Annotated in this window: 38 protein-coding genes and 26 tRNA genes (1 of these 64 cut by a window edge); 12 read left to right on the top strand and 52 right to left on the bottom strand. The window is 68.8% G+C overall.

Features of this window, described 5'->3' with window-relative positions; all coding sequences use genetic code 11:
- Window positions 1-179 precede the first annotated feature (179 nt).
- From E8A74_RS33930 to mltG, 3 genes are all read right to left on the bottom strand, one after another.
- Window positions 180-1,502, bottom strand: coding sequence for a hypothetical protein (locus tag E8A74_RS33930; protein ID WP_136933251.1), 1,323 nt, complete (start codon window positions 1,500-1,502; stop codon window positions 180-182).
- Between the two features lie 87 nt (window positions 1,503-1,589).
- Complete coding sequence (locus E8A74_RS33925; protein ID WP_136933250.1) at window positions 1,590-2,228, bottom strand: hypothetical protein; 639 nt, start codon at window positions 2,226-2,228, stop codon at window positions 1,590-1,592.
- Window positions 2,225-3,484: an endolytic transglycosylase MltG gene (gene mltG, locus E8A74_RS33920; RefSeq protein WP_232379879.1), complete on the bottom strand. Its 1,260-nt coding sequence runs from the start codon at window positions 3,482-3,484 to the stop codon at window positions 2,225-2,227. The genes E8A74_RS33925 and mltG overlap by 4 nt, the downstream gene beginning before the upstream one ends.
- Window positions 3,485-3,591: 107 nt before the next feature.
- On the opposite strand from mltG, the gene E8A74_RS33915 reads away from it, so the two are divergent.
- Window positions 3,592-4,359, top strand: coding sequence for a hypothetical protein (locus E8A74_RS33915; RefSeq protein ID WP_136933249.1), 768 nt, complete (start codon window positions 3,592-3,594; stop codon window positions 4,357-4,359).
- A gap of 334 nt (window positions 4,360-4,693) precedes the next feature.
- Here the strand turns inward: E8A74_RS33915 and E8A74_RS55670 are convergent, their stop codons facing one another.
- From E8A74_RS55670 to E8A74_RS33890, 5 genes are read right to left on the bottom strand one after another with little or no spacing between them, the layout of a single operon-like run.
- Window positions 4,694-6,244: a vWA domain-containing protein gene (locus E8A74_RS55670; protein WP_136933248.1), complete on the bottom strand. Its 1,551-nt coding sequence runs from the start codon at window positions 6,242-6,244 to the stop codon at window positions 4,694-4,696.
- A 58-nt stretch (window positions 6,245-6,302) separates the two neighbouring features.
- Window positions 6,303-8,702: an NAD(P)-binding domain-containing protein gene (locus E8A74_RS33905; protein WP_136933247.1), complete on the bottom strand. Its 2,400-nt coding sequence runs from the start codon at window positions 8,700-8,702 to the stop codon at window positions 6,303-6,305.
- Window positions 8,703-8,719: 17 nt separating this feature from the next.
- On the bottom strand, window positions 8,720-11,080 hold the full coding sequence (locus E8A74_RS33900) for a cyclic nucleotide-binding domain-containing protein (protein ID WP_232379878.1): 2,361 nt from the start codon (window positions 11,078-11,080) through the stop codon (window positions 8,720-8,722).
- Window positions 11,077-14,166, bottom strand: coding sequence for a protein kinase (locus E8A74_RS33895; protein ID WP_136933246.1), 3,090 nt, complete (start codon window positions 14,164-14,166; stop codon window positions 11,077-11,079). The genes E8A74_RS33900 and E8A74_RS33895 overlap by 4 nt, the downstream gene beginning before the upstream one ends.
- Complete coding sequence (locus tag E8A74_RS33890; protein WP_136933245.1) at window positions 14,163-15,416, bottom strand: serine/threonine protein kinase; 1,254 nt, start codon at window positions 15,414-15,416, stop codon at window positions 14,163-14,165. The genes E8A74_RS33895 and E8A74_RS33890 overlap by 4 nt, the downstream gene beginning before the upstream one ends.
- A gap of 118 nt (window positions 15,417-15,534) precedes the next feature.
- On the opposite strand from E8A74_RS33890, the gene E8A74_RS33885 reads away from it, so the two are divergent.
- Window positions 15,535-16,116: a hypothetical protein gene (locus tag E8A74_RS33885; protein ID WP_136933244.1), complete on the top strand. Its 582-nt coding sequence runs from the start codon at window positions 15,535-15,537 to the stop codon at window positions 16,114-16,116.
- Between the two features lies 1 nt (window position 16,117).
- Here the strand turns inward: E8A74_RS33885 and E8A74_RS33880 are convergent, their stop codons facing one another.
- From E8A74_RS33880 to E8A74_RS33870, 3 genes are read right to left on the bottom strand one after another with little or no spacing between them, the layout of a single operon-like run.
- The gene (locus tag E8A74_RS33880; RefSeq protein ID WP_136933243.1) at window positions 16,118-17,320 is read right to left on the bottom strand and encodes a hypothetical protein; all 1,203 of its coding nucleotides are present in this window, start codon (window positions 17,318-17,320) and stop codon (window positions 16,118-16,120) included.
- 44 nt (window positions 17,321-17,364) lie between these two features.
- Window positions 17,365-17,694 (bottom strand): hypothetical protein, encoded by a 330-nt coding sequence (locus E8A74_RS33875; protein WP_136933242.1) that lies wholly within the window; start codon window positions 17,692-17,694, stop codon window positions 17,365-17,367.
- Between the two features lie 7 nt (window positions 17,695-17,701).
- Window positions 17,702-18,895, bottom strand: a complete 1,194-nt coding sequence (locus E8A74_RS33870; protein ID WP_232379877.1) for an acyl-CoA dehydrogenase family protein — start codon at window positions 18,893-18,895, stop codon at window positions 17,702-17,704.
- Window positions 18,896-18,968: 73 nt separating this feature from the next.
- On the opposite strand from E8A74_RS33870, the gene E8A74_RS33865 reads away from it, so the two are divergent.
- Window positions 18,969-19,733, top strand: coding sequence for a crotonase/enoyl-CoA hydratase family protein (locus E8A74_RS33865; protein WP_136933240.1), 765 nt, complete (start codon window positions 18,969-18,971; stop codon window positions 19,731-19,733).
- Between the two features lie 252 nt (window positions 19,734-19,985).
- Here the strand turns inward: E8A74_RS33865 and E8A74_RS33860 are convergent, their stop codons facing one another.
- The 6 genes from E8A74_RS33860 to E8A74_RS33835 all read right to left on the bottom strand — a co-directional run bounded on the left by E8A74_RS33860 (window position 19,986) and on the right by E8A74_RS33835 (window position 24,855).
- On the bottom strand, window positions 19,986-20,471 hold the full coding sequence (locus E8A74_RS33860) for an Hcp family type VI secretion system effector (protein ID WP_136933239.1): 486 nt from the start codon (window positions 20,469-20,471) through the stop codon (window positions 19,986-19,988).
- Window positions 20,472-20,594: 123 nt separating this feature from the next.
- Window positions 20,595-21,098 (bottom strand): type VI secretion system tube protein TssD, encoded by a 504-nt coding sequence (gene tssD / locus E8A74_RS33855; RefSeq protein WP_136933238.1) that lies wholly within the window; start codon window positions 21,096-21,098, stop codon window positions 20,595-20,597.
- 439 nt (window positions 21,099-21,537) lie between these two features.
- Window positions 21,538-22,452, bottom strand: a complete 915-nt coding sequence (locus E8A74_RS33850; protein WP_136933237.1) for an isoaspartyl peptidase/L-asparaginase — start codon at window positions 22,450-22,452, stop codon at window positions 21,538-21,540.
- Complete coding sequence (locus tag E8A74_RS33845) at window positions 22,449-23,171, bottom strand: hypothetical protein (RefSeq protein WP_136933236.1); 723 nt, start codon at window positions 23,169-23,171, stop codon at window positions 22,449-22,451. The genes E8A74_RS33850 and E8A74_RS33845 overlap by 4 nt, the downstream gene beginning before the upstream one ends.
- Window positions 23,171-23,719: a hypothetical protein gene (locus tag E8A74_RS33840; RefSeq protein ID WP_136933235.1), complete on the bottom strand. Its 549-nt coding sequence runs from the start codon at window positions 23,717-23,719 to the stop codon at window positions 23,171-23,173. The genes E8A74_RS33845 and E8A74_RS33840 overlap by 1 nt, the downstream gene beginning before the upstream one ends.
- 560 nt (window positions 23,720-24,279) lie before the next feature.
- Window positions 24,280-24,855 carry a hypothetical protein gene (locus tag E8A74_RS33835; RefSeq protein WP_136933234.1) on the bottom strand — a complete coding sequence of 192 codons (576 nt, stop codon included), beginning with the start codon at window positions 24,853-24,855 and terminating at the stop codon, window positions 24,280-24,282.
- Window positions 24,856-25,211: 356 nt separating this feature from the next.
- Between E8A74_RS33835 and E8A74_RS54190 the strand changes: the two genes are divergently transcribed.
- Window positions 25,212-27,152 carry a DUF2029 domain-containing protein gene (locus E8A74_RS54190; protein WP_211365506.1) on the top strand — a complete coding sequence of 647 codons (1,941 nt, stop codon included), beginning with the start codon at window positions 25,212-25,214 and terminating at the stop codon, window positions 27,150-27,152.
- A gap of 79 nt (window positions 27,153-27,231) precedes the next feature.
- Window positions 27,232-28,530, top strand: coding sequence for a pyridoxal phosphate-dependent aminotransferase (locus E8A74_RS33820; RefSeq protein ID WP_136933254.1), 1,299 nt, complete (start codon window positions 27,232-27,234; stop codon window positions 28,528-28,530).
- A gap of 78 nt (window positions 28,531-28,608) precedes the next feature.
- On the opposite strand, the gene E8A74_RS33815 is transcribed toward E8A74_RS33820, so the two are convergent.
- Entirely contained in the window at window positions 28,609-29,676 is a 1,068-nt protein-coding gene (locus tag E8A74_RS33815) for an alpha/beta hydrolase family protein (RefSeq protein ID WP_136933233.1), read from the bottom strand.
- Window positions 29,677-29,771: 95 nt separating this feature from the next.
- Here E8A74_RS33815 and E8A74_RS33810 point away from each other — a divergent pair, with 95 nt between their 5' ends.
- Window positions 29,772-30,767, top strand: a complete 996-nt coding sequence (locus E8A74_RS33810) for a hypothetical protein (protein ID WP_136933232.1) — start codon at window positions 29,772-29,774, stop codon at window positions 30,765-30,767.
- A 101-nt stretch (window positions 30,768-30,868) separates the two neighbouring features.
- On the opposite strand, the gene E8A74_RS53015 is transcribed toward E8A74_RS33810, so the two are convergent.
- The 31 genes from E8A74_RS53015 to E8A74_RS33695 form a co-directional block, all read right to left on the bottom strand.
- Window positions 30,869-30,951, bottom strand: a tRNA-Ser gene (locus E8A74_RS53015).
- A gap of 94 nt (window positions 30,952-31,045) precedes the next feature.
- Window positions 31,046-31,130 (bottom strand) — tRNA-Ser (locus tag E8A74_RS53010).
- Window positions 31,131-31,543: 413 nt separating this feature from the next.
- The gene (locus tag E8A74_RS33805; protein WP_136933231.1) at window positions 31,544-32,059 is read right to left on the bottom strand and encodes an HNH endonuclease; all 516 of its coding nucleotides are present in this window, start codon (window positions 32,057-32,059) and stop codon (window positions 31,544-31,546) included.
- 62 nt (window positions 32,060-32,121) lie between these two features.
- Window positions 32,122-32,194 (bottom strand) — tRNA-Leu (locus E8A74_RS33800).
- Between the two features lie 10 nt (window positions 32,195-32,204).
- Window positions 32,205-32,291, bottom strand: a tRNA-Leu gene (locus E8A74_RS33795).
- 1 nt (window position 32,292) lies between these two features.
- Window positions 32,293-32,370 (bottom strand) — tRNA-Pro (locus tag E8A74_RS33790).
- A gap of 15 nt (window positions 32,371-32,385) precedes the next feature.
- Window positions 32,386-32,459, bottom strand: a tRNA-Pro gene (locus E8A74_RS33785).
- Window positions 32,460-32,478: 19 nt separating this feature from the next.
- Window positions 32,479-32,560, bottom strand: a tRNA-Leu gene (locus E8A74_RS53005).
- Window positions 32,561-32,565: 5 nt separating this feature from the next.
- Window positions 32,566-32,640 (bottom strand) — tRNA-Leu (locus tag E8A74_RS33780).
- Between the two features lies 1 nt (window position 32,641).
- A tRNA-Pro gene (locus E8A74_RS33775) sits at window positions 32,642-32,718 on the bottom strand.
- Window positions 32,719-32,922: 204 nt separating this feature from the next.
- Window positions 32,923-32,996: transfer RNA gene (locus E8A74_RS33770), tRNA-Glu, on the bottom strand.
- Between the two features lie 5 nt (window positions 32,997-33,001).
- Window positions 33,002-33,072 (bottom strand) — tRNA-Gly (locus E8A74_RS33765).
- A gap of 6 nt (window positions 33,073-33,078) precedes the next feature.
- Window positions 33,079-33,152 (bottom strand) — tRNA-Ala (locus tag E8A74_RS33760).
- A 9-nt stretch (window positions 33,153-33,161) separates the two neighbouring features.
- Window positions 33,162-33,233, bottom strand: a tRNA-Asp gene (locus E8A74_RS33755).
- Window positions 33,234-33,242: 9 nt separating this feature from the next.
- Window positions 33,243-33,315: transfer RNA gene (locus E8A74_RS33750), tRNA-Ala, on the bottom strand.
- A 77-nt stretch (window positions 33,316-33,392) separates the two neighbouring features.
- Window positions 33,393-33,463, bottom strand: a tRNA-Ala gene (locus E8A74_RS33745).
- Between the two features lie 15 nt (window positions 33,464-33,478).
- Window positions 33,479-33,601: transfer RNA gene (locus E8A74_RS53000), tRNA-OTHER, on the bottom strand.
- A gap of 90 nt (window positions 33,602-33,691) precedes the next feature.
- Window positions 33,692-33,765 (bottom strand) — tRNA-Asp (locus E8A74_RS33740).
- Between the two features lie 57 nt (window positions 33,766-33,822).
- Entirely contained in the window at window positions 33,823-35,484 is a 1,662-nt protein-coding gene (locus tag E8A74_RS33735; RefSeq protein WP_136933230.1) for a TROVE domain-containing protein, read from the bottom strand.
- A 134-nt stretch (window positions 35,485-35,618) separates the two neighbouring features.
- A tRNA-His gene (locus tag E8A74_RS52995) sits at window positions 35,619-35,691 on the bottom strand.
- A gap of 5 nt (window positions 35,692-35,696) precedes the next feature.
- A tRNA-Glu gene (locus E8A74_RS33730) sits at window positions 35,697-35,772 on the bottom strand.
- 78 nt (window positions 35,773-35,850) lie between these two features.
- Window positions 35,851-35,922, bottom strand: a tRNA-Thr gene (locus E8A74_RS33725).
- Between the two features lie 9 nt (window positions 35,923-35,931).
- Window positions 35,932-36,005 (bottom strand) — tRNA-Asn (locus E8A74_RS33720).
- Between the two features lie 95 nt (window positions 36,006-36,100).
- A tRNA-Lys gene (locus tag E8A74_RS33715) sits at window positions 36,101-36,171 on the bottom strand.
- A 58-nt stretch (window positions 36,172-36,229) separates the two neighbouring features.
- Window positions 36,230-36,308 (bottom strand) — tRNA-Tyr (locus E8A74_RS52990).
- 229 nt (window positions 36,309-36,537) lie between these two features.
- Window positions 36,538-36,696 carry a hypothetical protein gene (locus tag E8A74_RS52985; protein WP_170229570.1) on the bottom strand — a complete coding sequence of 53 codons (159 nt, stop codon included), beginning with the start codon at window positions 36,694-36,696 and terminating at the stop codon, window positions 36,538-36,540.
- A 113-nt stretch (window positions 36,697-36,809) separates the two neighbouring features.
- Window positions 36,810-36,885: transfer RNA gene (locus tag E8A74_RS33710), tRNA-Gln, on the bottom strand.
- Between the two features lie 106 nt (window positions 36,886-36,991).
- On the bottom strand, window positions 36,992-37,162 hold the full coding sequence (locus E8A74_RS52980; RefSeq protein ID WP_170229569.1) for a hypothetical protein: 171 nt from the start codon (window positions 37,160-37,162) through the stop codon (window positions 36,992-36,994).
- A gap of 116 nt (window positions 37,163-37,278) precedes the next feature.
- Window positions 37,279-37,351: transfer RNA gene (locus tag E8A74_RS33705), tRNA-Gln, on the bottom strand.
- A 196-nt stretch (window positions 37,352-37,547) separates the two neighbouring features.
- Window positions 37,548-37,621, bottom strand: a tRNA-Lys gene (locus E8A74_RS33700).
- A 529-nt stretch (window positions 37,622-38,150) separates the two neighbouring features.
- A complete protein-coding gene (locus tag E8A74_RS33695) occupies window positions 38,151-38,462 on the bottom strand; it encodes a hypothetical protein (RefSeq protein ID WP_136933229.1) in 312 nt (103 codons plus the stop codon).
- A gap of 200 nt (window positions 38,463-38,662) precedes the next feature.
- Here E8A74_RS33695 and E8A74_RS33690 point away from each other — a divergent pair, with 200 nt between their 5' ends.
- From E8A74_RS33690 to E8A74_RS33675, 4 genes are all read left to right on the top strand, one after another.
- A complete protein-coding gene (locus E8A74_RS33690) occupies window positions 38,663-39,163 on the top strand; it encodes a DUF2505 domain-containing protein (RefSeq protein ID WP_136933228.1) in 501 nt (166 codons plus the stop codon).
- A gap of 222 nt (window positions 39,164-39,385) precedes the next feature.
- The gene (locus E8A74_RS33685; protein ID WP_420814224.1) at window positions 39,386-40,657 is read left to right on the top strand and encodes an NAD(P)/FAD-dependent oxidoreductase; all 1,272 of its coding nucleotides are present in this window, start codon (window positions 39,386-39,388) and stop codon (window positions 40,655-40,657) included.
- 163 nt (window positions 40,658-40,820) lie between these two features.
- Entirely contained in the window at window positions 40,821-41,573 is a 753-nt protein-coding gene (locus E8A74_RS33680) for a hypothetical protein (RefSeq protein WP_136933226.1), read from the top strand.
- Window positions 41,574-41,838: 265 nt separating this feature from the next.
- The gene (locus tag E8A74_RS33675) at window positions 41,839-42,315 is read left to right on the top strand and encodes a hypothetical protein (protein ID WP_136933225.1); all 477 of its coding nucleotides are present in this window, start codon (window positions 41,839-41,841) and stop codon (window positions 42,313-42,315) included.
- A 79-nt stretch (window positions 42,316-42,394) separates the two neighbouring features.
- Here E8A74_RS33675 and E8A74_RS33670 read toward each other — a convergent pair whose 3' ends face one another.
- The 3 genes from E8A74_RS33670 to E8A74_RS33660 all read right to left on the bottom strand — a co-directional run bounded on the left by E8A74_RS33670 (window position 42,395) and on the right by E8A74_RS33660 (window position 46,961).
- On the bottom strand, window positions 42,395-43,918 hold the full coding sequence (locus E8A74_RS33670) for a tetratricopeptide repeat protein (protein WP_136933224.1): 1,524 nt from the start codon (window positions 43,916-43,918) through the stop codon (window positions 42,395-42,397).
- Between the two features lie 64 nt (window positions 43,919-43,982).
- Window positions 43,983-46,286 (bottom strand): serine/threonine-protein kinase, encoded by a 2,304-nt coding sequence (locus E8A74_RS55665; protein ID WP_136933223.1) that lies wholly within the window; start codon window positions 46,284-46,286, stop codon window positions 43,983-43,985.
- A 15-nt stretch (window positions 46,287-46,301) separates the two neighbouring features.
- Window positions 46,302-46,961, bottom strand: a complete 660-nt coding sequence (locus tag E8A74_RS33660) for a hypothetical protein (protein WP_136933222.1) — start codon at window positions 46,959-46,961, stop codon at window positions 46,302-46,304.
- A gap of 131 nt (window positions 46,962-47,092) precedes the next feature.
- On the opposite strand from E8A74_RS33660, the gene E8A74_RS33655 reads away from it, so the two are divergent.
- Both E8A74_RS33655 and E8A74_RS33650 read left to right on the top strand, forming a co-directional pair.
- The gene (locus E8A74_RS33655; RefSeq protein ID WP_136933221.1) at window positions 47,093-48,223 is read left to right on the top strand and encodes an LNS2 domain-containing protein; all 1,131 of its coding nucleotides are present in this window, start codon (window positions 47,093-47,095) and stop codon (window positions 48,221-48,223) included.
- Between the two features lie 183 nt (window positions 48,224-48,406).
- A protein-coding gene (locus E8A74_RS33650; protein ID WP_136933220.1) for a translocation/assembly module TamB domain-containing protein crosses the window boundary here: on the top strand, window positions 48,407-48,993 show its start. The gene runs 4,237 nt beyond the window's last position; only the first 587 of its 4,824 coding nucleotides appear in the window; the start codon lies at window positions 48,407-48,409; the stop codon falls past the right edge of the window.

Genomic DNA, 48,993 nt, shown 5'->3' with positions numbered 1-48,993 from the left:
TTGTCTCCAAGGTCCGCATGCCCGAACTCCTCCTGTGCCCACGCTTCCGCCGACGAGGCCACCTCTGCATCCAACATCTCCCTCGCTAAATGTCGTCAGAGGGGGGGAATGTACCGATCGGAGATGGAACCAATGCTCAGCCCCGGGTGGGGTCTGGGGCGACGCCCCAGCTCCGCGCCTCAGGGCAGCGTGGCAATCGCGACCCGACCTGAGGCGCTGCCTGCGAAGGTGGGGGGGAGCCATGTGCCGTTGACGAGACGGGTCGCGTAGACGGTGTTCAGGTTGTCGGCGTAGATCATTTCGGCTTCGGCGCCTTTGCCGCCGCGTGTGAGGGCGGGGGGGGCGAGGAGGATCGGGTTCTTGTCGCCTGCGCCTTGTGTTGGGAGGGACCAGGTGGGCGTGTCGCCGGTGGAGAGCCGTGCCGTGTGGAGACGCTGATCGGTGCCGCGGTAGGCGAGCATCGCGCCGCCTTCCGGCAGGGGGGCGAGGATGGGCTGATCGAGGGAGGAGGCGCCTTCGATGGGCTGGGGGCTCGTCCACACGCCGTTCTGGCGCATGAGCCAGTGCAGGTTGCCGCCCTCGGCTGCGAAGACGGCGACGAGTTGCGGGCCGTCGTCGAGCGCGGCGAGGCCGGGCGTCACGGCCGCGGCCTTGCCGGCGATGGGGTGCGGCGTGGCGGCGGACCAGGCGCCGCCGCTCCTCGATTGATCGTAAAAGGTCCCGTCTGCGCCGACGAATGCGATCACGGGTGCGTTGCCGAGGGCTGCCACGGCGGGCGCGCTCGGGCCGGACGAGTGCGTGCCGCCTGCGGTGATCGCCTCCTTTTTGCTTACCCAGGCGTCGGCCTGACGGCGGCCGTAATAATAAAACCCGTCCGTGCCCTTGTAGACCAGGTGCGAAATGCCCGCGGCCCCCGCGAGCTGCGGCCCGCCCTGGCTCGCGAGGCCTGCCTCCAGCGCCGGCACGGGTTGGCCGGCTCCGGGGGTCCACGCTTCGCCCGAATACGTGGCCACGCGCAGCTCGCCTGTCGCGCTCGATCGGATCACGCAGAGGCCCATGCCCGTGCCGTCGGAGGCGAGGGCGATCGCGTCCAGCGTCTGGTCCTGCCAGGGCGTCGACTTCTTCGCTCCGGATGCGAGATCCGATTCGGATGCGAGGAGGGTGCTGCCCCCGCCGAACACGGTCACGATCTTCGTCGCGGAGCCGTTTTGCCCGCCGCCCATTCCCCCGCTGCCGCCGCCGCCGTTGCCGCCCGACCCGCCTGCGCCCCCGGATCCGGCAATCATCCCGCCTTCGCCGCCCGATCCGCCGGCCCCTCCGGTGCCCACCATCGTGCCGCCTGCGCCGCCGGACCCGCCTTGGGCGCCGTCGCCCCCCTCGCCTCCGGGGCTGGGCGTCTCGTTGCTCGCCGCGCAGGCAAGCGGGCCGAGAGCGGCCGACGAGACGAGGCCCCCGAAGAGGAGGGCCGAACGGAGAACCGCCGATCGTGAAAGCAAGCGCATGTCGAAGACCTCGCAGAAGAAGGGTGGAACGCGGCGGGGAGTATGCCGCGAAGGCGAGGCACGACAAGCGCGGGCGCGACCGCGCCGTCAGGGCGTGAAGCGAATCGAGTAGCTGACCATCGTTTTCTTGCCGCCCTTCGGCTTCAGAAATTCGATGGCTTCGAAGACGCCGACGACACAAGGCACGAACCCCTCCCCTTTGAGGGCGGTGCGGGGGTGCGAGACCTGGGCCTTGCCGCCCTTGCCGTCGACGAGGAGGTCGACGCCGAAATCGCCGCCCTTCTTTGGGTCCTCGACCTTGGCGAAGCAGCGGCGGAGCTCGTCGAAATGGGGCTCGACCGAGCGGTTGAAGGGCGCCTTCGTGGCGTCGTCGTTCGGGCCGCCGCCGATGTGCATTCCGATGTTCTTGACCTTCACGGCCGGGAGCGGCGTGGCCTCGGGCGGCGGCGCTTCCGGGGCCGCGGCGGAGGCGGAGGCGGACGCGGAGGCCGATGCGACAGGCTCGGGCGCGGCGGAAGCCGACGCAGGCGCGTCGGGCGCGGGCGCGGCGGCGGAGGCGGACGCGGACGCGGGCGCGGCGGCTGTCGTGGTCGTCGGGGCCGGCGCCGAGCCGTCGGGGGCGGTGGCGCCCGAGCAGGCCACGAGCAGCGGCGCGGCGACGAGACATGCGAGCCGCAGGGCGGTTTTCGAGACGAAGGTTTGGCGCTTTCGATCGGGGGGGTTCATTCGGGTCTCTCGGCGCTCGGCGAGGTCGCGCGGAGCTTGCGGACGGCCTCGTTGTGCTGGTCGAGCGCCTCGCTGAAGGTGTGACGGCCGCCTCCCTTGGCCACGAAATAGAGGTATTTCGTCGCCGCGGGCGCGAGCACGGCCTCGATGGACGGAGCGCCGGGGTTCGCGATGGGACCGGGCGGCAATCCGTCGTTCACGTACGTGCTGTATCGATTCTTCGCGTCCCGGTTGATGGCCGGGGTGATCTTGCCCGTGAAGCCGGCGCAGGCCGGGACGACGTCAGGCTCGGAGAAACAAGCGTACGACGCCGTGGGATCGGATTGCAGGCGTTTCGGCTTGAACGTGGGGTCGAGCAGGCGGTTCAAGAAGACGCTCGCGATGAGCGGGCGCTCGTCGGCCTGGACCGCCTCTTTCTCGACGATCGAGGCGAGGATCAGGATCTCGCGGCGGCCATACCCGAGCGTATTGCGGAGCGACGCGAAGCCCGCGGCGTGTTGCGTCGCGAGCGCGGCCCAGCGGCGATCGGCCTCCGTGACGAGGCGGCGGACGATCTCTTTGGGATCGGTGTCGAGCGGGAAATCGTAGGTCGCCGGGAAAAGATATCCCTCGGCGCTCTCGACCCCGAGCGCGCCCTTGCGCTCGATGCCGAGCTCGTCGAGCAGGAGCGGGTCGGCGCTCGCGCGGAGGAAGGCGTTTTTGCCCGCGACGCGGAGTTTTTCGAGGCGGGTCGCGATGTCGAAGCGGTGGTAGCCCTCGGGGATGGTGACGCGCGTGGTGGGGCGCTTCGACGAGCGTTCGAGGAGGTGACGCAGATCCCAGGGGTCGAGGCCCTGCGGCAGGAGGTGCGGGCCGGGGACGAACGCGCCCGTGCCGCCGGTCGTGCGCAGGAACATGGCCATGGCGCCCTCGTTGCGGACGAGGTCGTGCCGGGCGAGCAGGGCTGCGGCCTCGTCGCTGTCGAGGCCGGCCGGCCAGTCGAGCTCGACCGTCGTGCCCGCGTCCGGGGCGTGCAGGTGGCCGTAGCCGAGGACGAGGGCGAGGAGCGCGAGGCCCACCGTGCTGACGGCGCCCGCGATCGCGAAGAGGGCTGCGCGGCCGCGGGGCGAGAGGCGGCCGCGGGGGGTGCGGGGCGCGCGGGGCTTTTTGGGCGAGGGCGGCAGCGACGACGGGGACGAGGCGCCGGCCTCGGAGGGCGCTGGGGGCGAGGCGCGGCGGCGGCGACGCCCGGGGGAAGACGGGGCTCTCGTGGGCACGGCAGGACCCGTGCAAAGCATCAAACGCCGAAGGGCGTCAAGCCGAACGTTGCCACGGGGCGCCTCCGAGGGCCATGATGCCGCGGTCGAGGAGGTCCTTTCCCCGCATGGCATCCAAGGCCGTCACCGATCGGCAGAAGTCCGCGCGCGCCGTGACCGCGGCAGCGCACACGCACGCAAACGAGGTGGCGGGACGTGTCGCCGAGCTGCTCTCGCCGCACCTCCGGCCCGACGAGGACATGCCGGACGTGGGGCTCTTCCTGCGCCTCGTTGGCAGGCTCATCGCGACGGAGAACGAGGCGCTCGTGCGCGCCGATGCGGCCCACGAGCGGGAGCTCGCCGACGACGCGGCGCCTCGCAAGGCGCGGGACGAGGCGGTCGAGAAGGTGCGGCGGATCCTGGTGGATCTGCGCGCGGCGGTGGAGACGACGTGCGGGATGGCGGGGCTGCCGAGGCTGCACCTCCTGGAGGCGGTGCCGACGGATCCTTCGGTGCTCGCGAATATCGGGCGTTCGGTGCTGGATGCGCTGCGCGACGAGTCGGTGCGGCTGCCGGCGCCGCGGCGGCGGGGGCTCTCGCTCGATCGGGAGGCTTTTGCCGAAGAGCTCGAGCTCGAGCTACCGCCGCTGGAGAAGGCGCTCGCGGCGGTGGCGCGCGAGGCACGCGAGGCCGAGGCGACGTTGCGGCAGAAGCGGGCGGCGATGGAGGCGAACGATCGCGCGTTCAGCCGCGGGGCGGCGGTCCTTTCGTCGACGTTCGCGCTGGCGGATCTGGAGGAGCTGGCGGGGCGCGTGCGGCCCTCGCAGCGTCAGCCGGGCGAAACGAACGAGTTCGAGATGGCGGCGACGCGGGCGGAGACGGGCGCCGACGGCTGAGCCTACGGGCCATGCACGCCACGCCCGGGGCTCCGCCCCGGTCCCCGCGGGGGGCTGTCCGCCCCCTCGACCCCGGACCAGCGAGGCGCTGGACCCAGGGTTGAAAAACTGCGCTCCGCGCAGTTTTTCAAACAGGCCGACGAAGGAGCCGGGGTGCCAGCCGAACCAGCAGCGCGGCTGTCTTGGTTGGCAGGATCGTTGCTGGTCTTCACCGGGCCTGTTCGATGAACTGCGCGGAGCGCAGTTCATCGAGCTTGGGTCCAGCCCCTGGCTGGTCCGGGTCCAGGGGCGGACAGCCCCTGGTCGGGGTCCGGGGTGAAACCCCGGCGTCCCGTCAGAAGCCCATGTTCGTCGCGGCTTCCTGGTTCGAGCGGACGGCCTTGCGGCCCTGACGGGACTCGGTGGGGGCGATCGGGGCTGCTGCGGGAGGCGGCGTGGCGAAGGGGCCTGCGGGATCTGGGGCGGCGGCGACGGCCGGGGCCGCGGCGAAGCCGGATTGTGCTTGTTGCACGACGGCGAGCTGGCGGTCGAAGTCGGAGGCGACGTCGGCGGCGCGGGCGGCGGGGGCGTCGGTCTTGGCCTTCGCGGCGGAGTCGCGCAGGGCTTGCTCGCGGCTCTCGATGCGGCGGCGGGCTTCGGCGACCTTGCCTTGCTCGAACAGGCGGTTTGCCTCTTCGAGTGCGGAGGCGGTCTCGCTGCGGTTCACGCGGCCGGCGACGACGGCGTCGAGAGCACTCGCGTCCGTTTCGACCACCTCGACGCCGAGCTTGCCGCTGCAGCGGCCGTCCTCGTTCTTGACGAGATCCTTGTAGCGCATGTCGACGGACGCGACGGCGAGCTCGCCCTTCGCGTTCGAGGGGACGCGCAGCTTGATGAGCACGGTCTTCACGTCGCCGCCGCTGAAGGTGCCGAGCGGGACGGTGACGCGGTTGCCGCTGCGCCGGAAGGAGCGGTCGAAGACGCGATCGAGCTCCACGCCGGGGGCGAGATCGATGTCGACCTCGGCGCCGCTCGCGACGGCTTGCGTGAGGGCCTCGGCTTCGCCTTCGAAGACGCGGGCGAGCGCGGCGTCGTTTTCCACGAAATAGTGCCGGCCGTTGGATTCGACGGCGAGCGCGGAGAGGATTTTTTCGTTGTAATCGACGTCCACGCCGACCGTGGAGATGCCGATGGCGCGGTCGCGGGCGCGTTGCGCGAGGCTGCGGAAGCCGGGGACGTCTTTCAGGCCGTGGTTTGCGTCGCCGTCGCTGAGGACGATCATGCGGCTGATGCGGCCGTCGCTCGCGCGGTTCATCTCGGCCATCGCGGTCTCGATGCCGCAGGAGATGCAGGTGTCGCCGCCGAGCGTGATGCCGGAGATCGACGAGACGACCGAGCTGCGGGTCGAGGGGCCGATGACGACGGCGGGGACGACGACCTCGGTGCGCGTGTCGAACGTGACGACCGAGACCATGTCGCCGTCGTGGAGGCGCTCGACGGCGCCGATCGCGGCGTTGATGGCGTTGCGGAGGCGGGTGCCTTTCATCGAGCCGGAGCGGTCGATGACGATGGAGAGGTTCACCTGGGGCGCGGCTTGCGCGCGATCGCCCGCGTTTGCGCGGGCTTCGAGCATGAGGAACGTCTCGCCGCGGGCATTCTCGAGGATCTTCGGGTGACCCATGCGCCCGTCGATCATCACGGTCGAGCCTGCGGTGAAGTGGGCGATTTCGGCCTGGTTCGTCGCGTCGATGGCCTTCTCGGTCGTGGAATTTTCTTCGGTCACCTCGGCGCCGATGGTGGGCTCGGGCGAGGACGGCAGGCCGCCGGGGGGGGTGAACGAGTAGACGGAAAAGCTCGTGAGCAGCATGCCTGCGAAGGCGAGGACGGCGACGCGGGACGATTTCATGGCTCTCTCCGGGTATCGAGCATCGGCGCCTGCAACAACGGTGCTCGCGGGGACGAGCTTACGGTGCGGCGGTGGGTCCTTGGACGAAGATCGAGGGGGAACGATCTGGTCCGAGGTGCGCTTCGGCGGCCACCCGGACCCCGCAGGCCTTCAGGGTGTCCCAGGGGGGGATGGATCCGATGAGGACGAAGACGGCGTCGTAGGGGACGCGCTCGTCGTCCTTGCCGCGGGCGCGCAGGGTGGCGGCGTCCGGGTCGAGGGCCGCGATCTCGGTCTCGAAGCGCAGGCTCAGGCGGCCGGCGGCGTGCATGCGCTTGACCTCGTCGATGTTGCGCGACTTGCCGCGCGTGAAGGTGGGGCCGCGGTGGAGGACGGTGACCGTGGTGCCGGGCTGGCGGGCGAGGGCGACGGCGATCTCCATGGCGACGTCGCCGAGGCCGACGACGAGGATCCGTTTGCCTTCGAAGCTTCGGGCGTCGGCGAGGTGGTAAAACACGCGGGCCTCGACCTCGGGCGAGAGTTCGATGGGGAGCCGGCGGGGTGTGCCGCGCTGGCCGATGGCCAAGAGGACGCGGCGGGCGAGGATGTCCCGCGGCGGCCCGCCTTCGCGGGGGGTTTGGGGGGGAAGCTCCGCTCGCGGAGCGGACCCCCCAAGCGTTGACTCGGTGCTGACACGGAAGAGCTTGCCGTCGGCCTCGCGGGAGACGGCCGTCATGCGCGTGTCCTGCCGGATCGGGAGGTCTTCCTTGCGGATGATGCGCATCCAGTGCGAGAGGAGCTCTTCCTTGGTGGATTCCTTCAGCCAGAGCTTGCCCGTGAGGGGGAGGTCGAGGGGCTGATCGAAGACGAGCTTGCCGCGGGGGAAGCTGCGGATGCTCTGCGCGACCGAGCCTTGCTCGATGACCTCGAACGAGAGGCCGAGCTCCTTCGCGCGGAGGGCCGCGCTGATGCCCGCGGGGCCCGCGCCCACGATGACGAGGTCCTTCGGGCGCTCGCCTCCGCCCGTCCAGGCGCCTTCTGCTGCGAGGCCCGCGGCGATCTTCTCGACGGCGTGGGCGCCGTGGAGGATCGCGTTTTTGATGAGCGGCAGGCCCGTCACGTCGCCGGCGAGGAAGAGGCCGGGGGTGTCCAGGCTCTGGAGGGCGTCGTCGATGCGCGGGCGGTCGCCGATGGTGTCGCCGTCGGTGATGCGGAGCGAGCCGTTCGGGCAACGTTGCTCGCAGAGCGTGAGGCCGCAGCAGGCCTCGGGGCGCACGACGACGGCGACGTACTTCTGGACCTCGAGCACGTCGTAGGGGCAAGCGTCGACGCAGGCGTAGCAGCCGAGGCAGGTCTGGGTGTCGATCTGCGGGAGGCGGACGCGGGTCTGCGGCTTGAGGAGGGCCTCGGCGGCCTGGGGCTTGTCCTGGGCCTTGCGGCGGCGCGCGCGGAGGGCGCCCGAGCCGCGGACGAGGCCGAGCGTGAGGGCAAACGCGAGCGTGCCGGTGCCGAGCCAGAGCCACGCGAGCGCGCTCGTCGCGGGGCGATCGAGCTTGGGGACGGCGAGGGCGACATCCCGCGCGGCGTCCCAGGCGACGTGCCTGTCCTCGCCGTGCTGGGCGGCGCAGACACCGCCGGAACGAGGCCCACCGCCCGCGCGCGCGGGGGGCGCGGGGGGCGTGGGGGGCAGAGGAAGGACCGCATCGCGGTCCGACCGGAGCCCCCCACCGTAAAGAGGAAGGACCGCATCGCGGTCCGACCGGAGCCCCCCACCGTAAAAATGCTCGTCGAAGCAGAGGGACGGCTTGTCGGGGCCGAGTTTTTCCGTGCCGGGGGCGAAGCAGCGGGAGATGGGATCCCGCGGGGAGCGCGGGTCGTGGCAGCCCTTGCAGCTCGCGGCCGTGACGATGGGGACCGTGGCCTGGATGTGCGCGGGCGGCGCGTCGTCGAGGACACGCTCGACGCCGGGGGCGAAGCGGATCGGAGGCTCGCCGGGGACGAAGGCGACGCCCTGATCGGCCTGGTGGATGGGATGGCAGGTCGAGCAGCGCATGGCGCCGGATTTGAAGAGGCGCTCGTGGGGGCGGCGGCGCGGCGCGTGGGCGCCGTGGCAGGTGGCGCAGGCTTCGTTGGGGCGTTTTTCGGCCGCGGCGGTGCCGTGGCAGCTCGCGCAGGTGACGCTCTCGGCGCGCGCATGCGGGCGCGAGAGCGGTCCGGGCGAGGCGTGGCCGCCGGGGGGCGGGACGAGGAAGGCCGAGAGGCCCGCGGCGGCGGCGGCGACGACCGTGGCGGTGAGGACGCCGCGGAAGCGGGTGACGTCGGAGGTCTTTTCGGCCCGCTTGGCGGCGCGGCCTCGGGCGAGCTCGCGCGGGACGGCGGCACGATCCCGGGCGTCCCCGAGGGGCGACGCGTAGAGCGTGGGCAACGCGGCGGGAGGTTTGCCGGCGGATGGTTCGTCCCTGCGATCACGCTCGGCCATCGAAGGATCGCCTCCCCTCACCGCTTCATCACGGCCGCCACGTGCACCACGAGCAGCGCCATCGCCATGCCGAACGTCAGGATGTGGAGCGGGAGCCCCACGCGGAGCAGCCGAAGGAGGAGCCTCTGCGCCGGCAGCGCGCGGAGCTCCACGACGATCCGCACGAGCCCGTCGAGGCCCGCGAGCCGCTCCTTGCCGCGCCCTTCGAGGACCCGCTCGATCCGGGCCCGCAAGACCTCTTCCTCCTGCCGCAGCGTCCTGCCGGACACGAGCAGGAGGAGCGGCCCCACGGAGCTCATCGCGAAGGGCACGAGGATCTTGTCGAAGATCTTTTTCACGAGATCACTCTTGCCGCTCACCTCGCGATACAGCCTGTCGACGAGATCCCTGCGCGCGGCGGCGAAGTCCTCGGGCAGCGCGGCCGAGCGCTCGATGCGGGCCATGCGGCGCGGGAGGAAGGCGTACGCGAGCGCCGAGAAGCCGCCCACGAGCGCGCTCGCGAGGAAGACGAGCCGGAGCGCGCCGCCCGCCGTGGACGGGGCGATCGGGGACATCGGCGCGTGTGCGATGACGAGGCCCGTCGTGACGAGGCCAAGCGCGAGATGTATCGCGAGCTGCGGACGAACACGGGACGCGACGGGCGTGCGCGGCTCGGTCGCTTCGTCGCCCGCGCGCTTGCGCATCCACAGGCGCACGAGGCGCTTCGGCACGGCGTAGAGGACGAGCAGGACGAACCCCGCGGCCGCGAGGAGGCCCGCCGCGGCGCCGAGGCCCGCGTCCGCCCGCCAGAGCCCCCGCGCGTGCATGATCATGCCGACCACGCCGACGGCCGCGCCCGCGATCGCGCCGCCCGCGACGAGGCCGGCCGCGCTCGCGCCTTGTTTCTGCACCTCGGCGCGGGCCGTGGATCCGCCAAGCAGCGGGTTGACGCTCGGGGCTCCGGGTCGCCCTGCGGCGCCCTCCGCCCCGAACCCCATGTCACGCACGTCGGCGAGCTCCTCGCTCGGGTTCATGCGGAAGATCGAGCCGGTCGGACACACCTGCACACAGGCGGGGCCCTCGTAGCCGCGGCAGAGGTCGCATTTCACGGCGACGTCGGGGTAGGCGCCGCCCGCGGGGCGCGGCGTCGCGGCCGGGCGGGCGGCCATCTGGATGTTGTCCCAGGGGCAGGCCTTGGCGCACGCGCCGCAGCCCGTGCAGAGCGCCTCGCGGATGAAGACCTCGCCGTCGGGCTCGCGGCCGATCGCGCCCGTGGGGCAGTCGATCATGCAGCTCGGGTTCGCGCAGTGCTGGCACGAGTTCGGCAGGAGCAAGCTGCGCGGCGCCTCGGATCGCGCAAGGGCGCGCGCGACCATCTTGTCGCCGCGCCGCACGATCCGCGCCTCTCCGTGCATCTCCGCGCATCCCCACGCGCAATGCCCGCAACGCACGCAGGTCTCGAGGTCGATGACGAGCAGCGATCGCGCGACCTTGAGCCGGTAGAGATCACGGAAGGCGTGCTGCGTGGCGTTCTCCGCGGAGCGGCCGATCACGGCGCGCTGGGATGCCTGCTGATCGAGCGCGATGCGCCGGAGCGCGCCGAAGAGATCCGGATGGCGCGCCGTGATGCCGCGGAACGTGCGCGCGTCGACGGCGATGAGCAGCGACGGGCCGCTCGCGACGGCGCTGGAGAGGCGCGGCGTGCCGGCTTCGATCTCCGCGTCGCCGAAAAAATCGCCGCGGCCGAGGTAGGCGCGGACGCGCAGGCGCTCGCCGTCGTCGGTCTGGATCTGGATCATCCCGTCCGCGACGAGGAAGAGGTCCGTCGAGGGGTCCGCTTCGCGGTAGACAGGCTGCCCGCGCTCGAAGCGCTGGTAGCGGGCCGCGTCGAGCAGGACGTCGACGTCCTCGGGATCGAGCGCGCGGGCGAAGGCCATCGTGTGGAGCAAGTCGCGCGTGGCGGCGCGGCGCAGGATGCGCTCGAGCCGCTCGGCGACCTCGGCCTTGCCGCTGCGCGCCGCCGCGCGCTGGAAGACGTGCGCCGGCACCTCGCAGAGCCGCGATGATGCGCGCGTGGTGGCCGTCGCGCTGCGCGCCCCGAACGCCGTCGCCTCCTCGCCGAACGAGGCGCCCTTGCCCGCCACGCGCAGCTCGCTCTCGTGATCCTCGCCGCGACGCACGGCCGAGAGCGCGACGATGCCCTCGGCGACCACGTAAAACGCGGGCGCCGCCGCTCCTGCGCGGTAAACGACCTCGCCCTCGGCCACCGAGAGCATGCGCCCCGCGTCCTCGATCTCGCGGCGCGCGCGCGCGTCGAGGCCCCGAAACACCGGCGCCTCCCACACCGCCGCCGGCCACGCCGCGCGCTCCCCCGAGGTCGCGGGCGAACCCGAGGTCACGGAACCTCCACGTCGACACGCGCGAGCTCGACGATCTCCAGCCGGCGCAGCATGTCCTCGGTCACGTTCGGCCCGTTCGGGCGCAGGCCGCGCCGCGCTTGCTCGCGCTCGTACCCGGCGAAGGCCCGGATCAAGAAGGGCGGGAAGGCGCGGAAGAGCAGGCGCGCCTCGACGCGGAAGGGGCCCCGGCGCGCGCCGGCGTCGAGGTCGTACGTGAAGCGAATGGGCACGTTCGGCGGCAGCGATCGTGTGTCGACGATGGCGTCGGGCCCGCGCACCTGGCCCCGCGACGCGTCGAGCGCGCCGACGGGGAAGTACGTCTCGAAGAGCGCGTGATCGAGCGAGAGGTTCGAGCGGCACTCGCCCGTGTCGATGTCGTAGTCGCCGTCGTCGAAGCGATCGGCCCGGAGAAACCCTTGCCCCGGGCCGGGCTCGCAGCGCCCGTCGGGGCCGATCACGCCGATGCAGCGGACGCAGCGCAAAAAACCATTCTGGAAGTTGACGAGGCCCTTGCCGCGGAACGAGGTGCCGCCGCGCTCGGGCGGAGGAGACCAGCGCGGGACGTCGGGGCCGTCGCGCACGTCGGCGCCGAAGAGGCCGAGCGGGCGGCCGCGCTCGTCGAGCGACGAGGGGTTCGTGTTCACGCGGACGAAGGTTTTGTCGTGGAGATCCTCGTCGGGCCGGCCCACGCGGCCGACCTCGTAGACGACGCCGCCGTCGCGATCCCGCACGACGAGGTGCACCCAGAACTCGCGTTCCTGGCTGAAGCCGGCCGGGACGCGGTGCCCTGCGCCCACGTTCTCGACGACGATCGGGATCTCGATCCCCGCGCCGCCCCGGCGGGCGCCGTCGATCTCGAAGCGGAAGGTGTGACGCAGGAGGAGGTCGCGGCGGCGGCGCGCGCCGAGCGGGATGCCGTGGGCGTCGATCGTGGTCTCGTCGACGAGCGAATTGGGGAACTCGTCGGAGAGCGGGAGATCGACGCCGGAGAAGTAATGCGTGCTGACGTTCGTGGCCTTGGGCGAGTTGTCGGCCGATCGCCCCGTCGGGAACACGCCGGGCGCGCGCGCGACGAAATGGGAGCCGGGCGGGCATTCGGGCTCGGCCTCGCCGCTCGCAGGGGCGCCCGGCTCGCAGACGCCGGGGTACGTGCTCATGTGGCAGTCCTGGCAAGTCGCGGGCGTTTTCCCGCGCCGCTCCTCGTCGCGGGCCCAGGCGGCCCACTCGGAGTAGGCGTTGCGCAGGCGCTTGAAATGCTCGCCCTTTTGCACGCCGAGGACGTCGCTGCCGAAGAGGCGCACGTCGTGGCAGCTCCCGCAGAACTCGCTCGTGCGGAGGTAGGCGTCCGCGCGCTCGCTCGGGCGGCGGTGGACGAGGGGATCGATGCTGTCGGGCGCTCCGGCCGAGGCAGAGGCGATGGGGCGCGGCGCGCGCGAATTTTCGAGGAAAAGCTCTTCGTTCCGAAGATCGTAGCCGCTGTTCGCGATCCCGAACAGGCCACGGTTGTCCTCGGGTCTGGCCGGAAACACGGCGCCCGTGACGAACGAGGTCCAGGTGGGGTTTCCCTCGTAGCCGCCGCGTCCGCCGCCGCGCCCGCCGACGGGGCCGTGCACGGTGTGACAGAAGACGCAGGAAATGCCCTCGATGCCCTGCGCGCCGAGCAGATCACGCACGGGCTTGCGGGTCGTCGGATCACCGCCGGCGCGGCCGTCCCACGCTGGCAAGGGGCGCTCGATCTTCTCGGCGGGGCTGTGGCAATTGACGCACCAATGCTCGCCGCCCGAGCCGGTCACGGCCACACCACTCTGGCGATTGCGGCAGGCGGTCGAGGCATTGACGCGGCGGAGGATGCCGGCGCCGTTCGGGCAATCCTCGTCGCGGCCGACCTGCTCCTCGATGAGGCTCTCCAGGCCATTGAAGAGCGGGCTCTTCACCGAGTGCGCCATCACCGAGCGGCGCCACTCCGCAGCCTGGCGCGGATGGCACGAGGCGCAGGCCTCACTCGTGGTGCCGACGGAGGTGATGGGCGTGAGGGGCGCGATCTCCTGCTTGGGCGCTTCCGCAGGCGCAGGCGCGAGGCGCGAGAACGCGAACGCCGCGACGAGCAGGCCGGCGCCGATGGGCAGGCCCGCGGAGATCCACGCGCTCTTCGCGGGGCTCGGTTTTCCCGCGGCGGCAACACGTTGCGCCGGGGCCGGTCGTTCCGCGGGGACCCCCGGGGGGTCGTCCGCCGTTCGCGCGCGGGTCTCCGCGGGCTTGCGGTCGCGCGTGGGCCGCGGAGCCGCGGCGGAGGCGCTCTCGCCACGAAGGAAACGCCCGAGCTCCTGCGTGACGGTCACGGCGCGATCGGGTCGCCTCGCCGGCTCTGGATCGAGGAGCCGCAAGCAAAGGCTCTGCAGGCCCGTCGGGAGCGCGCGCGCCACGGCGTCCACGAACGGAGGCGCCTCGCGTTGCGCAGCCTCGTCGAGCGCGTGACGCAAGCCCGCGCCAGCAAACGGGTGTTCGCCCGCGAGCAGCCGGTAGAGCAAGAGCCCGAGCACGTACCGATTCGCAGCGCTGTCCCACACGGCCCCCGCGGCCTGCTCGGGCGGCGTCCAGCGCGGCGAGATCTCCGCTGTTCCACCGCGGGATCCGCCCTCCTGCGCGCCGAGGATCGCGCCCACGAGCCGCGGCGCCGCGACGACCACGGCGCCCTCGTCGTCCACGTACACGCCTTCGAGCGAGAGCGGCCCCGGAAAGAGGCTCGCCTTCTCGCACGCGGCGAGCCCCTCGGCGACCGCGAGCGTGATGCCGAGCGCCTCGCGCCACGGCCAGGGCCCCTTCCGCTCGCGCAGGAGCTCCGCGAGGCTCGTCCCGAGCTTCCGGCGCACGATCCACACGCCCTCGTCGTCCACGCCGCCGAGCGTGAAGCCCCCGATGGAAGCCTCGCCGAACCCGAGCAACCTTCGCGCTGCAGCCTCGTCCGAGCTGGGCAGCCGGAAGAGCTCGCGCCCGCCCTCGCAGGCGAAACGCGACGCGCGCCCGAGCGGCGGCAACGGCGCGCCGGCCGCGATCCCGCTCGCCTCGGGGCGCGCGCGTTTCATCATCGCCCCCGCACCTTCCCCGTCGCCGTGTTCTTCGTGGTGGCCGTGGCCGTGGCCGTCGCCGTGGGCGCGCCCGTGGAGGCCGGATCCTCCGCGGCTTGTGTCGATCGCACGAGGTACGCGCCGAGGCCCGCGAGCAGCGAGAGCCCCACGATGATCCCGACCGCGACCTTCATCGGCACCTCGCGCCCTTGATCCACCTGATCGACGAGCGCGATCGTATCCTTGCGCGCGCCCGCGCCCGCGTTCTCGCGCCGCGGGGCCTTCGCCTCGTCGCTTTGCCGATCCGATCGCGGATCACTCGATCGCGCCGCGGGTTTGCCCTCGTCGGAGGGCGCAGGCCCCTCGGGGATCGTGCGGGGCGTGGGGGATTTCTGGTGCGGCGTGGTCGCGCCGTGCGAGCTCATGCGGCCGGGGCTCGTGCGCGCGGGCGCGGGCGCCGCGACCTGGAAGGGTTCGAGCCTGTCGACCACGTCCTGCGCGAAATAAGGCCGGTCCTCCGGCGCTTTTTCGAGGAGCTGGAAGACGAGCTGCTCGACGCCCTTCGGCAAGCCGCTCCGCACGTCCGCTTCGAGCGGCGGCGGCTCGGCCGTACACTGGAGGTTCAAGAGCTGCCGCGGCGAGGCCGATGAGAACGGCGGTTTGCCCGCGAGCAGCTCGTAGAAGACGAGCCCGAGCGCGTAGAGGTCGGCGCGATGATCGATGGTGCGCGCGTCGATCTGCTCGGGGCTCATGTACTGGAGCGTGCCCACGCTCTGCGTGTTCGTCTGGTTCATCGCCTGGAGCATCTTGGCGATGCCGAAGTCCATGACCTTCACCGTGCCGTCGGTCAGGATCATGATGTTCTCCGGCTTGAGATCGCGGTGGATGATCGGCGGCTCCTGCCCGTGCGCGGCGGAGAGCGCCGAGGCCACGGCCGCGACGATGCGGATCGCCTCGGCCCAGGGCAGCCGCCCTTCCTCGCCGAGCACCGTGCGGAGCGTGCGGCCGTCGAGGAACTCGAGCACCATCGCGAGCTGGCCGTTCGCCTCGATGCTGGCCAGGCTCCGCACCACGTTCGGATGCTCGAGGTGCGCGAGGATCTGCATCTCGTTCACGAAGAGCTTGCGGCCCGTCTCACTCCTCGCGAGCTCGGGGTGCAAGACCTTGAGGGCCACGCGCCGCTTCGACAGGCGCTCCTCGCCCTCGTAGACCTTGCCCATCCCCCCCTCGCCGACCAGGCGCCGGACGAGGTAATCACCGAGCTGCTCCATCACGCGTCTCCGATCCGCCGGACTTACCTACGGATGACCCCCCCCGAGGACTTACAGGACGTGCGCATCTCCCCGGGATGGTGTAGCCATGGGCCAGGGGCCCCCTTCGACGTCTATCATGGTTTCCCGGTACGCCACCCTCCTCGTCCTCTCGCTCGCCGCCTGCTCCAAGAGCCCCGCCGAGCCCGACCCGCCCCCGTCCGCGGGGCCGCAGACGGCGACCGTCGCCCCCCTCGCGTGGGCCACGCCCGCAGCCTGGACGGTGCAGGATCCGCCCAAGAACGGGCCGAAGAAGGCCGCCTACAAGACGACGAAGGCCGGCGACGACAAGGAGGAGGCCGACATCGAGGTCTTCTTCTTCGGCACGGGCGCCGCGGGCGACCCGGAGAAGCGGTTCAAGGAGTGGTTCGGCCAGTTCGACGGGGATGTGGGGGCGCAGGCCAAGCGGGAGAGCTTCGACGTGGGCGCGCTCAAGGTCGAGACGGTCGAGGTGGCGGGGACCTACAAGATCGCGCTCGGCCCGCCGGTGGGCCCGAAGAAGCGCGCGGCGATGCAGATGGTGAAGGAGAACTTCCGGCTCGTCGGCGCGGCCGTGAAGACCCCGGATCGGGGCACCTGGTTCTTCAAGATGTCCGGCCCGAGCGACAGCGTGCAGGCCGCGCGCGACGCGTTCCGGACGATGTTGCAATCGGCGAAGTGACTCAGGGCGGCGGCGGGCCGCCCGGTTTGTCGTGGTCCCACGGGAACGCGTACGTCACGCACGGGGCCGAGAAGAGCCGGAGATCACCGTCCGCGCCGACCTCCTGCGCCGACGAGACCACGGACTCGAAGGCCACGTTCCCCTCGGCGAACCCGAGCAGCTCGCACATCTCCTGGTCGCCGAACCCCCAGCTCACGGTCTCGTCGCGGGGGTTGTCGTATTCGCAGCCGAAGCGGTAGCCCTCCGCGCCCGTCATGTCGATCGGCTTCTCGTAGACGCGGCCGTGCGCTTCCCCGTTGTAGGCCGAGAGCTCGAGGATCGTCTCGCCGTCGCGCGGGCCGCCGAGGATCTCCAGGAAGAACCGCTTCGCCATCGCGTGGGTGTGCGGCAGGATGTAATACACCTTCTGGTCGAACGTATTGCCCGAGGCCGCGAACGGGCCCTCCAGCGCGCATTCCCCGTAGAAACGCGATTTCGCGTGCGGCGGGATGGCGAGGCCGTGGTAGTCGAGATGGAACGGGGTGAGCTTGTGCTTCACCTCCTCCTTCGGCACGCCGTAGAGCGTGAGCGTGAGCGTGCCCGTGACGGGCGCCTGGGAGGTGTTGAGCAGGTGGACGTCGCCGATGATGCGTGAATACGGCGGGATGCGGACCGCCACACCGTCCGGGAATTTCTGCACCTCACGCTCGGTCTGCGTCGATTGCGCGTAGATGACGCCGCCCACGAGCGCGGCCGCGACCTGATCGTAGTCCCGCTCCGCGCATTTCCAGACACCGTCGGGGCCGTCGAACTTGTCCGAAGGGACGAACGTCCAGTTGGAATGGTGCGAGGACTCGTTCTGCCGAAGCTCGACGGCGTTGACCCAGATCTCGGTCGCGTTGTTGAGGGTCACGCTCTGGCAGAGCCCTTTGATCTCCTGGCCCGCCTCCACGGTGAACTCGGCGAAGGTATGCGCGAGCGGCGTCCCGATGAGCTTTTCGCACGTCCCCGAGGACGCAGCATGCTGGCCGCTCGGGCACCCCTCGCAACGCGCGCCGGCCCCGTCCTCGACGCAGATCTTTTGATCCGCCGCGCAACCGAGCGCGACACAAGCCGCGCTCGGCCCGACGTCCGGGCTCTCCGGGCTCGCGTCCCCTCCCCCGCACGCAGCGAGGACGAACGGCGCGAGCCCCAGCAAGAGCGATGAGAATGGTAGGCTTTTCATGACCTCTCCTCCAAGCCGCCAAGTGTAGGCCAGGCCGAGCGTCGTCAATTGGGCAATCCCGCGCCGAGGCGGAAGTAAATCGACCGCCGCGCGCCGCACGCCGGACAGACGACACGCGCGATGCGGAGCCGCGACGTCCCGACCGTCTCCGCGAGGTGTTCGTCGACGCGCACCTCGCCGCTGCAACGCGCGCAAGGCATCCCGCGCGCCGCGACCTCGACCTCGGAGGCGCTCGTGATCGCGATCGGCCGCTCGGGCGAGCCGCCCGGTTCGAGCGAGGCGAGGCGCTCGCGATCCCGCACGTGCTTGACCGCGGCGCGCTCGGCTTCCCGGCGCTGCGCGCGGGCCGAGAGAGGCTTTTTCTTGCCGGTCATGCCTTGCCTACACGAGGAGCTCGAGCCCACGCGTGAAGAAATCGCGGGCGATCACGACCTCGTGCACCTCGTCCGGGCCGTCCGCGATCCGCGCGCTCCGCGCATGGCGGTACCAGGCCGAGAACGGCACGTCTTCGCTGTACCCGAGGCCGCCGTGCATCTGGATCGCGTCGTCGAGCACGTCGCAGAGCAGCCGCGCCACGTGGAGCTTCGCCATCGACGAGTACGGCCGCGACTCCTTGTCGAGCCCCTTCTCCAGCATCGACGCGCAATGGTAGGTCATCAGGTTGCCCGCGTGGATCCCGAGCGCGTGGTGCGCGATCTTCTGCTGGATGAGCTGGTGTTGCGCGAGCTTCTTGCCGAAGCTCTCGCGCGTCACGAGGTACTCCTTGCACATCGAGAGCGTGCGATCGGCGAGGCCGAGCCAACGCATGCAATGGGTCAGGCGCGCCGGCACGAGCCTTTGCTGCGCGAGCCGGAACCCCTCGCCCACGCCCTTGAGCACCGCGTCGTCGCTGACGCGCACGCCGTGGAACGCGAGCTCGCCCTCGCGGTGATCGAGCAGCGGCTCGGACATCGTCGGGATGTCACGCACGTACTCCACGCCCGGGGCATTCCGATCCACGAGGAACATCGTCGCCCCGCCCTTCGGATCGTCGCTCGTCCGCGCCATCAGGATGAGGAACGCGGCGTCCCTTCCGCCCGTCGAATACCACTTGCGCCCCGTGATCACCCAGCCGCTGCCGTCGCGCTCGGCGCGGGTGCGCAGATTCGAGGGATCCGCGCCGGCGCCGGGCGCGGGTTCGGTCATGCAAAACGCGCTCGTGATCAAGCCGTCCGCGAGCGGGCGCAGATAACGCTCCTTCATCGCGTCGGTGCCCACGCCGAGCAGCAGATCCATGTTGCCCTGGTTCGGCGCGTCGCAGTTGAACACCTTCGCGCCCACGGGCGAGCGGCCCATCTCGCGGAACAGCGCGCACATGCCCATGATGCCGAGCCCGCGCCCGCCGTACGCCGGCGGCAAATGCGGCACCCATAGGGCCTCGGCCTTCGCCTCCGCTTGCAGCCGCGACAAGGTCTCGCGTTTGCCCTCGTGATCCTCGGCCACGATCTTCGCTTCGCTCGGGACGACGCGCTCCTCGACGAACGCCCGCACCTTCTGCCGAAGCTCGGCGATTCCCGGGTCCAATTCGAAATTCATGCTCGCCTCTCCGTTCGCCTCGCGTATCGCCCGCGGCCTTGCGGCGCGCGTCGCACGCTTCATACCATGCCCCATGAGCGTGCGCGTCGAACGATCGGGCCCCGTCACCACCGTCCTCCTCGACCGGCCGGAGCGACGCAACGCCGTCGACCGCGCCACCGCCGAGGCGCTCGCCGACGCCTTCCGCGCCTTCGAGAGCGACCCGCACGCGTCCGTCGGCGTGCTGCACGGCGATCACGGCACGTTCTGCGCGGGCGCGGATCTCAAATCGATCGCCGCGGGCGCGCCGAACCGCGTCGACGCCGAGGGCGACGGGCCGATGGGCCCCACGCGTATGCTTTTGCAAAAGCCCGTCATCGCGTCCGTCGCGGGCCACGCCGTCGCCGGCGGGCTCGAGCTCGCGCTCTGGTGTGATCTCCGGATCGTCGAGCAAGACGCGGTGCTCGGCGTGTTCTGCCGTCGCTTCGGGGTCCCGCTCATCGATGGCGGAACCGTCCGCTTGCCGCGCCTCATCGGGCTCGGCCGCGCGCTCGATCTCATCCTCACGGGCCGGCCGGTCGACGCCGACGAGGCTTTGCGGATCGGCCTCGCGAACCGCGTCGTCCCCAAGGGCCACGCGCGGGAGGCTGCCGAGAAGCTCGCGCACGAGCTCGCGGCGTTCCCGCAGCTATGCATGCGCGGCGACCGCCTGAGCGCCTACGAGCAGTTCGACCTGCCCCTCGGCGAAGCATTACGCAACGAGCTTCGCCACGGCCTCAACGCATTGAGCGGCGAATCCCTCGAAGGCGCTTCCCGCTTCACCCAGGGCGCGGGCCGTCACGGCGGAACTATCGCCTAACCGTTCAATCCACGCCTAACAGCCTGTGGAATTATCGTCGCGAGCGACCCGAAGCTAGGGCGACGGAGCGAGGAATCCTGAAGGATTTCGAGCGATGTCGACCGACGATTCGGGGCGCGCAGCAGATAAGTCCACAGGCTGCTAACCGTTCAATCCACGCCCGGGGGGGTTTGGGGGCACAGCTCCGCTTGCGGAGCGGAGCCCCCATCGTAAAAAACCCCCATCGTAAAAACCCCCATCGTAAAAGTCGCGTTACCTCGGCGTCTCCCAGTCATCATCCGCTGAGATCCCACCCTCGTTCCACGTCCAGACGATCTTCTGGTACGTGAACGCGATCTCTTCGCGCTCGGGGAGCTGCGACGCGATTTTGCCGCGCGTGTTCGGCATCCGGAAGATGATCGAGCTGATGTTCGCGTTCTCGAGGCGCACCGTGTAGTGCTGCTTCTCGATGCCGGTTTTGTCCGGCGTGTAGAACTGGAGCTCGAAGCTCTTGATGTTCTCGTTGTTGGAGAGAACGCTGTAGAGTAGCGGGGAGGACCGATCGAGGACCTTGGTCACGACGAACGGCTTGTGCACGCGTTTGCCCGTGGGACGACCACTCGCTGGGTCGCGTGGGCTCACGATCTCGTGCATGGCCGCGATGACCTGAATCGATCCTTCGCGTCCTTTTTGCGTGACCGAGCCCAGGATTGCGCCCTGTTTTTCCGCGACGATTCTCAAGTGCGCGTTCAGGGCCATCGGGGATCCATCGAGCCTCGGCACCAATCTTGGAAGAGCTTACTCTGCCCCCGTCCTACGGACAAACGAAAACCGGGCGGCACGTTGGCCGCCCGGCTGATTTCGCTGGGTGTTAACCCAACATCAGACGATCGGCGTCTCCCAGTCGTCCTCGGCCGTGATGCCGCCCTCGGTCCACGTCCAGATGATCTTCTGGTACGTGAACGCGATCTCCTCGTACTCGGCGTACTTCATGAGATCGGGGTTCCGGTTGTTCGGCATGCGGAAGTTGATCGACGCGATGTTCGCGTTGATCAGCTTCACCGTGTAGTGGTTCACCTCGGTGCCGACGCCCTGCTGCGCCTTCACCTGCGGCGTGAAGTGCTTGAGCTCCCACTCCGAGATGTTCTCGTTGTTCACGAGCGAGCTGTAGAGCAGCGGCGACGCCTTATCGAGCTCCTTCGTCACGATGAAGGGCTTGTGCATGCGCTTGCCAGTCGGCAGGCCGCTCGCCGGATCGCGGGGGCTCATGATCTCGTGCGAGACCGCGATGATCATGATGCTGTTCTCGCGACCCTTCTGGGTCACGGAGCCCTTGATCTCGCCCTGCTTCTGCCCCTTCAGACGGAGATATGCATTGAGAGCCATGTTGACCTAACCTGTTCCTTCGTCGGCAATCTACCTGGACTCAGTCTACGCCCCATTGCGCGCTGGCAGATATCTCACCTCTCGGGAACGAGATGGTTCACCGGGTTCGACCGTTGCCGAACCCGCGACCTCACGGCACCGAGAAGGTCACCGTGTGGTGGGTTCGTATGTTCGGAGTTTCTGCCCGGCCGTCAAGCATTTCTTCGATCGCCCCCTCTCCTCTTTTTGCGCGCCCCCGCCTCCGTCCGGCGCGTGTGCACGGTAGGCGTAATATTTCCAGGACGACAAAACGAAAGCCGACCTCACCCCTGCGCCGATCTATCCGGATTCACATGGGATCCAGGAAAAGCGCAGGGACGGGTCGGCTTTCGTTGCAAAAGATTTGACGAGCGCGGGACGGTTGTGCATCGAGGCCGATCGCCCCGCCGAACCGCAGGATCTAGAAGCCCGACGCTTCGCCTTCGGCCCACGTCGCGGCCCACGACATCGACGCCGTCGAGCGCGAGAGGCCGTAGTTCCCGCGCGGATCGATCGCGACAGCGCCGCCCGTCGATCCAATCCGGGCGCGCAAATGCTCGATCGAGCGGCGGAGCGCCTCCTCCGCGGCCACGCCCCCGCGCATGTGCTCCACGGCCGTCCGCGCGATGCAGAGCCGGATCATGCCCTCGCCGTGGCCCGTCGTGGACACCGCGCCCGCCTCGTCGTCGGCATACGTGCCCGCGCCGATGATCGGCGAGTCGCCCACGCGCCCCACGCGCTTGTTCACCATGCCGCCCGTGCTCGTCGCCGCCGCGAGGAGCCCATGACCGTCGAGCGCCACCGCGCCGATCGTGTTGCCCGCCCAGCCCATCGGCACCGCGCCCGCCCGCGCCGTCGCGAGCGCCTCGCGCGCCGCCTCCGTGACGAGCGCCTCGTCCCCGACCGGGACGAAGCCACGCGCGCGGGCAAACCGCGATGCGCCTTCGGACGCGTAAAGCACGTGGCGCCCATCGTCGAGCGCGGCGCGCGCGATCGAGATCGGATTCGCAAAGCCGCGCAGATCGCACACCGCGCCGGCCGCGAGGCCACGCCCCTCCATGATCGAAGCGTCGTGCGCGACGCGCCCCTCCTCGTCGAGGCACGCACCCGTGCCCGCGTTGAAGAGCGTATCGTCCTCGAGCACGCGCGCGGCGCGCTCCACGGCGTCGAGCGCGCTGCCGCCCTGCCGCAGCACTTCGAGGCCCGCGCGCGCGGCGCGGAGACAACCTTCCGCGTGTTTCGCGCGACGCTCGGGTTTGACGTTGCCGGCGCCGCCGTGCACGACGACGCCGAACCGGCCCAGGAATCCGCCCTGCGATACGATCGGTTCGCTCATCGGGGAGGGGCGGGACGGTAGCGCGAGACGAGCGCATGCGCGAGCAGGACGAGCGGCGGGACGCACACGACGAACGCGCTCGCGCGACCCGCCGCGACGAACTGGAACGCGGCGATCATGGCGACGACGAGGAGCACGGCGAACGCGGCACGGCCGGACGAACCCCCGTCCCGCGTGGCCCCGAGCGGCGCGGCGAACGCGAGGAGCACGAGCGCGATCCCGACGGCCGCGCGACGCTCCCCGACGGCCGCCCCTGCCGAGGCCTCCGAGGCGCGCGCAGCGACCTCGAGCGCGCCGCCGGGCCCGAGCCTCGTGCCGCGGGTCGCGTCACGCATGCCGCCGTCCGGTTCGGCGATCCAGGCGCTCGGCGCCGCGGGCCTCGGGAACAGCGGTTCGAGATCGGCGAGATCGGCGAACACGAGGGCGGGTCCGATCGCCGCGACGATCACCCCGCCGAGCACGGCGCCGCGCATCACACGGAAAGGATCCGCGCCGAGCGCTTCGAGCGCGCGCGCCTCTCCGCGTGCACGAGCGATCCTCGCCGCCGCGAGCGCGCCGATCCCGCCCGCCGCCGGCGCGAGCGCCGCGCAGAGCGCCGCACGTCGCGCGAAACCTCCACCCTCGTCCGTCGCCGTGACGACGAGCAGCACGACACACCCGACGAGCGCGGCGATGCCGAGCGCGCGGCGCGCGAGGTTCCTGTCGTAGGCCGAGAGCATCAGGGCGGCGCAACCGTCCGCTCGGCCGAGAGCACGTACGTCATCGTGCACGGCAGCGCCGCGAAGGTCGGCTGCGCGCCCGTCACGAGGTCCGTGCAGTTCGAGCCTTGCGACGGCGTGAACGAATACGCGAGCTCGCCCGTAAAGCCGCCCTCGTCCTCGTCGAGCAGCCCTTCGGCGCGATCGCCGCGCACGATCGTGCAAGGCGGCAGGTTGCTCGGCGTCTCGCCCGCGCGCATGTCGACGACGAGGCTCGTCGTGAAGGAGAAACGTCGACCGTCGGAGCCGAGCGTCCCGGGGGTGACCTCGGCGCCGCTGTCCCAGTAGAGATCGCCGTCGCCGCGCGAGAGGCGGACCTCAAACTCCCACGTCGCGGGCGAGCCGAGCGCGTTCTGCCCACACGTCGTCGTCTCGCGCGTGGCGGAGACCTCGTAGGTGCCGAGAAACGTACCAGGGTGATGGGGATCGACCTTGCCGTCGCCGCAACCCACGAAGAAGAGCGCCCCGACGAGGCCGACGAGGAAGGTATTTCCAGCGGAGAGCAACATCGCCGTGAGCGTGGCGCGCTCCGCTGCACGAGCACAAAAAAAGAGCGGGCCGGAGGTCTCACCTCTGGCCCGCTCAGGCCCCACATCCCTGTCCTGGATTCCGCGTCGACTCCCGTCGATGTCGAGATCCAAGCGGAGGCCAACTCTGACCCGGCCCGCCGGTGAAGAGGCGCGCCCTATGGCGCCTCCATGCCGGAGGACCTGATGCCCAGCGACGCGAACGCCGCTACGAGCACCTCGTGATGGTCAGTAGCCCGAAGCCTCCGGGTTAGAGCCACGGGTGTTCTGCATGGTGACCATCCCTCCTCCGGCTTGCCGGCACCCCGTTGCCGAGCCTGCGCTTGCGCGCTCGGCAGGCGTGGGTGTTCGTTCGATGCATCGTCGTGCCAAGGGCGCGGCGATGTGGTTTCGTACCGACGCCAGGGTACTCCCCAGCAGGACCAATCCCGGACGCGAATCCCTCCGGTACTGCTTCGACCCTACCATCTCAGCGTCCACGGTGCAAACCGCGAATCGCGAGAAAACCAGGCGATCGAGCGCTGCTTTGTTGCTCTGTTGCTCTACGCGGACGGCGACGGATCGGTCGGCTCGAAGCTCGCGGCGCCCGCGCTGCCCTGACCTTGCCGCACGCGCGACAGCACCGCGTCGAGGAACGACTTCGGATGCACGCCGCTGCGCACGATGCGGCGACGCTGCGGGAGCGTGACCGACTCGACCGCGAGCGACGTCGCCGTCCCACGCCCGTACGAGGCGAGCGTGACGACCGCCGTCACCTTCGTAGCGTCGTGCGTGCGACAGATCGTCACGGTGCGACGCACCTGCTCATCATCCTCGGACCAGCGCGCGAGCCAGTCGTCGGTCCTCCCGTCTGGCTCGACGATCACGAGCCGCGCGGGCATGGCCACGGCCGGATCCTCGGCGGCCGAGAGCGCCTCGCGAAAGCCGAGCACGAGCCTGCAGGGCAGCGGCTCTGCGGCGTCGCCGGACTCGAGCACGAAGCCCATCTCCCCTTCCTCGCGTTCGCCGCGACCCGATCGCTCGACCCGCGAAGGCGGGCTCTGATCACCGCGCGACGACGGCTTGCCGCTGCCCCCAGGCTCCACCGCGAAGAATGGCGAAATCACTTTCGTGACCACGGCTCGACGATACACGAGCGGCAGGCCGAAGCGCGCGGGATTTCGCGTGGAATCCGCGTCTCTCATGCCTCCGCCCGAGGCGGGAAGACGAGCCCTTCCAGTATCGCCTCGGGGCTTTCCCCGAAGCGCTCCGGTCCCGTCCGGTCCTCCCCTGGGGCCCTGCCCGCACGGGCCTGCGAAAGGCCGTTTGCGGCGGTCGACCGTGGAGGACTGACGCGCCGCGTGAAGCGACGTGGCTCATCGCACTAGGCAATCGGTCAAGGTCCGCCTAAGGTGTCGCCGAACGTCCGGCCCGCTCTCGCCGCCTTGACCGTCCGTGGCGGCGGGCGCGGCCCTCCTTTCGCACGAAGCGTCGAATGAAGCAGCTCAGCATCCCGCAGATATTTCTGCTCGTCCTCGTCAGTGCCCTCTACTTCTTCCTTCTGTGGTTCGTGGACCGGTCCGTCGACGAGCGCGTGCGCGTCTGGTTCCGGTACCTGGCGGTGCTCGGCACGACCGCGCTCGCCACGTTCGGGATCACGAAGCTCACCGACGACCACGCCCGCACCGTCGACATCATGAAGGCGGCGCTCGCCATCACGGCGGCGGGCTGCGTCTTCTACGAGCATCACCGCGCGGCGATGAAGCGCCCGGTCTCCGAGCGCTGGAAGAAGTACATCGGCGTGACGCTCGCGGTCGCGGCCATCGTGGCTTACTTCAACGGGTTCCGCTTCGGATACCCGCAGTATTACCACCGATGGGACCAGTTCCACTATTACATGGGGGCCAAGTACTTCAAGGAAATGGGGTACGACGGCCTTTACAAGTGCTCGCTCATCGCGCAGGACGAGCTCGGGGTCGTCAATTACAAGCACGTGGACGGCCGCGTCGAGCGCATCGACATGACGAAGGAGGTGCGCCACCCGGACAAGAAGATCCGGAACCTCGGCGGCGACAACCTCCTCGTGCCGGCCGCGCAGTTCCTCGAGAACCCCGGCGAGACGTGCAAGAACCATTTCCCGCCGGAGCGCTGGGAGAAGTTCAAGGAAGACGTGAAGTTCTTCCGGGCCGTCTCGGGCAAGGGCTACTGGGAGGACATGCAGAAGGACCACGGGTACAACCCGCCGCCCGTGTGGACCATCATGGGCCGGTTCTTCGCCGAATTGCAGCCGGCCAGCGTGTGGTATTGCCAGCTCCTTTCGGCCCTCGACATCGTGTACACGCTCGGCATGTTCGTCGCCCTATGGTGGGCGTTCGGATGGCGCGTGTTCGCGGTCGGGGCGATCTTCTGGGGCTGCCAGTCGTCGGCGCCGTTCTACTGGACCGGCGGCGCGTTCCTGCGACAGGACTGGCTCTTTTTCCTCGTCCTCTCGGTCTGCCTCCTCCGCAAGAAATACCCGAAGCTCGCGGGCGCGGCGCTCGTCTATGCCGGGCTCTTGCGTATCTTCCCCGGCCTCTGCGTGGTCGGCCTGCTCGTGACGGTCGGCTGGACGATCGTGCGGAAGCACAAGATGACGCGCGAGCAGGTGCAAATGCTCCTCGGCGGCACGGCCGCGGCGGCGGTGCTCATTCCGCTCAGCCTTGCCGTGTCTGGCCCGCGCTCGTACCACGATTTCTACAAGCACACGCTCGAGGTCCACGACCAGACCCCGCTCACGAACCACATGGGCCTGCGCGTGCTCGTCGCGCACGACATGAAGGCGCAGGCGATCTCGCAGATCGGCGAGGCGCTCACGCCGATCTCGGAGCGGCTCAAGGCCCGCGGCCTCATGAACCCGGACACGGTCCAGAAAATCAGCGACGTGTTCCATTACAAGGATGCCGCGAGCAAGGCCTCCGGGCGCATGAAGTTCACGAAGGACATCAAGCTCATCGATCCCTTCGAGACCTGGAAGAACATGCGCAACGAGCGGTACAAGAAGTACAAGATCGTCGCGTACCTGATCATCGGCCTCACCCTCGCGCTGAGCATCTGGGTGCAGCGCCGGATCAAGAACCTGTGGGTCGCGCAATGCCTGGGACAGGTCTGGCTGATCCTCTTGTCCCAGCTCACCTGCTATTACTACTCGTTCATGATCCTCTCGGCGCCGCTCACGAAGGTGCGGAGGGATTTCGAGGCCCCGCTCTTCGGCCTCGCGGCGCTGAGCCAGTTCGTGTGGATCAGCTCCTACTGGAACGACGACAAATACACGGCGCTCACCCTGATCTCGCTCGTCTTCTGCATCGGCCTCTTCCTCGCGCTCATGCCGAAAACGGTGGAGCCGAAGATCGTCCCCCTCCAAGACGAGCCCGACGCGACGCCCCCTGCCAAGGCCTGACGGATTCATCGCCATGAGCACGAACGACACGATCGAGACGCCCCCGCCCGCCGACATCGAGGCCCCTCCGGCGCCGAAGATGCGCAGCGAGCCCGTCCTGCGCGGGCCGAATGAAGAAAAATCCCTCGGCGCGTTCCGCAAGGTGCCGCGGACGGGCGTGATTTACGTGATGGGCGAGGCCACGAAGCACGGCTATCGCCCGGGCGTGGACACGGGCGAGGACGCCTGGTGCAACCTCGGCCAGGGCCAGCCCGAGACCGGGGCCTTGCCGGGCGCGCCGCCGCGCTGCGAGGCCGTGACGATCGCCGGCGACGATCAGGAATATGCGCCCGTCGCCGGCCTGTGGGAGCTACGCGAGGCCATCGCCGATTTCTACAATCGCGCCTACCGGCGGGGCATGCCCTCGCGCTACAGCGCGGAGAACGTGAGCGTCTCCGGCGGCGGGCGCGCCTCGCTCACGCGCGCGGCCGCGGCGCTCGGCCAGATCAACCTCGGCCATTTCCTCCCCGATTACACGGCGTACGAGGAGCTGCTCGACGTCTTCCGCCTCTTCTCGCCCATCCCGATTCTCCTGGAGAGCGAGCGCGGGTATGCCTTCTCGGTGGGCGACCTCCGGCGGGAGATCCAGGGCCGCGGCCTCGGCGCGATCCTCACGTCGAACCCGTGCAATCCGACGGGCAAGCACGTCCGGGGCGAGGAGCTCGCCGCGTGGGTCGGCACCGCGCGCGACCTCGATTGCACGATGCTCTTCGACGAGTTCTACTCGCATTACGTCTACGGCCTCGGCGGGCCCGCGCCGATGGAGAGCGCGGCGCGGTACGTGGAGGACGTCGATCAGGATCCCGTGGTCATCTTCGACGGATTGACGAAGAACTGGCGCTACCCGGGCTGGCGCGTGACCTGGACCGTGGGCCCGCGCGAGGTGATCGACGCGGTCGCGAGCGCGGGCAGCTTCCTCGACGGCGGCGGCTCGAAGCCGATGCAGCGCGCGGCCGTGCCCCTGCTCGACATGGAGCACGTGCGGGCCGAGACGGCGGCCATTCAGCGGACGTTCTCGAAGAAACGCGACCTCATGCTGGAGGGCCTCCGGAAGCTCGGCATCCAGGTCGACGTGGCGCCCGAGGGGACGTTTTATGTCTTCGGCTCCGTGGCGGACCTCCCGCCGGGCATCAACGACGGGCATTCGTTTTTCCGGGCCGCCCTCGAGCACCGCGTGATCGTCGTGCCGGGCGAGTTCTTCGACGTGAACCCGGGCAAACGAAGGGCGCACCGGGCCTCGCGGTTCCGGCACCACGTGCGCTTCTCGTTCGGCCCCGGCGAGGAGTCGTTGACGCGCGCGCTCGGCCGGCTCGAAAAGATGATCAAGAGTTACGCCTGACGCCGAGCGCCCGCTCGAACGTGGCGTCGTCGAGCTCCTGCTCGGCGGCGCGTTCGAGCGCGGCGCGCGGCTCGTCGTTCACCGCCGAGAGAGCAGGCCCAAACGCCCGAGCATCCGGCCGACGGCGCGGAAGGCGTCTGCCCGGCCAAACTGGAGCAAGTGGCCGCCGTGGAACGTCTCGAGCGGCGCGTTGAAATGCGCGGCGAGGCGGCGCGCGTGATCCACGGGGGTAATCTTGTCCTCGCTCGCCGCGAGGACGAGCACCTGATCCGAAGGGATCCGCGAGGGCCGCGCGAACGGGCTCACGACGCGGTGCACGGCGTCGAGCTCCTCGTACTGGCGGCGCTGCTCCTCGGGGCTGCCCACGAACCGGCCCGCGGCCCGCGCGACGTCAGCGATCGAGGCGAGCGGGATGATCGGGACTGCAAACGCGACGTGATCATCGACGGTCGAGAGCAAGCTCGTCGAATATCCGCCGAGGCTCATGCCCATGACGCCGACGGCCTCGGATCCGCGAGCCCGCAGAAACGAAACGAGCGCGCGCAAATCGAGCACGGTCTGCCGAAAGCCCTCGTTCGTGACGCGCGGATCACTGCCGGGAAACCGCGGCGAAGATTCGTGCGAGCGCACGGCGTGGAAAGGCAACACGAAGAGCGCGACGTCGAGGCCACGGTCGTAGAGCCATTGCACGGGCCAGAGCCGCTCTTCGAGGCGATATTGGCCGCAACGGTACCCATGAATCAGGATCGCAGCCGGCCGCGCTGGCCCCGCATGCAAAAAGAGCCGCGCTGCCGCGGTGGCGTTTGCCTCGTGCGAAAGGTATCTCTCGCGGACGTCGGCGGCGATCGGCTCGAACCGGCTCGGCCACGTCAGATCCAGCACCGTGCCCGGCTCGGGCCCGCCCATCGGCCGCACCCGCGTGATGGAGGGCGTGATCGGCGCGGGTGTCTGGAAAAACCCAAGCTCGTAATGCTCGGGCAAGTCGTAGATGCTCCGCAAGAGCGCGAGCGCTTCCATGCGCGCCGCGTGACCGAGCGCCTCGGGATCCGGCTGCGACCCCTTGGGCCGGCTGCGCCGGAGGAGCAAGGCACCGCCCACGGCGGTATCGAAGCGCGAGGCCGCAGTGCTGAGAAGGCTGCGTATCACGAAGCATTCCTACCACGGAGAGCGCCCCCGACGGAAGCCTCGGCCCCACGCCGGCCATTGACGCGCGCCGTCGAAGCACGCAACCATGCCGCTTCATGCGCGACGAACCCGCCACGGTGACCGTGTCGATGGACCTGCCCTCCTCGCTGATCTTCCAGCGCCTCCGCGCGCTCGGCCGCGTGATCGGGCTGCGCATCACGCTCGGCGGTCGTACGCTCGATCTCTCCCTCGAAACCGGAGCTTCCGAGCGCTCGCCGTCCTGGTCCGCCGGCGACGTCGAACGTCCGGAGACGCTGAACTTCCGCACACGGGAGCTCGTGGTCGGTGGGCTCCTGTGCCCCAAGCTCTTCGGAGACCCACCTGATCCTCGGCGATGCGCCCACATCGCGATGGTCGACCCCGTGGTCCCTTGGCCCGCGCGGCAGCTCCTCGCGCCGCTCCTCGCAATGACCGAGGACGACCTTCTGGAGCTCTCCTACAAGGACCCGGCCGCGCTCCTTTCGCGCATCGGCGAGGCCGAGGCCGCGGGGCGGCGCGTGAATGGTTGGTCCCCGAACGAGCTCGTCTGGTGGTCGATCCCTTTGATCACCCCTCCCCTGCGCGCGGCGAGCGTGGAGGAATCCATGGAGCTCGGGGGCACAGCGAGCTTCGGCCGCGCAATTCACGATGCGTATCGGCGCATCCTGAACCGGAGAAACCGGCTCCGCCGATTGAAGGAGCTCGCGGCGCCGGACGTCATCGTCGAGAACGAGCGCCGGATGGAGATCGAAGCGGTCGACCAGCTCCTCGCGAACCACGAGCTCGAAAAACCCTGCGTGTACGAGGACGACGAAGAAGGCACGCGAACACCGATGATGGACGCGACCACGCTGTTCCTGGAGGCGCTCACGCCCGCGCTCGTGAAGGTCGCCCAGACAAACCCAGGCGACGGGTGGATTACGAAGGCCGCGAGCCTCCGCGACGCGCGGGGCAGAACGGGCTCACGCATCTCCGCATTGTGGAGCCTCGCGGCCGAACGCCCCCAGGAACCGTTCGGGGAGGAAGGCATGAAGGTGCTCTTGTTCTCGGGACTCGAACATCTCATGAAATGACATCGGCGGAAGCGGGGTGAGTCGAACACCATGCCAATGGCACGCACCGAGTAGCAAACGGGCTGGGCCCCACGGCCGATTCTCGCTTCCAAAACGAACGGCGGAAGACGGAGGACTCGAACCCCACACCCGGAGGTGCCCACTGTGTTCGAAACAGGTCTGATCCCTGATCAGTTCGTCTTCCAGCATGGCAGAGAGCAGAGGAGTCGAACCCCGCAGCGAGGCTGCCCTCCGTGTTCAAAACGGCGCCGGGTCCACACCCGGAATGCTCTCCACGGCGGAAGAAGGAGGACTCGAACCTCACACCCCGGAGGGTGCGCACTGTTTTCCAAACAGGCCTGATCCCTGATCAGATCTTCTTCCAGATCCCACGCTCGGCGCCGCAGCGCCGCGTGGGGGTGAAGGTAGGGGGTTACGTTGGATGGTCATGCTCAGAACCGTCGCCCAGGGCGTCCTCGATCTGCGAGCAACCGCGCCGAGTCGGGCACGTTGGAAGGCGACGCGGCGCTCGTCGAGCGCGCGCCTGCCGGCGATGAAGCCCCGTTCGCCTCGACGATCCGCGAGGCGATCGCGAGCAACAGAACACCAACGAGCACGACTGCAGCGACGGCTGCAGACTCCATGGGCAAACGAATCCGAGCGCCCTCGAATTGATTCGTCTCGAGCGTCACAAATATCTCCTCGGTGAGGGATTGTTCAAAAAAGGTCCCACGGGCAGCGCCCGGGGGAGCGGCTCCGAATGAGCCCCACGCTCCGCCGCGAAGCGTGGGGAAACCTCAGCTCGCGGCGCAGTAATGCACCCAGATCTCGGGGATCCTGCGCGCGCCGAGCCGGACGACGGGGGCCGCGGGCAACCACCGGGGCTTCTCGGGCTTCTTCAAGAGCTTCATGCCCGCCTGCTCCGGGGTGCGACCACGCTTCTTCGCATTGCAGCTCTGGCAAGACGCGACGATGTTCTCCCATACCGTCCGACCCCCCTGCACGCGCGGCAGGACGTGGTCGTACGTGAGCTCGCCCGCGTCCTTCTGGACGCCGCAGTACTGGCAGCGGAAGTCGTCACGCACGAACACGTTCGTGCGGGAAAACTTGATGCCGCGCTTGTGCGAATTCCCATGACGCTTCAGCCGGACGACGGCCGGCGCGCGAATGGTCATCGTGGGCGAACGAATCTCGTCGTCGTACGTCTCGAGCACCTCCACCTTACCCAAAAAGCTCAGGGTCACGGCGGTCTGCCAGGAGATGACCTGATGTGGCACCATCCAAGGCGTGAGCAGCAGCGTTTGCGCGGTCATGATCCACCTCTCCGTCTACCGTCTCTTCTTCTTCATTGTTCTCTCCAACGGCGATGATCCGGTGCTCGGAGGGGGACTCGAACCCCCAATCGACCGGGTTTGAGCCGGCCACGTTTGCCATTTCGTCACCCGAGCAGCGGGATGATGGTGTCCACGGAGGGATTCGAACCCTCAACGCCCTCTCGGGCACGGTATCTGAGACCGCTGCGTTTGCCAGTTTCGCCACGTGGACATGGTCTGGGTGGAGGGATTCGAACCCCCAATCCCCGGCTCCCGACGCCGGTGCTCTAGCCAGATTGAGCCACACCCAGATGATTTGCCGCGAGTCTGGGTGGAGGGATTCGAACCCCCAGTCTCCGGCTCCCAAAGCCGGCGCTCTCCCAAATTGAGCCACACCCAGAGAAATACTGCCATATCGGTGTCATCGGTGGGAGTCGAACCCACACGCCCTCTCGGGCACAGGATCTCAGCCTGTTACGTATGCCATTCCGCCACGATGACATGAGTGTCCACGGAGGGATTCGAACCCCCATCCAAACGGTTTCTAAGACCGCCGCGTTTGCCAGTTTCGCCACGTAGACATGGTCTGGGTGGGGGGATTCGAACCCCCAGTCTCCGGCACCCCGAGCCGGCGCTCTACCAGGTTGAGCCACACCCAGATGCATTCACACATACCCTCGCCAGGAGTCGAACCTGGAACGTCGAGCTTCGGAGGCTCGCGCCTGCAAAGCCGGCAGGACGAGGGCACAGTCTCCCTGCGAGGAGTCGAACCTCGCCAGTCGGATTCGTAAACCGACGCCTGGCCGCCAGGACAGGGAGAGAAAGAGAGGGCGAGTCAGCAGCTCGCCCCCTCGGCGGATTTGCGCACCCGGCGGGAATCGAACCCGCGTCACCAGATTGAGAATCTGGCTGCCTGACCCACTAGCAATACGGGTGCGTGAGCGCGGTGAGGGAGAGTCGAACTCCCATCCCGAGTATGGCACACTCGGATTCTGCCGTTGAACCACCACCGCAATTCGTGGAATGACGGGGACTCGAACCCCGATCCCTGCCGTGCAAGGGCAGTATTCTACCCAGATTGAACCATCACCCCATTCGAAGGCGCCCCCGAGGAGGATCGAACTCCCCTCGCCCGATCGACAATCGGGCTGCCTCACCAGATGCATACGAGGGCAAACGAGAGTGGAGAAGGCCGGATTCGAACCGGCGACCCCCTGACTGCCAGCCAGGTGCTCTACCCACTGAGCTACGACCCCAGAGGGGAGCCGCCCAGAGACACCGCCTGGCCTCCCGCTCATGGCCATGGTGTCTCCGAGCGACTCCTGCGAACGAGTGGAATGACGGGGACTCGAACCCCGATCCCTGCCGTGCAAGGGCAGTGTTCTTCCGTTGAACCATCACCCCGAACCGTGACATCTGCGCCGTCGACGGGACTCGAACCCGTGTCCGCCTCATAGAATGATAACCTTCCCCTGCCGGCCCGACTCGGACGAGTTGTCGGAAAAGGTATTTTAGGTGCTCTACCCACTGAGCTACGACAGCAAAAATGTGGGACAATTGCGATAACCATCATCGTTCGGCCCGGCCCCCGGGCGAGGGTTTGATGACGGGTGTACACGACGATTGTCCCAGCGCCCCCGGGGGGATTCGAACCCGCCCTCACCTGATCGACAATCAGGCTGCCTCACCAGAGAGCATACGGGAGCAAACCGGGCGAGGAGGCGCGTGTGGAGGCACGCGCCCCTTCGTCCTTCGACTGCAATTCAGGCCCTCGAGAAATCGGCCATTACCTGCGGTGCGGCCGCGTCGAAGCCCACGACGTCCAGCATGCCGGGGTCCTGCGGATCGGCAATCGTGAAGCCCGTGGAGGTCATGCCGACCACGACGAGCTTTGCGGGACGGCCCATCGCCTGACGGTAGTTGCGGAGCGCCTGGAACGGATGAATCTCACCCGCCCAGGTCTCGCTGTCCGTGTAGACGACGAACGTGTCGACCTCGACCTTGTTCTTCTGAGCCCAGATCATCGGCAGCGCGCAGTCCGTGCCGCCGAAGGGCAAACCATTCACCATGCCGAGCGCGTCGTCGAGGCGTTGCTTCGGCGACAGAGGCAAAGACATGACGCCCGAGACGCCGCGAGGGCCAAATGCACCACCCGCGGAGGCGAAGGCCAGGGTGCCGAACGACGGCTCGATGCGCGCCGTCGCCATCGCCATGGCCGCGCTCGCGACCCGAGGCGTGAGACCCGGGATCCCCGCGATCGCGCCCGAATCCATCGAGCTCGATACGTCGAGGGCGAGCAGGTGCTTTTTCCCCGTCGGCTCGATGGACCGGAATGCGAGGTAAAACGCCTCGTCCAAGGCGTCCACGATCTCGCGCACCGGCTCCCAGGTGAGCGCGTTTTCGCGCTTCTGGGCACGCTCGCCCCGGCCTTGCGCATACACGCGCAATGCGGAGAGAACGCTCACCGGGTGCATCCGGGCCCGCCGGAGCCGCTCGACGTCCGTGAGGCGCGTGGCCACGAGCCTCGCGGCCGCGCTCATGGGCGCGAGCAACCCGACGGCGGTCATCTTGCCGAGGTTCCGGAGCAGCGCCGTCTGCGGCATGTGGGGGAGCAGCGCTTCCCACACGGCAGGGTCGTTCTTCCACTCCGTGGGCACCATCTCGTGCGTGAGCCGATGCTCGCGCACGAGCGTGACGAGCTGCTCGCGCGGCGCATCCTTGGCCTCCTCGAAGGCCCGCACGAGGGCCGGCAGCTTCTCGGGGTCGAGCGCGCCGCCCTTGGCAGCCTCGTTCTTCACGGCGCCCATCCCGCCGACGATCCAGCGGTACATCGCGCCGTGCTCGTCCGTGACGGGCGTCGGGTGCGAGAGCCGCAAGAGGTCCTTGTGGCTCCAGCCGTCCCGCTGCCGGTATTTCACGGCCTGGTAGGCCACTTCATCCGCGCTCTTGCCCTGGTACCACGCGCCGATCGCGCTCCGAAGGCCGCGGCCCCAGCGCCGGAAGCCCTCCACCGCTCGCGCGAAGTGAAAGAGATCCGTTCCAGTGCGACAAACCTCCGGCAAGGCCACGAGCGCGGACTTGCGGACCTCGGGACGGGCGTGCCCCGCAGCCATCGCCAAGGCGAAGATCGCGGGCTCGTTCTTGGGCGCGCGGCCCGAGCGGCTGATTTCTACGATCCGCCGGACCGTCCGCTCGCCGTCCGCGTCGAGGCAACGGCCGAGGACACGCGCGTTGTCCTGCGTCAAAGCGCGCTCGGTGGCGTAGTAGGTGCCGCCCTCGCAGCCGAGGACGAGCCACCGGTCGAGGCGGGCCCAGTCGTCGAGCTCGAAGACGAAGCCGCCGGCGTCGTTTTCGATCTGATCGGGCCGCGCCTTGTCCTTTTGCCGGGTGAACAGCGCGGCGAAGTGCTGGATGTAGTTGGCCATGGGAACCTCCGGCCCGCGCTGCGGGCGAGCGAAAAGAAGCAAGCAAACGAAAGAGCGACAGATGAGCGTTTTGATCTCGGGCTTTTGCACCAATTTTCAGTTGGGTAACCGAGACCCTCCGACCCGTCCCTCGGTTGGACGTACGGGAATCGAACCCGCCTTCGCAGGGTCACAACCTGCCCTCATCAGCCAGATGAGTAACGTCCACGCAATGGCGCCCCGTGGGGGAGTCGAACCCCCGGCAACCGGATTGAAAGGCCGGTATCCTGACCGCTAGACGAACGGGGCTTGATGAAAGGGGGGTTGGTGGTGAGGTCGCCGGGCCCGTTTCAAGGAGCACGGCGACCCCACCACCACCAGAAGCGGAGCCCTCGCCCGGAATCGAACCGGGAGACCCTGGATACGAAGCAGGGCGCTCGACCATCGAGCGACGAGGGCAAAAGGCGGCTCCAACGGAGGGATTCGAACCCCCATCACCTCGCTTAACAGGCGAGTGCTCTACCGGCTTGAGCTACGTTGAAACGCGCAGGGGCGACATGCCCCTGCGGCATCGCGTTGTGTATCGGAATCGATTGTCATAGAACGAGTCCCGCCACCGAAGAGGAGGGATGCGTCGTGGATCCGGAGGGGATCGAACCCTCGCCTGCCGCTTAAGAGGCGGCTGCTCTACCCTTGAGCTACGAATCCGAAGCAGACGGCGCATCGCGGGCGCACGTCTCCTCGAGCGCGTGGGTTCACGCGCCGGTGTGGACGGGAGGACTCGAACCTCCAAGCAAACGCGGATGGTTTACAGCCACCTGGGCTCACCCATGCCCAGCGTCCACGTGTCGGGCTATCGATAAACTTGCTGCGCGCCTCGAATCGTCGGTCGGGCTCCTCGGAATACAAGAGTATTCCTGCGTCGCCCTCCCTAGCTTCGAGGCGCTCGCGGCGTTTCTCGACAGCCCGTCAATCTTTCCCAGGGCCCCCACTGCCGCGCTGCCTGCGCAAAACGACGAAGGCCGCCTGGGGTTTCCTGGGCGGCCTCCTCGGACACGTCACGTCGTGACGATCCTAGGATCCACCCGTATCGAGCGGCTCGAGACCACGCACCGGGCTCGATTCGTTCGCTGCATGATCTCGCGAAGGGCTCCGCAGGAGGCCCGAGAGGCCCTCGCCCAGCAGCTCGCCGGCGCTCCCCTTCGCGTCCTCGTTATACAGATACTTGTCCATCGCTCTTCCCTCGCCCCGTTTATCTTTACTTCGTTTCGACGTTCGGGTCAACCATTTTATTCGCCGTCCCGTCGATTTTATTTTCGTCGTCTGCCGTCATTGCATTCGGTAGATGGAGGATCCGGGAGGCCTCGAACCTCCACGCTTCCGCTTCAGAGGCGGACACTCTGCCCATTGAGCTACGGATCCAAATCCACGTCCCCCGCGTCCCCGCCGCCGCGCTCGAAGCGCAAAAACGAAGAAGGCCGCCAGGTTTCCCGGGCGGCCTCCTCGGATACGTCACATCGTGACGATCCTAGGATCCACCCGCATCGAGAGGAGCGAGACCACGCTTCGCCATCGCGCGCGATTCGCTCGCCGCCTGATCACGCGAAGGGATCTGCAACCCCGAGACCCCGAAGAGGCCGGCGCACGGCAGCTCGCCGGCGTTCCCCTTCGTGTTCTCGTGATACAGACGCTTGCCCATCGCCATTACCTCGCCCGTCTCTCTACATTCATTTCGACGCTCGGTCAACCATTTCATTCGTCGACCCGTCGATTTTATTTTCGCATCTCGTCTGCCACGCTCATCACGCAGCATAGAGGATCCGGGAGGGCTCGAACCTCCACGCTTCCGCTTCAAAGGCGGACGCTCTGCCCATTGAGCTACGGATCCGCATGAGAGAGCCCATCCCGCGTGTTCACGCGCAGGCGCTCTCCCCTGCCCTTCCCCGTCCCCTCGCGTTTCGTTGTACATCCATTTCGACGTTCGAGGCAAGGAAATGTTTTGGCCGGCTCGTCGATTTTATTTTCGTCTCTTTCCAACCCCGTTCGCTTCGAAATGAATCACCGAGCTTCTCTCTATAAGGAGGTGGATCCGGGAGGGCTCGAACCTCCACACTTCCGCTTAAAAGGCGGCTGCTCTACCCATTGAGACTACGGATCCGCATTCTGCGAATACACCTCGGGCATCATCGCATCGAAATCGATGCGATCCCGCGTCGAGGACACACCACGGCCCCGGCACGCGCGCGCCCTCGATGCGAATGCAATCGATACACGCCTGCCCCGGAGCGCATCACGCGCCCTCACGATCGTTCTTCCAAACGAAGCCCAAGAAGGCCCCACGCCCCGCTCTGCGAAGCGCGAAGAGCCAAAGAAAGCCCCGCTCGATACACCTCTCCCCGCAAAGGGCCTCAAGACGAGGCCCCATTCGAGGACAAAACACTCCCCTTCCACCCCGCCCACGATGTTCCCAAACGAAGAACGCCGCGGGGAGGCCAATCAGGCTCGATACACTTGCTGCGCCCCCTGGATCGTCAGTCGTCGTGCTCGGAATACCGGCGTATTCCTGCACCCTTCTTCCTGGCTCCAGGACACCCGCGGCGTTTCTCGAGGGCTGAAAAACGCCGAAGGCCGCCTGGGATCTCCCGAGGCGGCCTTCGCAGTCGTCAGAATGACGCTTGCTCTACCGCCTAGGTGCCTTCCTCCGGGTTGCCGAGTTGCCGCGAATCACGGAGCGTATACCCGCGAAACGACTCAATTTTACCGGACTTGGGCGCCAGATGACTCGCCCGCTGCAACCCACCGAACGCCACGCACGCGACGCCCGCTGCCATCAGCTCGGCTCGTTCGTAGTTTTGGTCGGTCGCGGGGCGGATCAACATGTAGAAACTCTCCGGCGAGAGATACTCGTCTCGGATCGACTTTGCAACAAAAAAGTTCCCGCTTATCTCATTTTCTTTTGGCTCCCCGTCGTGAACACGCATCGAGAACGAGATGCGCACCCCCGCCGAGGCCCATGACGCCCTGCATCGCGGATGCCACGGGCGGAGACCGCCCCGGGCGGCTAGCAAAGTGCCGTCATCGGGACGCTATGGAACGACGGCCCTCGCTGGTAGAGTCGCCGCCCTTCCCAGCCCCGGGGACCCACGAAGCCCCCCGATGGCGCGAGAGATCGCGCTCCGGGCAGAGACCAGGAGACGTCATGGGCAAGTTCACCGTCACGAACGAGATCAACTGCAACGAGGAGATGTTCTGGAAGGTCTTCTTCGACAAGGAATTCAACGAGAAGCTCTACAGGGGCCACCTGGGCTTCCCCGACTTCCGCATCCTCGACCAGCGCGACAGCGACACCGAGACGACCCGCAAGGTCGCCGGGACGCCCAAGATGAACGTGCCCGGCCCCGTGGCCAAGGTGCTCGGCTCGAACTTCAGCTACACGGAAGAAGGCCGGTTCAACAAGGCGACCAAGGTCTGGTCGTGGAAGATGACCCCCGGCAACATGGCCGACAAGCTGCGTAACGAGGGCACGATGCGTATCGAGCGCGTCGGCGACACCAAGGTCCGCCGCGTCGCCGAGCTCGTCATCGAGGCAAAGGTCTTCGGCATCGGAGGCCTCATCGAGAGCTCGGCCGAAAAGCAGCTCCGCGACGGCTGGAACGATAGCGCCGGCTTCATGAACGACTGGGTCAAGACCCACACCTGACGACGCCCCGGCCCCGGACGCCCGCCCGCGCCCCCCGACCACCTCGCCTGGACCGACGATTGCATCGCCCCGGGCATGAAAGGTCCGTCAAGGCGAGCGAGGGGGCCGAAGCCAACGCCGCGCAACGCACGAATCGCACAGCGTCGCGCGGACGAGCGCGGGAGCCCCATCACGTTCGGAGAGCCGGGCCGTACCCCCAAAGCACGCAAGGAGCCGCTGCACCTGCCCCACGTGGTCATCGTGGGCGGCGGCTTCGGCGGGCTCTACGCCGCCAAGGCCCTGCGCCACGCGCCCGTCCGAATCACCCTGCTCGACCGCAAGAACCACCACCTCTTCCAGCCGCTGCTTTATCAGGTCGCGACCGCAGGCCTGAACCCGGCCGAGATCGCCGCGCCGATCCGGCGCGTGCTGCGCGATCAACGAAACGTACGCGTGCTCCTCGCCGAGGTGACGGGCGTCGATCCCAAAGAACGAACGGTGACGTCGTCGGCAGGGACGTTCGGATACGATTATCTCATCGTCGCGACCGGCGCGAGCCACTCGTATTTCGGGCACGAGGAGTGGGCGGCCATGGCCCCGGGGCTGAAGAGCCTCGAAGACGCGCTGGAGATCCGGCGCCGCGTGTTGCTCGCATTCGAGAAGGCCGAGTGCTGCGCGCCCTCGCAGGAGGAGCGCGCAGCGTGGCTGACGTTCGTGATCGTGGGCGGAGGGCCGACGGGCGTGGAGCTCGCCGGGACGCTGGCCGAGGTCGCGCACCATACCGTGGCAAACGACTTTCGCGTGATCGATCCGACGGCCGCGCGAATCGTGCTGGTCGAGGGGATCGATCGCGTGTTGCCCACGTATTCGGCGCTGCTGTCGGCGCGCGCAGAAAGGCAGCTCCAGCGGCTCGGGGTGGAGGTGCGCACGAACGCCAGGGTGACGGGCATCGACGCGCAAGGGGTGCAGATCGGCGAAGAGCGTATCGCCGCGAAGACGGTGCTCTGGGCCGCGGGCGTAAAAGCCTCGCCGCTCGGACAGGCCCTCGGCGCGCCGCTCGATCGCGCCGGGCGGGTGAAGGTTTCACCGGATCTGTCGGTGCCCGGGCACCCGGAGATCTTCGTGATCGGCGACCTCGCCGTGCTGGAGCAGGACGGCTCGCCCGTGCCAGGCCTCGCGCCCGCGGCGATCCAGGAGGCGCGCCATACCGCGAAGAACATCGTGCGGTCGATCCAAGGAGAGGAGCGGCGGCCGTTTCGATACCTCGACAAAGGCACGCTCGCGACGATCGGGCGCAACGCGGCGGTGGCAGATCTCGGGCGCCTCGAGCTCTCGGGCTTCGTCGCGTGGCTCGCGTGGCTCCTAATTCACGTATTTTTCCTGATCGGGTTCCGGAATCGGCTCCTCGTGCTCTTCGATTGGGCCTTTTCCTACCTGACCTACGAGCGCAGCGCGCGGCTCATCACGGGAGACGGCCCGAAGGCAGCCCCGGCCGAGCCTGCGCCCCGGCGCTGAGCGGCGCGCGATTCTCCGAACGAACGCGGAAGGCCCCGCCGCCCTGGACGCGCGGCGGGGGCCGTGATAACGTTCACAAAGGTCTTCGCCAGCACGCGTAGGCCGCACCTTTCTTTTCGCGGCGCCGGCGCGCGGCGCCCCCAACCCATTCGCCGGAGCACCAATGACCCACGAGCGCATGGCCAAAGGATTGACCCTGCTTTGTTTTGCGGCCGCGACGTTGTTCGCCGCCTGCAGCGGGGGGGATGAACCCGAGACGCCCGAGCAAAAATACTGCAATCAGCGCTGCGATTGCAACAAGTGTACGGAGCTGGAGCTCGGGTCCTGCCTCGACGACAAGATCAACCAGAAGGACGAGGCAGCGGACGCCGATTGCAAGGATGAATACTCGACATTCCTCACCTGCCTGACGGCCGACGCCGCCTGCAGCGACGGCGATTACGACGAGTCGGTGTGCTTCGCGGAAGAGAGCGATCTCGATTCGTGCCTGAGGCCGCCCCCGACGTGCAACCTCGTGAACAACGGCGTCTGCAATGAACCCGCGCCGAAGGGCGACGGGCTCTGCGCGGCGGGGTCCGATACGAAGGATTGCGCCATTCCGACCTGCCCCTCGGCCGGCGACGGGTTCTGCGACGAACCGGAAGGATCCGGGCTTTGCGCAGAGGGATCCGATCCGCTCGATTGCCCCGCCGAGACCTGCCAGACCTGCTACGACTTCATCCAGAGCCCCAACACGAGCACCCTCTGCGACGCGTCGGGCTCCATCTTCGCGGCCTACTTCGACTGCGCGTGTGTGGGGTCGTGCGCCGACTATTGCCAGGCGTCGCTGTGCTCCGGCGTCTCGCCGGACGCCGACTGCGACAATTGCATGGCAGCGCTCTGCCCGACCGAGTACGACGCCTGCCTCGCCGATTGACCCCGGCGCGCGCGTCACGCCCGAAGCGGGGTGCGCCCGTCCTGCGCACGTGCGTCCCCTACGCACGAGCGCTCATCGCCGGATCCCTTCGATTCCCGCCTCCCCTGCCATTTCCTTCGCAATCGTCCGCTCTTCCCGATTGATATCGGGAATCGCCTGCCCACCCGCGGCCGAGGCCGCCTGGCATTCTGTTTGCCCAGGTGTGCTCGGGGACGCCCGTTCGGCCGCCCGAGCCGCGCCCCCGGACGGGAAAAGGAGGGCAAACATGAACGTCGGGAAAGCATTCTTCGCAGGGATCGTCGGCGGCGCCGCCATGACGCTGATCATCGCCGCCGCCCGCGCGGCCGGCGCCTCGGCGGACGTCGCGCAGCTCCTCGGCACGTTGCCCGGCAATGCGCCGACCAGCCTGTCGTGGCTCGTCGGGTTCCTCGTGACCATCCTGATGTCGGGGCTCATCGGAATCGCCTACGGCGCCGTGTTCGAGACCATCACGCGGAGCGCAGGCGCCGCGACGGGCCTCAAGGTCTCGCTCGTGCACCTCGCGCTCGCGGGCATCTTCGTGGGCCTCGTCGGCTTGATGCACCCGCTCGTGCCCGAGGTCGTGGCCGCGCCGGGCTTCTTCATGTCGAGGTACGGCGGGCTCGGGATCCTCTCGTTCGTGGCCGCGCACCTCGCGTTCGGCGCCATCGTGGGCGCGCTCTACGAGACGGTGACGCCCGAGGAGACGGCGCAGCTCAAGTGATTCGCGTCGCGAGACAACAAAAGGAAAAAGGCGCGGGCCCGTCACAGGGCTCGCGCCTTTTTCGTCGTCGCGCCGCCGATCAGGTCGCCGCGGGCGGTGTCTCCGGATTGGACATCACGCCGCCGAGGGTCAGGCCCTCGTCGATCGATTTCACCGCGCGCTTGGCGCGCTTGCGGATGTCGACGTGCAGCGAGTCGTCGAAATTGATGGCCGAGAACGCGCCGCGCGCCTCGATCTTCTTTTCGAGGCCGAGGTAGGCCTCCGCCTCGTTCCAGCGGAGCTTCCAGTCGCGCTTGGCCAGGTTTTCGAGCTTGCCCGCGTCCTCGACGATCTCCTGGTAGCGCTTCTCGTTGCCGAGATGCGTCCAGAGCTCGGCGCGGAGGTCGTCGTCCTCGGGGCGGAGCGCGACGGCCTTCTTGAGGAGGTCGATGCCCTCGTCCTTCGCGCCCGTGGCGATCTTCGCGCGCGCGAGCGAGCGCCACGCGCCGACCGCGTTCGGATGCGCGTCCGCGAACGCCGCGAGCGCCGGGATCGCGTTCGAGACGCCCTGGATGTTCGTGGCCGCGTCCGCAGGCCAGAAGCGATACTGGAGCGCGAGCAGATCCCCCGGATCCGCCTCGAGCGCCTTGTCGAGCGCCGCGCGCGCCTCGTCGACGTTGCCCGCGGCCGCGAGCGAGCGCCCGAGCTCGACGTACGCGCCCGCCGACTGCGCCTTCTCGACGTACGCCTTCGCCGCCGCGAGGGCATCGTCCCGCCGGCCGAGGTCACGCAGGGCCGCGATCTTCGCGAGCTCGCCGCGCTCGGCGGAGCCGGCATCCCCGAGCTTGATGATGCGCTCGGCGATCGCGAACACGACGATCGGGCGGGCCTCGCGCTCGTGGTACGCGAGCTGCTCCAGGTAATACGCGGCGTCGCGCGCCTCGGCATCCCACACGGAGGTGAGGTACTCGTCGACCTTGTCGCTGCGCACGTACGTGAGCGAGGCAGCGTCGCGCGGGTTCTCGTAGACCGGCACGAGGACGCCGAGCTTGGCGAGCGCGTCGAGCGCAGGCTGGCAGTCGGGCTGCGCCTCGAGCGCGAGGACGAACTCGTCGATCGCCGCGTCCTTGTTGCTCAGGGTCGCGTGGACCTGGCCGAGGCCCACGTGATAATCCGCGTCGCCCTCGAAGGTCTTGCGGAGCGACTGGTACGTCTTCAGCGCGGCCGGGTAATCACGCAGGGCCGTCTGCGCCGCGGCGAGGTTCAGGCGCGCGGCGTGATCGTCCGGATCCATCGAGGCGATGCGCTTGAGCGCGGAGAGCGCCTTTTCGAAGTCGTTCTCGGCGAAGCCCTTCTGCGCGCGATCGAGCAGCGGCGCCTTGTCGAGGAAGACCTCCAGCGCCGAGACGAGCTGGCTGTTCTTCTTGCGCCAGTTGCCATCCTTGCCCGCGGGCGAGTCGTTGAGGAACGACTTGATCCACTTGCGGGCGTTGTCGATGGACAGGCCTTTGTCGGCCAGACCCTCGAACTCGCTCTTGGGAATGGGGAGCTGCGGCGGCATCCCCTGGCGGCGAGACATCTTCGGGTCCAGAGCAATCATGACCCATTCTTCGTCTTTGCTCATCGCGGATCACGGTAGCGAAAGGCCGCTTCCGAGATCAAGCGCGGAAGGCTCGCGCCACGCCGCGTCAGGAGAAGCTGATCACGATCACGACGAGCACGAGGAGCACCACGCCGACGCCGATCGCGATGAGCACCGGCGTCGGCAATCCGAGCACACGCGGCCGCAAGCGCGTGGTGAACGCGTCCGCATCGAGCTCGGGCGCGGGCAAGGCCCGATCCGGCAGGCGCGTCGCGCCCGGCGGGACGGAGCGACCTGGCACGGGCGGCGCCGGAGGGATGGGCGGCGGCGCAGGAATGGAAGGGGCCGCGATCGGAGGCACCGAGGGGGACGGTTTCGGCGCGAGGGCCGGGAGCGGCGCCGGCGGCGGGATCGGCGGCGGCGCCATGGCCCCGAAGCCCGGGGGCGGCGCGCTCACGCTCTGCGCGGCGGCGCCCTCGGTCGCGCGGGCCGAGCGCTCCATCGCGAGCGCGACTTCGAGCCGGCGCAGGCCATCCGTGACGCTTTGGGCTTTCCCGATCCGGAGCGCCTCCGCGGCGATCGCGGCCGCGTCGCTCGTGGCCTTGGCGAGCGCGGCCTTCCGCTCGGCGCGGGCGTACGCGGCCTTCGCCTCCTCGGCGAGGCGCATGGCCTCGATCGAGAGCCGCTCGGCCTCGCTGCGCAGCCGATCCTCGCCAGTCGGATCCGCGAAGACCGGAGGCGGCGGCGGCGCCGAGCCTGCGCTCCGGGCGGTGACGGGCGGCAAGGGCACGGAAGGATCGGGGGCGACGATCTGACCCGGCGGCGCCGAAGGCATGGAGCGCGCGGCCGTCGCGGCGCGCACCTTGCGCAGCATGTCGCCGATGGGCGCAGTCGGATCGTCGAGATCCTCGCTGTCGGCGGGCTCATCGCGGCGGCCGGAGCCGGGGGGGAGTTTGCCCTCGAGGACGGTCGCGAAGCTCGGCTGGGGGGCGCGTTTCTCGTCGGGGGCCTCGGGCGGGGGCGCGGGGCGCGCGGCGGCGACGTCGGCGGCGACGAGCTTCGGATCGAAGGGTTTGCCCCCTTTGAACTGCTGGCGCAGGAGCGCGAGCTGCTCGGGCGTGCCTTTGACGAGCGTCGGGACCTCTTCGCCCCAATCGACCTCGCCCTCGCCCGTGCCGCGCTCCGACGCGATCCGCGGCGCGTTCCGCAGCGTACCGACCCGCCGCGGCGTGACCTTCGCTTCGGCGGTCGCGTCCTCGGTGATCTCGTGCGCGTCCGTGCTCAGCGGGCCTGTGGCCTCGGCCGATCGTTTGGTGCCCGGACGTTCGGTGGGCGGAGGCGAGTCGCTGCGCTTCGGCGGGTCTTTCGGGAGCGGGGCCACGACCGAGCCGCCGGTGAACGTGGGCGGGCGGGGTTTTGCCTTTTTGACTTCGGGCGTCTGGCTCGCGATCACGCGCTCGAACCAGGCCATCTGGCGCATCGCGTTCCGGCGGACGAAGCGGCCGAGGGCCTCCTCGTTTTCCTCCATGTACCCGTGCGCGCTGAGCCACTCGTCGAGCCGCGCGAGGATCTCGGCGACCGACTGGAAGCGCGCCTTCGGATCCTTTTCGAGGCACTTGCTCACGATGCTGACGAGCTCGCGATCGATCCGCGGCCGGAGCTTGAAGAGATCGGCCGGGGGCGCGGTCATGAGCATGCGCGCGAGCTCCATGTCGTTCGGCGCGACCCAGGGCCTGCGCGCCGCGAAGAGCTCGAAGAGCATGACGCCGAGCGAGAAGATGTCGGCGCGCGCGTCGATGTTGTTGCCCGTGGCCTGCTCGGGGGAGATGTACTCGAGCTGGCCCTTCACCATGCCCGTGAGCGTGCGCGTGAGCCGTTGCTTCGCCTTGGCGAGGCCGAAGTCGGTGATCTTCACGTCTCCCTGGAACGAACAGAGCACGTTGCCGGGCGTGAGATCGCGGTGGACGAGGTACAGCGGCTCGCCGCTCGGCGCGCGCAGGGCGTGCGCGGTGCCGAGGCCACGACAGATCTGGCGTGCGAGGAAGACGACCATCCGCTCGGTGAACGCCTCGCCCGTGTCGAAGATCGTCTTCATGAGCCGCGCCAGCGAGACGCCCTGCACGAGCTCGACGGCGAGGTAGAGCCCCTGATCGTCGCTGCCCCAGCCCACGACCTCGACCACGTTCGGGTGCCGGAGCGCTCCGGTCATCCACATCTCGTCGCGGAACTGGGCGACGAACGCGGGATCACTGGCGAGGTGCGGGTGGAGGCGCTTGACGGCGACGAGGCGACCCTCGGCGGGGCCGTGGGTCACGCGGCAGAGATCGACCTTCGCCGACTCCCCGGCCGCGATCTCCGCGAGCACAAGGAAGGAGAGCGCGGACGGGTCTTGCCCAGGAGGCGGCGGCATTCGCGGGTCAGTGTATCAAACCGTTTGCCGCGCCGCAGCGATCGCTTGCGAGAGTCCGCCGAGGTTTGCCTTGAGGTGCACGTCGAGGTGATCGTCCTTGGTACGGATCGCCCGGACCGAGGCCACGGGCAGGACGATCGAGAGATAACGACGAACCTTGGGGTTTTCCGCGATCTTGGGCACCTTCATGAGGTCGAGCGTGAGGCGATCGTCCTTGGCCTCGACCAGCATGGGCGGACGCTTCGGCATGAAGGCGACGAGGTTGCCGGGCTTCGAGAGATCGAGCGCGCCGGATTTGAGGAGGCCGGCGAGCGGCGAGCTCGAGTCGCCGAGCACGGTGAGGGTGAGGCCCTCGATGCGGACCCCGATGCGCATCTCGGTCAAAGAGATGGCGATCTCCTCGATGTGAAGGATGAGCGAGGCGCGCAGCGGCGTGCCCATGGCATCGACGGTCGCGGCGATCCGCACGCCGGGCGGCGCGGCCTCGATGACGATGTCTTTCGGGGCTTTCTTGTTGTCCGGGACGAACTCGCGCGCGAGGTAACGCAGGGCATCCATGGGGATGGAGGCGCGCAGGCCGAGGGCGCTGCGCAAGGCGCGGACGATCTCCTCGGGGTGCTCTTTCAGGTAGTTGCCAGCGGTGCGGGCGAGGACGCGGGGATCAGGCTTGGGCATACGAGGGGGTAGAACCTTCGCAGAGGTGCGCTCTTCCGCGCAAGGGGCGCGAACGGGAGGTTCGTGACGGCGAAGGATGCAGCGCGTCGAGGCTCTTTTTCTGCGGATCGATTGGGTCCACAATGGAGGGCATGCGTGGAGCGTTCGCTTTCTTCTTGGCGGGGATCGTGGGCATGGCCGCATGTGGCACCGGGGGCGGCGTCGATGTCGTGCCGAGCGGCGCCACGACGGGCGCGGGCGCTTCCGGGGGCGCGGGCGGATCGGGCGGCGACGGGGGCGCGGGCGGCGACGCGACGGGGGGCGGCGGATCGGGCGGCGTACCGGGGGCGTGGTGCGCGCCGATCCCGGCCTGCGACGCGCCTCCCCCGCCGCCGGGAGAGGCCGTCGACTGGAACGCGGTGATCCCGCCCTTCGGCGCGCCGAACCACCGCGGGCGGGATCTCTTCCTGAACCCCGGCGATCCGCAGTGGATCCTGGCGAAGTTCTCGTACGGGACCTTCGACGACGACATCAAGGGCGAGTACGTCGACGTCTACGTGCAGCGCGACTGCGCAGGCGCGTGGGAGCACCTCGGGACCGCGACGACGACCGAGGACGGCGAGCACGCGACGGTCGAGGGCGTGGAGGACACGGGAGGGCGCGTCTACTTCGAGATCCCGAAGGAGAAGGCCCTCGGGCTCGGCAGACACAGGGCTCATCTCGTTGTCAAGGGCGACCTCTCGACGACGGACCTCTTCCTCGAGGTCGTTCCGAAAGGGACGCCGGTCTTCGTGAGCGACATCGACGGGACGCTGACGACCTACGAGACGGAGGAGTTCGTCGCGCTCGCCCAGGGGGCGCTGCCGGAGGTGCGAAAGGACGCGGCGAAGCTCTTCGACGTGCTCGTTTCGAAGGGCTATCACCCGTTTTACATGACCGCCCGGCCCGAATGGCTGGGGGCGCGGACGCGGGCGTTCCTCGATCAAAACGGTTTTCCGCACGGGATCGTGCACACGACGCTGACGAAGTCGGGCGCGCTCGGGAGCGAGGCGTCCACGTACAAGACCGGCGAGCTCACGATGCTCGCGCAAAAAGGAATGATCCCCACCTACGCCTTCGGCAATACGGACACCGACGCCGCGGCCTATTTCAACGCGATGGTGCAGCCCGACGAGCGGCGCGTGTTCATCGAGTTCGACGATACGGTGCACGGCGGTCGCCGGATCGAGAGTTACACGGAGCTGCTCGCCGAGGCCGAGGCGCTGCCGAGCCTCTGCCAATGAGCGCCGTCGCGGGCGGATCGAGATTCTCCGGCAACTTCCACCCCTCCGCGAAAGCATGAAACTGCGGGGCGCCCGGGCCGTGAATCCCAGCCGCGATTCGTTATGCTGACGGCCGTGGCTCCGAGCGCGCCGGCCGATCACGATTCCCCCCCGAAAGCCGCGCCACCGCGACGACCGGGACGGGTGCGCCGCGCGCTCGCCACGGGCGCGGCCACGCTCGGGCTCTGCGCGGTGTTCACCGGGTCCGCCGTCCTCGCCGTCGGCCTCCACCTCGACGTCGGCCCGTTCCGCCGCCTCGCGCGGGACGTCGCGAACCAGGCGCTCGGCTCGCTCTTCGAAGGGACGATCGTCGTCTCGGAGATCGATCACCTCGCGCTCGACGAGGTGTCGATCCGATCGGCCGTCACGCGCGATGCGCGCGGCACCGAGATCATCCGGGCAACTGGGATCCAGGGGCGCTTCGACCTCGTACGGTTTGCCCGCGCGTCGCTCTTCGGCACGGGCGAACGCTCGCTCGTCTTCCAGCACATCCGGATCGAGGAGGCCGAGGTGCTGCTCGAGCGCGGGCCCGATCAGAACTTCGGGGTCCAGACGGCGTTCACGCTGCGGCCGACGCCGACGAAGCCAAAGAAGCCGAAGAAGCCGGGCGAGGTGGAGCGGGCGGCCGAGCGGCCGACGACGGTGGTTCTCGAGCGTATCGAGATCGGCCACGCGCACGTGCACGGGCAGGTGGCGCCGCCGCGCGCGGTCGACGCCGACATCACGCGCCT

Source organism: Polyangium fumosum, from assembly GCF_005144585.1.
Taxonomy (GTDB): domain Bacteria; phylum Myxococcota_A; class Polyangia; order Polyangiales; family Polyangiaceae; genus Polyangium; species Polyangium fumosum.
This window is presented reverse-complemented; position numbering and strand designations above follow the sequence as displayed.

What these genes read in the sequence shown, in the direction of transcription:
- E8A74_RS33850 (WP_136933237.1), bottom strand. Translation starts at nt 22,452, where the DNA reads ATGAGCGAACCGATCGTATCGCAGGGCGGATTCCTGGGCCGGTTCGGC.
- tssD (WP_136933238.1), bottom strand. Translation starts at nt 21,098, where the DNA reads ATGGCTCTCAATGCATATCTCCGTCTGAAGGGGCAGAAGCAGGGCGAG.
- E8A74_RS33890 (WP_136933245.1), bottom strand. Translation starts at nt 15,416, where the DNA reads ATGGAGCAGCTCGGTGATTACCTCGTCCGGCGCCTGGTCGGCGAGGGG.
- E8A74_RS33875 (WP_136933242.1), bottom strand. Translation starts at nt 17,694, where the DNA reads ATGACCGGCAAGAAAAAGCCTCTCTCGGCCCGCGCGCAGCGCCGGGAA.
- E8A74_RS33655 (WP_136933221.1), top strand. Translation starts at nt 47,093, where the DNA reads ATGCGTGGAGCGTTCGCTTTCTTCTTGGCGGGGATCGTGGGCATGGCC.
- E8A74_RS33870 (WP_232379877.1), bottom strand. Translation starts at nt 18,895, where the DNA reads ATGAATTTCGAATTGGACCCGGGAATCGCCGAGCTTCGGCAGAAGGTG.
- E8A74_RS33680 (WP_136933226.1), top strand. Translation starts at nt 40,821, where the DNA reads ATGACCCACGAGCGCATGGCCAAAGGATTGACCCTGCTTTGTTTTGCG.
- E8A74_RS54190 (WP_211365506.1), top strand. Translation starts at nt 25,212, where the DNA reads ATGAAGCAGCTCAGCATCCCGCAGATATTTCTGCTCGTCCTCGTCAGT.
- E8A74_RS33805 (WP_136933231.1), bottom strand. Translation starts at nt 32,059, where the DNA reads ATGACCGCGCAAACGCTGCTGCTCACGCCTTGGATGGTGCCACATCAG.
- E8A74_RS33860 (WP_136933239.1), bottom strand. Translation starts at nt 20,471, where the DNA reads ATGGCCCTGAACGCGCACTTGAGAATCGTCGCGGAAAAACAGGGCGCA.
- E8A74_RS52985 (WP_170229570.1), bottom strand. Translation starts at nt 36,696, where the DNA reads ATGGACAAGTATCTGTATAACGAGGACGCGAAGGGGAGCGCCGGCGAG.
- E8A74_RS52980 (WP_170229569.1), bottom strand. Translation starts at nt 37,162, where the DNA reads ATGGGCAAGCGTCTGTATCACGAGAACACGAAGGGGAACGCCGGCGAG.
- E8A74_RS33670 (WP_136933224.1), bottom strand. Translation starts at nt 43,918, where the DNA reads ATGAGCAAAGACGAAGAATGGGTCATGATTGCTCTGGACCCGAAGATG.
- E8A74_RS33810 (WP_136933232.1), top strand. Translation starts at nt 29,772, where the DNA reads ATGCGCGACGAACCCGCCACGGTGACCGTGTCGATGGACCTGCCCTCC.
- E8A74_RS33735 (WP_136933230.1), bottom strand. Translation starts at nt 35,484, where the DNA reads ATGGCCAACTACATCCAGCACTTCGCCGCGCTGTTCACCCGGCAAAAG.
- E8A74_RS33915 (WP_136933249.1), top strand. Translation starts at nt 3,592, where the DNA reads ATGGCATCCAAGGCCGTCACCGATCGGCAGAAGTCCGCGCGCGCCGTG.
- E8A74_RS55665 (WP_136933223.1), bottom strand. Translation starts at nt 46,286, where the DNA reads ATGCCGCCGCCTCCTGGGCAAGACCCGTCCGCGCTCTCCTTCCTTGTG.
- E8A74_RS33690 (WP_136933228.1), top strand. Translation starts at nt 38,663, where the DNA reads ATGGGCAAGTTCACCGTCACGAACGAGATCAACTGCAACGAGGAGATG.
- E8A74_RS33865 (WP_136933240.1), top strand. Translation starts at nt 18,969, where the DNA reads ATGAGCGTGCGCGTCGAACGATCGGGCCCCGTCACCACCGTCCTCCTC.
- E8A74_RS33925 (WP_136933250.1), bottom strand. Translation starts at nt 2,228, where the DNA reads ATGAACCCCCCCGATCGAAAGCGCCAAACCTTCGTCTCGAAAACCGCC.
- E8A74_RS55670 (WP_136933248.1), bottom strand. Translation starts at nt 6,244, where the DNA reads ATGAAATCGTCCCGCGTCGCCGTCCTCGCCTTCGCAGGCATGCTGCTC.
- E8A74_RS33660 (WP_136933222.1), bottom strand. Translation starts at nt 46,961, where the DNA reads ATGCCCAAGCCTGATCCCCGCGTCCTCGCCCGCACCGCTGGCAACTAC.
- E8A74_RS33885 (WP_136933244.1), top strand. Translation starts at nt 15,535, where the DNA reads ATGGTTTCCCGGTACGCCACCCTCCTCGTCCTCTCGCTCGCCGCCTGC.
- E8A74_RS33895 (WP_136933246.1), bottom strand. Translation starts at nt 14,166, where the DNA reads ATGATGAAACGCGCGCGCCCCGAGGCGAGCGGGATCGCGGCCGGCGCG.
- E8A74_RS33880 (WP_136933243.1), bottom strand. Translation starts at nt 17,320, where the DNA reads ATGAAAAGCCTACCATTCTCATCGCTCTTGCTGGGGCTCGCGCCGTTC.
- E8A74_RS33840 (WP_136933235.1), bottom strand. Translation starts at nt 23,719, where the DNA reads ATGTTGCTCTCCGCTGGAAATACCTTCCTCGTCGGCCTCGTCGGGGCG.
- E8A74_RS33675 (WP_136933225.1), top strand. Translation starts at nt 41,839, where the DNA reads ATGAACGTCGGGAAAGCATTCTTCGCAGGGATCGTCGGCGGCGCCGCC.
- E8A74_RS33930 (WP_136933251.1), bottom strand. Translation starts at nt 1,502, where the DNA reads ATGCGCTTGCTTTCACGATCGGCGGTTCTCCGTTCGGCCCTCCTCTTC.
- E8A74_RS33905 (WP_136933247.1), bottom strand. Translation starts at nt 8,702, where the DNA reads ATGGCCGAGCGTGATCGCAGGGACGAACCATCCGCCGGCAAACCTCCC.
- E8A74_RS33845 (WP_136933236.1), bottom strand. Translation starts at nt 23,171, where the DNA reads ATGCTCTCGGCCTACGACAGGAACCTCGCGCGCCGCGCGCTCGGCATC.
- E8A74_RS33820 (WP_136933254.1), top strand. Translation starts at nt 27,232, where the DNA reads ATGCGCAGCGAGCCCGTCCTGCGCGGGCCGAATGAAGAAAAATCCCTC.